The following is a 57,671-nucleotide window of genomic DNA, read 5'->3' as shown; positions in this document are numbered from 1 at the left end:
GCAGGAAAAGGCCGATCTGGAAGCCGCGATTGCCAAGCTGCGTTCAGGTATTAACGCGCTGAACCGCGAAGGGCGCGAAAGGCTGCTTGTGGCCTTTGACAAGGTGAATGCCAGCTTCTCGACCTTGTTTACCCATCTGTTCACTGGCGGAGAGGCGCGCTTGGTTCTGGTGGAAAGTGACGATCCGCTGGATGCCGGGCTTGAAATCATGTGCCAGCCGCCGGGCAAGAAATTGTCCATTCTGTCGCTGCTGTCAGGGGGCGAGCAGACCCTGACAGCGCTGGCGCTGATTTTCGCGGTCTTTCTGGCCAACCCTGCGCCCATCTGTGTGCTGGATGAAGTGGACGCGCCGCTGGATGATGCCAATGTGGCGCGGTTTTGCGACTTGCTGGATGAAATGTGCCGCCGCACGGAAACCCGGTATCTGATTATCACCCATAACGCGCTGTCAATGGCGCGCATGGACCGGCTGTTTGGGGTCACCATGGGCGAACGCGGGGTCAGCCAACTGGTCAGCGTGGACCTGAAACATGCCGAGGCCCTGGTCGCGTAAGCGCTTGACCTGCTGCGCGGAATTGAACATGTTAAACGCACATTTTCAAGAGTCGCTGCCATGCCACAAACTGCCGCCCGTGCGCCCCTGATGACCCCTGTTCTGATCGGGGGCTGCATCATCATCATGATCAGCTTCGCCATTCGCGCCAGTTTCGGTGTGTTCCAGATCCCGATTGCCGAAGAATTCGGCTGGCTGCGCGCAGAATTTTCGCTGGCCATTGCCATTCAGAACCTGGCATGGGGGATTGGCCAGCCCATTTTTGGCGCGATTGCCGAACGGTTCGGGGACCGGCGCGCCATTTTCATGGGGGCGCTGATTTATGCGGCAGGACTGGTGCTGTCATCCTTCGCGGTCACACCCGGCGCGCATCAGATGCTGGAAATCCTTGTGGGCTTCGGCGTTGCGGGCACGGGATTTGGCGTCATTCTGGCCGTTGTGGGGCGCGCGGCATCAGATGAAAACCGTTCGCTGGCGCTGGGCATTGCCACGGCTGCAGGCAGTGCCGGACAGGTTTTCGGGGCACCCTTGGCGGAAATCCTGCTGTCGTTTTATTCATGGCAAAGCGTGTTTGTCATTTTTGCGGCCATGATTCTGCTTAGTCTGTTCGCGCTGCCGATGATGCGCAGCCCCGCACCTGCCAGCCGCGCGGAACTGGAACAAAGCATGGGGGCGGCGCTGAAACAGGCGTTTCGTGACCCCAGTTTCACACTGATCTTTCTGGGCTTTTTTTCCTGCGGCTATCAGCTGGCATTTGTCACTGCGCATTTTCCCGCAATGGTCACTGAAATGTGCGGCCCCATAAACCCCGACGGGATGCTGGCGGCTTTTGGCATAACCACCACATCCGCGCTGGGCGCAGTCGCCATATCATTGATTGGTCTGGCCAATATCGCGGGCACATTGGCTGCTGCGTGGCTGGGCAAGCGCTATTCCAAGAAATACCTGCTGGCGTCAATCTACATGGCGCGCACAGTGGTTGCGGCAGCGTTCATCCTGTCCCCGATAACCCCTGCGTCGGTTTTGGTGTTTTCCATTGTCATGGGCGCGCTATGGCTGGCCACTGTGCCGCTGACATCGGGGTTGATCGCGCATATTTACGGGCTGCGCTATATGGGCACGTTGTACGGGATTGTGTTTTTCAGCCACCAGTTGGGCAGCTTTCTGGGCGTCTGGCTGGGCGGGGCGTTGTATGACCTGCATGGCGATTACACGCTGGTATGGTGGGTCGGTGTGGGAGTCGGGCTGTTTTCGGCCATTGTGCATTTGCCCGTGCAGGAACGCGCACTGAACCTGCGGCCCGCCTAACATGCGACACGCAAGACCCGCGTGCGCCAGGGTTTGAGTATTTTTGGCAAGATGAAATCAGGATCGCTGCGCGGCATGGCGGCCCGCCCAATGGCCTGTGGCAAGGCTGGCGGTCAGCAGGTAGCCGCCGGTCGGCGCTTCCCAGTCCAGCATTTCACCCGCCGCGAAAACACCAGGCCAGGCGCGCAGTTCCAGCCCTTCGGTCAGCGCGCTGCGCGCGATGCCACCAGCGGTCGAGATGGCCTCGTCCAGCGGGCGGGGGCATTGCAGCGGAACCTGTAGCGCCTTGAGTACCCCCGCAAGGGCGGCAGGGTCAGCGGGCAAGGGGCGCGCAAGTTCCTGCACAAGCGCAAGACGCACCCCCGACAGCCCCAGCGCCTTGCGCAGACGGTTTGATGCGGACAGTTTTGCAGGCTGTGCCCGCAACCGGTTGGCAATATCGGGCGCGGCGCGGTCGGGAAACAGGTCCAGCACCAGCGCAGTCCCCTCGCGCAGAGGGCGCGACAGCGCATAGATGCCGCCCCCTTCCACCCCGCGCGCCGAGATGACGCATTCGGCGCGCACGGCGTTTTGCCCCGCCATCAGGCGCACCCCTTTGAGCGGTGCGCCGAAATGGGGGTGCATATGGTCGGACCATGGCACCACAAAGCCCATATTGGCCGGTTGAAAGGGCGCAAGGGCCACCCCGCGCGCAGCCAGTGCCCCTGCCCATGCCCCGTCTGACCCCAGCCGCGCCCAGCTTGCCCCACCCAGTGCCAGAACGCATGTCAGCGGTGCCAGCCGGCGCGGCCCTTGGGGGGTTGTGAAGTCGAATTCACCGCCCTGCCACCGCCAGCCCCGCCGCAAGCGGACCCCTGCCCCGTCCAGCCGCGCCAGCCATGCCCGCAAGAGTGGCGAGGCCTTCATCACACGCGGGAAGACCCGGCCCGATGACCCTGTGAACAGGTCCGCCCCCAGCCCGTTGGCCCAGTCGCGGATCTGGTCGGGGCCGAAATCGCGCAACATGGGCGCAAGCCATGGCGCGGCCTGCGCGTAGCGGGGCAGCTGATCGTCAAGAGGGGCGGCATTCATCAGGTTCAGCCCCGATTTGCCCGCCATCAGAAACTTGCGCGCGGGCGACGGCTTGCCCTCGCACACAACAACCTTGCGCCCGGCCCGGGCCAGCACCTCTGCCGCCATCAAGCCTGCCGGTCCAGCGCCGATTACCAGCGCGTCGATTGCCTCTGTCATGCGCGTATATGCCCCTTAACGAATTCTTGAGGGTATCTGCCTATTGTGAAACGCCTGCGGCACCCGCATATGTTATATACCCTGTTCCAGACGCCCGAAGGCCAATGTCCGATCTGATTGTCAGTTCCTATAACATACACAAGGCCGTCGGAACCGATATGCGGCGCGACCCGGCGCGAACAGTGCAGGTGATCCGCGAAATTGGCGCCGATATCGTTGCCTTGCAGGAAGTGGACCGCCGTTTCGGGGACCGCAAGGGGGTTCTTGACCCCGATATGCTGTTTGATCAAACGGGGCTGCGTGCTGTTGCGCTGACAGACAGGCTGGGCGCACGCGCGCATGGCTGGCATGGCAATTTGCTGTTGCTGCGCGGCGCAGAAGTGCAACAGGCCCGCGCCATCACCTTGCCCGGGCTGGAACCGCGCGGGGCGATTATCGCCGATATTGTGCTGAACGGCCAGCCCTTGCGCCTGATTGCCGCGCATCTGGGCCTGCTGCACCAGTCGCGCCTGCTGCAAGCGCGCCGGTTGTCCGAAGAAATTGACGGGGGCGATGGCAGGCCCACACTGGTCATGGGGGATTTCAACGAATGGCGCCTGGGCGCGCGCTGTTCACTGATGCCGATCCGGCGTGAACTGCGCGCGGTAAAGCGGTCTGCGGCAACGATAGCCAGTTTTCCTGCGCAACGCCCCGTTCTGCCGCTGGACCGGATTATCACTTGCCGTCAGGCGCAAATCAGTGATTTGCGCGCGCATGATACAGCATTGGCGCGAAAAGCGTCCGACCACCTGCCAATTCGTGCCGCAGTTGGCTTGCCGCAACCCTCAAGCGCGGCTATCTGACCGCCTTGAGGGTGGGGCCACTTTCCGCTATGGCCACACCAACCCGATACAGCGCTGCAAGGGGGGCCAATGGCCGACACCAAGAAGCTATTTATCAAGACCTATGGCTGTCAGATGAATGTCTATGACAGTGAACGCATGGCCGAAGCGCTGGGCGCGTCCGGATATTCGATGACGGACCGGGCTGATGACGCTGACATGATCTTGCTGAACACCTGCCATATCCGCGAAAAAGCCGCTGAGAAGGTCTATTCCGAATTGGGCAGGCTGAAGCCGTTGAAAGTGGCGAACCCCGATCTGAAAATCGGGGTCGCAGGGTGTGTCGCCCAAGCCGAGGGCGAAGAGATCATGCGCCGCCAGCCCTTGGTTGATCTGGTGGTGGGTCCGCAAACCTACCACCGCTTGCCCGCCATGGAAAAGGCCGTGCGCGACGGTGCGCGGGCCGTGGATACCGATTTCCCCGAAGAAGACAAATTCGACCATTTGCCCAAAGGGCCGCGCGCGGGGCGCGGGCCAAGCGCGTTCCTGACAGTGCAGGAAGGATGCGACAAGTTTTGCGCATTCTGTGTGGTCCCCTATACGCGCGGGGCAGAAGTGTCGCGCCCGGTGGACCGCATTCTGGCCGAGGCGCGCGATCTGGTGGACCGTGGAGTGCGCGAAATCACGCTGCTGGGCCAGAATGTCAACGCCTATCATGGTGCGGGGGCGGGCGGGGCGTGGACATTGGCGCGGCTGATCCGGGAACTGGCGCGCATGGACGGGCTGGCGCGCATTCGTTTTACCACATCGCACCCCAATGACATGGATGATGATCTGATTGCCGCGCACGGGGATGAACCAAAGCTTATGCCCTATCTGCATTTGCCGGTGCAATCGGGCAGTGACCGCATTCTGAAGGCCATGAACCGCAAGCACACCGCCGAAAGCTATGTGCGCCTGATTGAGCGTTTGCGCCATGCCCGCCCTGATTTGCTGTTATCGGGGGATTTTATCGTCGGGTTTCCCGGTGAAACCGATCAGGATTTTGAAGATACCCTGACGCTGGTGCGTCAGGTGGGCTACGGGCAGGCCTACAGCTTCAAGTATTCCGCGCGCCCCGGAACGCCCGCGGCAGAACGCGCCTGCGTGCCCGATGATGTGGCAAGTGACCGGCTGCAGCGCCTGCAAGCGCTGCTGTTGGAGCAGCAACGCGCGACACAAAACAGCATGATCGGGCGGGATGTGAATGTCCTGTTTGAAAAGCCCGGTCGGGATGCCGGGCAGATGACCGGCAAATCCGACTATTTGCATGCTGTTCATGTGACCGATCCCCGCATCGAAAAAGGGCAGATCGCGCGCGTCAGAATCACCCGAAGCGAGGCGAACTCCCTTGGGGGTGTGCTGCTGTGACGGGGGACTGCCCGCCGTGCCCGCCAAACAGGGGCGCGGTTGGTCCGGTGGCGGGTTTTATCAGGCGCTCTGTCACATCTGCGCTACATTTGGTAGGCAAAATGGCGGTGCGCTGCCGATATCGTGGCCGATGCGGCAGGCACGGCCAAACAATCCTTGCCAGCGCGCAACGCAATTGGCAGCATGACACCATAGCGCAGCGCGCGTTTTTGATCATCACAGGGAGAGCTACTTGGGCATCAACGCCTTGACCCCGCCCGACACCCCGCTGGAAGCAGCGCAAACGCATCTGGAATTTTCCGACAACCGCCTGTTGGTGGATTTGTGCGGCGAATATGATCGCAACCTGACCCATCTGGAAAGCCAGCTTGGCGTTCAAATCCTGCGACGTGGCAACCAGTTGACGGTCATTGGCGCGCCCGATATGCGTGCTTTGGTCGTGCAGGTGCTGGAAACCCTGTATCAAATGCTGGAAGAAGGGCGCGCCATCGAATCGGGGGATATTGCCGCGCTTATCCGCATGGGCCGCACCCCCGCTACCGAAGACGGGCCGCAAGAACAGCTTGAAATGTTCCGCACCGGCAAGCTGGAAATCCGCACCCGCAAGAAAACCATCATTCCCCGCACCGAAGCGCAGCAAACCTACACGCGGGCGTTGCTGGAAAATGAGATGAATTTCGGCATCGGTCCAGCCGGGACCGGAAAAACCTATATTGCGGTCGCCGTGGCGGTGCAAATGTTCACCGATGGCCATGTCGACAAGATATTGCTGTCCCGCCCCGCCGTAGAAGCCGGCGAGCGCTTGGGCTTTCTGCCCGGCGACATGAAGGAGAAAATCGATCCCTATATGCAGCCGCTCTATGATGCGCTGAATGATTTTCTGCCCGGCAAGCAATTACAAAAGCTGATGGAAGAACGCCGCATAGAAATTGCGCCACTGGCCTTTATGCGCGGGCGCACGCTGTCCAATGCTTTCGTCGTCCTGGACGAGGCGCAGAACGCGACCGAGATGCAAATGAAAATGTTCCTGACACGGCTGGGCGAAGGGTCGCGCATGGCCATTACCGGCGACCGCAGCCAGATTGACCTGCCACGGGGAACGCAATCGGGGCTGCGGGCGGCGGAACGCATCCTTGAGGGGGTCAAGGGCATCGGATTCAGCTATTTTACATCCGCAGATGTGGTGCGCCACCCGTTGGTGGCACGCATCATTCAGGCCTATGAACGCGACGAAGTGAAAAATGGCTGATATGACGCCTTTGGTCGATCTGGTCATTGAAGATGACCGATGGGACGCCATCGCACTTGACGAACTGGCCGAACGCGCGGCGCGCGCCACGCTGGACATGCTGGGCCTGCCTGCGCTTGGGTATGAAATCGCGCTTCTGGCCTGTGATGATGCGCGCATCGCGGACCTGAACGGCCAGTTTCGCGGCAAACCAGCCCCCACCAATGTTCTCAGCTGGCCAAGCTGGGATCTGGGCGCGCAACAGGACGGGGACCACCCCGACCACGCCCCCGACGGTGACCCTGACGACCCCGAAGCCTTGGGCGATATTGCGCTGTCCTATGACACTTGCGCGCAAGAAGCGCAGCAGCAAGGCAAGACATTTGATGATCATCTGACGCATCTGGTGGTGCATTCGACGCTGCATTTGTTGGGATATGACCATATCCGTGACAAAGATGCCGCCATGATGGAAGAAATCGAAATCCGCATACTTGCAATGCTGGGGGTCGCAGACCCATATGCGGACGGCGCGGAAATGCCGCTTTAGCACTGGAAAGGACCCATGGGCGACACGACAGACGGATCTACAGCAGCGCAGCGCGCGCAGGATGATCCAAAAGACAGCGAAAGCCGCGGCCTGTTTGGCCGCCTGTTTGACGCACTTTCCCCCGATGAAACCGAGGATGACACCAGCGGCCCCAACCGCTTGGGACCGGCATTGCCGGGGCTGGCAAACCTGTCGAACATGCGGGTCGAGGATGTGGCCGTCCCCAAGGCGGAAATCGTCGCCATCGAACAACATGCGGGACTTGCCGAAATTGTGCAGACCTTCCGCGAGTCGGGCTATTCGCGCATTCCCGTCTATGCGGAAACGCTGGACACCCCCGTGGGCCTGTTGTTACTGAAGGATCTGGCGCTGCATTACGGGTTCAATGGCCATCACAGCCTTGATCTGGCCCCATTGCTGCGGCCCATACTTTATGTGCCCCCCTCCATGCCGCTGGGCGTGTTGCTGCGCAAGATGCAGGCGGAACGCACGCATTTCGCCCTGATGATTGACGAATATGGCGGGGTGGACGGGCTGGTGACCATCGAGGATTTGCTGGAACAGGTCGTGGGCGAGATTGAGGATGAACACGACACCGCCGAAGAAGCCCATATCAAGGTGGAAACACCCGCCACATGGCTGGCCGATGCCCGCACACCGTTGGAAGAATTGGAACTTCGTCTGGGGTTCTCGCTGACCGCTGAAGATGACGATGAAGAAATTGACACCCTTGGCGGGTTGGTCTTTGTGCTGGTTGGGCGCGTGCCTGTGCGTGGTGAACTGATCACGCATGAGTCCGGTCTGGAATTCGAGGTGATTGAAGCGGGCCTGCGCCGCATTGAACGGTTGCGCATCCATATTCCCGAAACATTGCGCGAACCCGCTGCCCCATGACGGGCAATCGCCCGAACCACGCCCCCGGTGATACACGCAAACACCCGCAGCGGGTGGGTTCGGCAGTCATGTTCGGACATGGTGTTCTGGGTGTGCTGATGGCAACAGGTCAAGCGCCTCTGGGGTGGTGGTGGGCCACCCTCGCCGCGCTGGTGGTGATGTTCCATATCCTGCCGCTGGACGCCGCCCCCCGCAACTGGGGATGGCGCGCATGGGCTACGGGAACCGGGTATTTCGCGGCCAGCCTGTTCTGGATTATCGAGCCGTTTTTTATTGAACCCGAACGCCATGGCTGGATGGCCCCCTTCGCTTTGGTGCTGATGGCGGGCGGGATGGCGTTATTTTGGGCAATCGCGGGGTGGGGCGCGGCACGCATGGCGCAGGGGCGCGGGCGGCTGGTGGCCTTGGTGGCAGCGCTGGTCGCGCTGGAACTGCTGCGCGGCCGGGTGTTCACGGGGTTCCCTTGGGCCATGCTGGGGCATGTGCTGGTCGGCACCCCGCTGATGCAACTGGCCGCATGGGGCGGGGCGGGCGCGCTTAGCCTGCTGGTGGCTGGCGCGGCAGGTTTGCCCGCACTGGCGCAGACAGGCGCGCAGCGCGGCGCGGCGGTGCTGGGCAGCGTGGCGCTTGTGGCGGGGTTGTGGGTGTGGGGCACAGGCCGGACCGATGTGCCCGCGCCCCGCGACCATATTATCCGGCTGGCGCAACCCAACGCCCCACAGGCTGAAAAATGGCAGGGCGACAATCCGCAGCGTTTTTTCAACCGCCTTCTGGACCAGACCGCCGCCCCTGCCGACCCTGCGCCTGCGCTGATTGTCTGGCCGGAAACGGCGGTGCCGTTCTTTCTGGAATATGCGGGCGACGGGCTTGCGATGATGGCGCAGGCCGCGCATGCTCATGGCCCTGACACTGTGCTGGCCTTCGGGGTGCAGCGCTATGACGCAGGGCGCTATTTCAACAGCCTTGCGGTTCTGGACATCACGGCGCGCGTGACGCAGACCTATGACAAGCATCATCTGGTGCCCTTTGGCGAATATGTGCCGCTGTCGGAATTTCTGCTGGGCAGCGGAATGGCGGGTTTTGCGGCACAAGTGCTTCAAGGCTATAGCGCCGGTCCCGGCCCCGCCCTGCTGGATATGGGACCGCTGGGCCATGCATTGCCGCTGATTTGCTACGAATCCATCTTTCCACGCCATTTGCGCGGCACCGGCCGCCCCGATTGGGTGCTGCAAATAACCAACGATGCCTGGTTTGGCGAGATGACAGGCCCGTTCCAACACCTGGCACAGGCACGGCTGCGCGCTGTGGAACAGGGGCTGCCGGTGCTGCGCGCGGCCAATACCGGCGTTTCCGCCGTTATCGATGCGCGCGGCGGGATGGTGGCGCAACTGGGTCTGGGCGAAACCGGCTTTCTGGACGCCCCCCTGCCCGGCGCATTGCCGCCAACGGCCTATGCGCGGTTAGGCGATGCGCCCGTGTGGGGGGTGGTGCTGGTCCTGTTTGGCGCAATGGTCGCGCGGCGCAGACGCCAGAATGTGATCAACCGCTGATGCGGTCCACAATCAGCGGTGCGGGGCCATTTTGCGCGTCCTGTATTGCACAGGTATTCAGAAATGCACGGGTGGCTGCCGCCGCGCTGTCTGGGTCGGCGGCATGAACATAGGCCAGCGGGTCCCCCGGCTGGACAGGCTGGCCCACCGGCGCAATGGCAGAAAACCCCACGCGGGGGTCAATGCTGTCTGACGGCTGCCGTCGCCCGCCCCCCAGCCCGATGACCGCCACCCCGATGGCGCGGGTGTCATAGCCTGCCACATACCCGCCCGCAGGGGCGGCCACGGGCCGGATGACCGGCGCTGCAGGCAGATAGGCAGATACGTTTTCCACCAAATCCGCAGGCCCGCCCAGCGCCGCAACCATCCGGGCAAACCGTTCTGCCGCCGCACCAGATTGGAAGGCATGCGCCATCATCGCGCTGCCCTGCTCCGGCCCGGCTGCCAGCCCTGCGATGACCAGCGCCTGTGCCCCCAAGGCGCAAGTCACATCCCACAGGCGCGCATCACGGGCGCGGCCTGTCAGAAAATCCAGCGCAACACTGATTTCAAGCGCGTTGCCCGCAGCCGGGGCCAGCGGCTGCGACATATCGGTGACAAGCGCGACAGTCCGGCACCCTGCCCCGTTGCCCACCTCGACCAAGGCGCGCGCCAGACTGCGCGCGGACCCCATGTCTGCCATAAACGCGCCATTGCCGCATTTCACATCCAGCACCAGCCCCTCCAGCCCCGCCGCCAGCTTCTTGGACAGGATGGACGCAGTAATCAGGTCCAGCGATTCAACAGTGCCTGTCACGTCGCGGATGGCGTAAAACCGCTTGTCAGCGGGCGCAAGCGCGGCCGTCTGGCCTACAATCGCGCAGCCCGTTTGCGCCACAACCTGCCGCAAACGCGCGGCGTCAGGGGCAATGTCATAGCCGGGAATCGCTTCCAGTTTGTCCAGCGTACCGCCCGTATGGCCCAGCCCCCGCCCCGCAATGCTTGGCACCACCGCGCCACAGGCCGCCAGGGCCGGAATCAGCATCAGGGACACGCAATCCCCCACACCGCCGGTAGAATGCTTGTCAATGACCGGCCCATTGTCCCAGTCCAGCACAGTGCCTGAATCGCGCATCGCAGTGGTCAGGTCCACACGTTCCGTCAGGTTCATGCCGCGCAGCAACACCGCCATGGCAAATGCGCCAAGCTGCGCATCGCCCAGACTGCCATCGCAGATACCCGCGACAATGGCGCGCAGCTCATCAGCCCTTAGTGCATGGCCATCGCGCTTGCGCCGGATAAGTTCCTGATACAACATCGTGCTGCCCCCTGCGCGTCCTTGTCGCTGTGGCCCATGATGACCAGCGCAGGACCCAAATTGCAAGTCGCAACGCAGACTGCCCCGCCGCCGCTGATATGCGCAGGCAGTAAGGGCCTGATATCAGCATTTTCGCTGGCATCCCCCACGGCCCTGCCCTCAAAATGCTGGCTATAGGCTGACACATCTTGCAAGCATGATCCGCCTTGCCCATATCCAAGCCATTGCAAAAGGGGGCGTTTCGATGACTGGCTACTTCAAGACCGCCATTTTGATGGCCGCAATGACAGCGCTGTTCATGGGCGTGGGTTATGCCATTGGCGGGGGCGCGGGTTTGCTGATTGCGCTGGCGGTGGCGGCGGGCATGAATGCCTTTGCCTACTGGAATTCCGACAAGGCCGTTTTGCGCATGCACAATGCGCAGGAATGCAACAGTCAGGTGCACCCGGATTTGCAACGTCTGGTGCATAAGCTGGCCGATGATGCGGGCATGCCGCAGCCGCGCGTCTATGTCATTGACGAAGACCAGCCAAACGCCTTCGCCACAGGCCGCAACCCTGAAAACGCCGCCGTAGCTGCCACCACCGGCCTGTTGCGGCGCATGTCACGCGAAGAAATTGCGGCTGTCATGGCGCATGAACTGGCGCATATCCGCAATTATGACACCTTGATCATGACCATCACGGCCACTTTTGCGGGTGCCATTTCCATGCTGGCGAATTTCGCCCTGTTCTTTCGCGGCGGGCGCAATCAGGGGGCGGGCGGTGCGATTGCGATGATTGCGGTCATGATTCTGGCACCGCTGGCCGCAGCCGTGGTGCAAATGGCGATTTCGCGGTCGCGTGAATATGAAGCGGACCGCGTGGGCGCGGAAATCTGCGGCAATCCGCTTTGGCTGGCCTCCGCATTGGAGAAGATACAGGGCTTTGCGTCGCGCATTGACTTTGACCGCGCCGAACAGAACCCGCAAACCGCGCATATGTTCATCATCAACCCGCTGCATGTCCATAAGCGGGACAAGCTGTTTTCAACCCATCCGAATACGGAAAACCGGATTGCCGCGCTGGTGCAACTGGCACAGCAAAACGGGATTGCGCACACCGCGCCCCGGTCGCGCACGGGCAATCCTTGGGGCTAGAGCGGGTTGCGCAAAACCGGTTCCCACTTTTGAGCAACACGCTTTAGCGGCGTTCGGGCATCAGTTGCTGCGCGATTCCCGCCAAGCCCAGATAAAGCGTTGTCGCAATCAACCCCCCTGTCACAGCTTGGGGTTGCGCAAACCCCGCCCAAGCCGACCACCCCGCAAGCACGGTCCACACAAGCGCAAGCGGCAATGACAGCGCGCGCCAGCGTTTCGTGCGCACAGGATGGATGAATTTCAGCGGGGTAAACATGGCCACGGCCAGAAAACCGACAATTCCCAGAATGACCCAGAACGATGGCTGGGCCGCGAAAATGACAATTGCCGCCATGTTCCAGCATGCCGGAAAGCCGTGAAAGCTGTTATCGGGATTCTTCATGCGCGTATCGGCAAAGTAGATGACACTGGCAAAGGTGATGACGATAATCGCAAACCACCCTGTCCAGCCCGGCAACAGATTGGACTGAAACAGCGCGAATGCCGGAATGAACACATAGGTCAGGTAATCAATGATCAGGTCCAGCAACTGGCCATCAATGGTGGGGGCATTTACCTTGACGTGGTAATGGCGCGCCAAGGGACCATCGATCCCATCCACGACAAAAGCGACCACCAGCCACAAGAACATCATGGGCCAGTCCGCTTGCGCGGCCTCCAACAAGGCCAGCATGGCAAATACGGCCCCTGTGGCGGTAAAAAGGTGAACTGAATAAGCAGGCAGATGTATATTCACAAGATCCTCGGGTCGTTGTGTCGACAGATGGGCGTGTTTGGCAGCTTAGCCATGCGCACGGGGGTGGGCGGCATCATAGATATCCATCAACCTAGTTGCATCAACGGCCGTGTAAACCTGCGTCGACTGCAAAGAGGCATGCCCCAGCAATTCCTGAATCGCGCGCAGGTCGCCCCCTGCCGCCAACAGATGGGTGGCAAAGGAATGGCGCAGCGCATGCGGGGTTGCTGTGGCGGGCAATCCAAGCTGCAGACGCGCGCTTTCCATCACCTTGGCAACATGACGGCGCGACAATGCCCCCCCGCGCTGCGCCCGGAAAAGCGGCGCATCGGGGCTTTGTGCATAGGGGCAGGCAGTAACATAGGCCGCAACCGATTCCGCCGCGACCGGCAGCACGGGAACCAGCCGTTCCTTGCCCCCTTTGCCGGTAATACGCAGCACATCGCGCAAGGGCGCATCGCACGCGCGCAGTGACAGTGCTTCGGACACGCGCAACCCGCAGCCATACAGCAGCGTCAGAACGGCCGTATCGCGCAGCCCTGTCCAGTCCTGCCCTGTCTGCAACCCCACATTGGCCAGCATGTCGCGCGCGGCGCGTTCACTTAGCGGGCGCGGCAAGTTGCGCATGTGTTTGGGCGCACGCGCGGCCAGAATGGCAGAAATATCCATATCCTCGCGGTCAGCCACCCAGCGGGCAAACCCTTTGACCGCCGATAACTGCCGCGCAAGGCTGCGCCCGCCAATCCCGCGCGCACGTTCGGACGCCATCCAGGCCCGCATATCCGACAAGGTGACATTTGCCAAAGCGCCCACGCCCTGCGCCCCCCCGTGATGCCCCGCTAGAAAGGCAAGAAAGCCCGCAACATCACGGGTGTAGCCCTCAAGCGTATGTTCGGACGCGTCCTGAAGTGCGCGCATCTGCTCCAGCCAGGTCTGCAACGCGTCGCGCTGGCCTGCAGACAGATGCAGGCCGCCGCCTGTCATGCCAGCCAGCGGCGCATGGACCGTTCAAATATGCCCGCAAAAAACGCCAGCAGGTCGGTTCCCTGACCGGGCTTGAACATATGGGGATTATCCGACGCCATCACCAGCATGCCGCCCAGGCGCTGCGCCCCCAGATCAAGGCGCATGCACGCCTCGGACCGCAATTCGGCACTGCGCGCGCCATAAAGCTGGTCTGTCTGCGGAATGGCCTGCCGCAAAATGACCTGCCTGCCCGAATGCTGCGCGCGCCCTGCCGACATGTAGCTGTCAATGAAACCGGGCGGTACCACGCACAGCACATTCGAAATCCGGTCCAGCGCAGGATCGGGCGCGGCGCTGGGGCTTTCCAGTACCAGCTTGATGGCATCCACCCGCAGAATTTCGGCCACATCGCCGCCCAGATCGCGCAGAAAATCCTCGAACTGGTCGGGATCCAGCATGCGCAGGATCGCACGATGTATCTGGTTGGTGCCCGACAGGTTTTCATAGGCGGCGGCAATTACGGCACGGTGGGTTTCCTCCAGCCGGTCAAGGCGCGCTTCCAGCCGCTCCATGGCCAGACCGCGCAGGTCAATGATATTGTCGCCCATGCCGCGTTCGCTGGCGGACACCAACACACGCATCACGTCCTTGTCGTCCAGAATAAGGGTCGGGTCCGACATGATCCGCGCGCGGATCTCCTCCAGCCCGTTGGGTTTGGTTGCTGTGCCTGACATGGGGTGCCTGTCCGTTGACTGCTGCTTTTTTATTGTTCCTGCGGACTATAGCAAATCTTACAGGATTTTTTGACCTGTTTTTTCCCAATCCTTCATGAATTGTGCCAGTCCCGCATCGGTCAAGGGATGGAAAGCCAGTTTGCGGATGACTTCAGGCGGGGCTGTCATCACGTCCGCGCCAATGCGCGCCACGTCCAGAACATGGTTCACCGACCGGATAGAGGCCGCCAGAATCTGGGTTTCAAACCCGTAATTGTCGTAAACGGTGCGGATATCTTCTATCAGCTCCATGCCGTCCAGCGCCAGATCATCCAGCCGCCCGATAAAGGGGGAAATGAACGTGGCACCGGCCTTGGCGGCCAGCAGGGCCTGATTGGCGCTGAAGCACAGCGTCACATTCACCATCTTGCCTTCGCCCGACAGCACTTTGCACGCTTTCAGCCCGTCCCATGTCAGGGGCAGCTTCACCGCGATATTGGGCGCGATTTCGGCCAGCTTGCGGCCTTCGGCGATCATGGCATCCGCGTCCAGCGCGACGACTTCGGCAGAAACAGGGCCGTCCACAATCCCGCAAATCTCGCGGGTGACTTCGATGATGTCGCGGCCAGATTTCAGAATAAGCGACGGGTTGGTGGTCACCCCGTCAACCATGCCCAGATCATTCAGGTCACGAATGGCGGTGACATCGGCAGTATCGACAAAGAACTTCATTTCATGCCCCTTCGGGTTGCAGCCAGTGTTTGGCGGCGTCATACCTGATCTTGCCGCTTGCAGGAACCCCATTTGCGCCATGTCCCAGACTCCCGCCCCCGATTTCTTTGACGAAGGCACGCCCTGCGCCGTGTTGACCACAGAACCGGTGGGCAGCGGGGTTCTGGATTATCTGGCCCCCGAAGGCGGGTGCTGGCTGGGCGCGTTTGTCGATGTGCCGCTGGGGCCGCGGCGCGTGGTGGGCGTGGTCTGGGGGCAGGCCGAGGGGAAGTTTGCCCGCAACAAGCTGCGCCAGATTATCCGCGTGCTGGATGCAGCCCCCCTGCGCAGCGAATTGCGCGATTTCCTGACGCGGGTGGCCGATTATACCCTGACGCCCCTGCCCGCCATGCTGCGCCTTGCCACGCGCGTTCCGGGGTTGGGCGACGGGCCAGCCACGCGCAAGCTGTTGTTTCGTGGCCCCGCGCAGCCACCCCGCATGACCGACGCGCGCGACCGTGTGCTGGCCGCATTGGACAGTTTTGGCGGCGCGGGCCTGACAGCGGGCGAATTGGCACAGGCCGCCGGTGTGTCCAGTGCCGTGGTGCGCGGGCTGGTCAAAACCGGCGGGCTGGTCGAACGCGACGCGCCGCGCGACCAACCCTATGCGCGGCTGAACCCCGCCCTGCCCCGCAGCGCCCTAAGCGACGATCAGGCGCAGGCCGCGCAACACTTGCGCACCGCAGTGGCGCAGGACAAATTCGGCGCAACCCTGCTGAAGGGCGTCACCGGGTCAGGCAAAACCGAAGTGTATCTGGAAGCCATCGCTGCCTGTCTGGCACGCGGGCGGCAGGCGCTGGTTCTGCTGCCCGAAATCGCGCTGACCTCAGAATTTCTGACGCGGGTGGAAGGGCGTTTTGGCGCGCGCCCTGCCGAATGGCATTCCGGTGTCACCCTGACCGAACGCCGCCGCTGCTGGCGCATGCTCGCCCAAGGGGACGCGCAACTTGTGGTTGGCGCGCGGTCTGCGCTGTTCCTGCCTTTTCGGGATCTGGGGTTGGTGGTGGTGGATGAAGAACATGACACATCTTACAAACAGGAGGAAGGCGCGCTGTATAATGCCCGCGACATGGCGGTGCTGCGCGCGTCATTGAACGGGGCGCAGGCGGTGCTGGCCTCGGCCACGCCATCATTGGAAAGCTGGGCCAATGCGGCATCGGGCAAATATGCGCGCCTTGATCTGGCCGCGCGGTTTGGCCCCAACACCCTGCCCGCCATGCGCGCCATTGACCTGCGCGCCGAAGACCTGCCTGCCGATCGCTGGATATCACCCAGCCTGCAAAGCGCGGTCAGCGCGCGCATTCAGGCAGGCGAACAGGCGCTGTTGTTCCTGAACCGGCGCGGCTATGCCCCGCTGACATTGTGCCGCGCCTGTGGCCATCAGGTGGGCTGCACTGATTGCGATGCGCGCATGGTGGAACACCGCTTTCTCAAACGCCTTGTGTGCCATCAATGTGGCGCTTCTGCCCCCATCCCCACCGCCTGCCCCGCCTGCGGCGCCGAGGACCGCATGGCCCCTGTCGGCCCCGGTGTTGAACGGCTGGAAGAAGAAGCCCGCGCCCTGTGGCCCGACGCGCGGGTTCTGGTGCTGTCGTCAGACCTGTTCGGGTCCGCCCGCGCGCTAAAAGACCATATCGCGGCCATTGCTGCGGGGGGGGCTGACATCATCATCGGCACCCAGATCGTCGCCAAGGGGCATAATTTCCCGCTGCTGACACTGGTGGGTGTGATTGACGCCGATCTGGGCCTGTCAGGGTCGGACCTGCGCGCGGCGGAACGGGTGTTCCAACTGGTGCGGCAGGTGGCAGGGCGTGCGGGGCGCGCGGAAAAAGCGGGGCTTGCCCTGGTCCAAACCAGCCAGCCCGAACACCCCGTCATCCGCGCCATCCTGTCAGGCGACGAAGAAACCTTCTGGCGCACCGAAGCCGACGCCCGCTTTGCCCTTGGCATGCCCCCTTACGGGCGGCTGGCAGGGATCATCTTGTCCTCGCCCAACATGGAAGATGCATTTGCCCTTGGCCAGCGTCTGGCCATGCAATCCGCACCCCTCGCGCGGATTGGTGCACAGGTCTTTGGCCCCGCGCCTGCCCCCATTGCGCGCATTCGCGGGCGTCACCGCGTGCGTCTGCTGGTCAAGGCCCCGAAGGGCGCGCCCCTGCAAGCGGCCCTGCGCGCATGGGTGGCGCCGCATAAACTGGCGCGCGATCTGCGTCTGGCCATCGACATAGACCCGCAAAGTTTTCTGTAACCGCTTGCGGTTTGCCACGCGCAGCTTACCTATTGGACAAAGGTATATGAAGGACCACGCCCATGTTTGGATTTCTGGATCAGAAAACCCGGATGATCAGCGCCGCAGACGCCCTGCCCGGTCGCGCGACACCCATTCCCACCGCGGATATGCACGCCGTATTCAACCGCCCCCTACAGACCCCCGCGCCTGACGGCATGGAAACAGCCCTGTTCGGCATGGGCTGTTTCTGGGGCGTGGAACGTATTTTCTGGCAGGTTCCGGGCGTCTGGCTGACTTCTGCGGGCTATGCGGGCGGGTTCACCCCAAACCCCAGCTATGAAGAAGTGTGCAGCGGCAAGACGGGCCATAACGAAGTGGTGCAGGTCATCTTTGACCCCGCCCTGGTCAGCTATGACGCGCTGCTGCAACGCTTTTGGGAAAATCACGACCCCACACAGGGCATGCGCCAAGGCAATGACCGGGGCACGCAATACCGTTCAGGCATTTATTGCCACTCAGACGCACAGAAAACCGCTGCCTATGCCAGCCGCGACAGCTACGCCGTGCGCCTTGCGCAGGCAGGGCACGGGGCAATCACAACCGAAATTCTGGATGCGCCTGCCTTCTACTACGCCGAGGATTACCACCAGCAATATCTGCATAAAAACCCGCAAGGCTATTGCGGAATCGGCGGCACCGGCGTGACCTGCCCTGTTGGCCTGCCAGGCTGAAGGGCAGCCCGCCTGTTGCACCGCCCTTGGGCAGGGGCACGCGGGTGGGTGGGTGGGGCGTGACCCTGCCCAAGGGCGGTGCAACAGGCTTGACCGCCGCCAGCGGCCCCTGTATCGCGGCGCTGATCCTTGCGAATTTGCATTAGCCAAAGGCTGCCTGCCATGCCCACCTTCACCGCGCTGACCACCCTGCATACATCGGACGCGGCCTATGCCTTGTCCGAGGCCATGGAAAACATGGACCCCGAACCCACCGGCGTGGGCGTGTTCGAGTTGGAGGACGGTTCCGGCCTGTGGGAAGTTGGCGGCTACTTCACCGAAAGCCCTGATGACATAGAACTGGCCTTGCTGGCCGAAGCCTTTGGCGCAAAACCGTTTTTGGTAACCGAATTGCCGGAAATCGATTGGGTGGCCAAAGTGCGCCGCGACCTCTCGCCGGTAGAAGCCGGGCGCTTTTTCGTCTATGGCAGCCATGATGCGGACAAACTGCCAGATGGCCGCGTGGGCCTGCTGATCGAAGCGTCCATGGCCTTCGGCACTGGCCATCACGGCACCACCTTGGGCTGTTTGCGCGCGCTGGACCGGCTGGACAATGACGGGTTTCGCGGCAAATCCGTGGTCGATATTGGCTGCGGCACCGCCGTTTTGGCCATGGGGGCGGCCAAAATCTGGCCCGGCACTGTGCTGGCCAGCGATATTGACGCCGTTGCCGTAGACGTGGCGCAGGCCAATATCGCGGCAAATGACCTGCAAACCCGCGTCCATTGCGTGGAAGCGACCGGGTTTGACCACCCCGATTTGCAGGCCCGCGCGCCGTTTGATCTGGTATTCGCCAATATCCTGATGGCCCCGCTCATTGATCTGGCCCCCGACATGGGCAAGCTGACGGGCGCGGGTGGCTATGCCATTTTGTCAGGACTGCTGGTCGAACAGGCAGACAAGGTGTTGCGGGCCTATGAAGCCGCAGGCTTTGCCTTGCATCACCGCGAAGATATCGGCGACTGGGCCACGCTGACGCTGCGCAAGCAGCTCTAAGCCCACACAGGGCACCGCGTTCAAAATTTGACCCACCCCGCGCCGCAGTTTCGCCGGATTGGCTGTTTACGCTTTGATCATCAAAGCCGGGTAAACTGACGCCGGAGTCTTGGGGGAACGTATATGAGCACGGAACAAAATGTTGATTTCAGGAAGCGTCGGTCTGAAATCATCAAAACCCATTTGCGAAACGATCCACGGATCAAGGCGGCACGCCGCCGTGTCCGGCGGAATATCGTGTTTGGCGCGTTCAGCTATATCCTTGTTCTGGCTTTCACATTGCTACTGGCCAAAAGTGTAACCATGGCCATGAATGATCCGGCCGCATATCGCCAGATGGTGGCCCCTGTCATCGGCACGCTGCCTGAAACCCACATTGCCTATGTTGCGCTGATGCCCGACCCGGTCAGCACGCAAATCGCATCGGTGTTACGCCCCTATGTCAATAGCGGCGCCGCGGACAATCACGACGTCACTGTGCTGGAAAACAGCCAGACTGTTCCCCTGTCGCTGCAACAGCAGAACTGACACCGGCGCTTGTTCTGTCACGGCTGGCGCGAACAACCGCCCCCCGCATAATGCAAAAAGGCGGCCTGACCGGCCGCCTTTCTAAATGCTACAGACATATTCACAACAGCCGAAAGATCAGGCTTCGTTCTCCAGGTCTTCGATGGCTTTCTGAAGCTCATCCTTGCTGACTTCTTTTTCGGTCACAGTGATCTGACCGATGATGTGATCAACAACCTTGTCTTCAAAAATTGGCGCGCGCAGTTGTTGCTGCATTTGCGGGTTTTTCTGTATGAATTCAAAGAACTGGCGCTCCTGACCGGGGTATTGACGGGCCTGCGCAATCACGGCCTGCGTCATTTCCTGATCGGTGACTTCAACTTTTGCCTTCTGGCCGATATCTGCCAGCAACAGGCCCAGTTTCACACGGCGCACGGCCAGCTTGTCGCTGTCTTCCGTGGTTTCAATATCGCCATGGCTGTGGTCGTTATGGTCAACATCGGTCTGGGTGTCGTGCCACAATTGATGCGCAATCTGCTTGCTTTCCGCTTCGACCAGCGAAGGCGGCAGATCGAAGCTGACAGCGCCATCCAGCGCGTCCAGCAAACCGCGCTTCAGGATCGCGCGAGAGGCTTGCGCATATTCCGCTTCCAGCCGTTCAACAATCTGCGCTTTCAGGGCAGCCAGATCCTCGGCGCCAAATTGCTTGGCCAATTCATCATCAATCACCGCTTCCGCAGGTGCCTTGACGGCCTTGATGGTGCAGTCAAACACAGCTTCCTTGCCCGCCAGATGCGCGGCGCCGTATTCTTCGGGGAAGCTGACAGTCACGGCTTTTTCATCACCGGCCTTCACGCCGACAAGCTGTTCTTCAAAACCGGGGATGAACTGCCCCGACCCCAGAACCAGCGGGAAATCTTCGGCAGCGCCGCCATCAAAGGCCTCGCCATCGATCTTGCCCAAGAAATTCATGGTGACCTGATCGCCATCTTCTGCGGCACCGTCCTTGTCATCGAATTTCTGCGCAGATTTCGCCAGATTTTGCAGCGCTTCCTCAACGGCGGCGTCATCGGCCTTGACGACAGGTTTTTCCAGCGAAATGCCGGACATGTCGGGCGCTTCGATCGCAGGCAGCGCTTCATAGGACAGCGCAACGACAACATCATCGCCTTCTTTCCAGTCGTCATTGGTCATTTTGACGTCAGGCTGCAGCGCGGGGCGGTCGCCGCTGTCTTCAAAATGCTTGTTCATCGCGCCATCAACGGCGTCTTGCATCGCTTCGCCCAACAGGCGCTGGCCAAACTGCTTTTTCAGCAATGCCATCGGCACCTTGCCCTTGCGAAACCCTTTCATTTCGATCTCGGGCTGCGCCTCGACCAGTTTTTCATTGACCTTCGCTTCCAGTTCGGCTGCGGTCACAGTGATGGTGTAGCCGCGCTTCAGGCCATCGTTCAGGGTTTCGGTAACTTGCATGGGCGTCCTCACATAAGGTGACAGGCCGCCTGAACGGCGGCCTGGGGATTTCGGCCTGTGTAAGGGGCCACGCGCGCAGGTTCAAGCCTTATTCTGGACAAGTGCGGCGTTGCGGGCGCGCAATTTTGAAAATCCTGCCTGCCCGACACCGCACGCCCCACCATCAGGCCCCGCTGTCAGCCCCCGTCACGCGCGCTGATTTGGCGCTGCGTTCAACCTTGTCCAGCAGCGTGGCAAGCTGCGCCTGTTCAGCGGGGGTCAGTGCGGCAAGCAACCTGCCTTCATGCGCGCACAAACATGCGGCAACATCATCCAGCAACGCCTGCCCTGCCGCTGTCGCGCGCAGCGCATAGGACCGGCGGTCCTGTGGGACCTTGTTGCGCGTGACAAGGCCAAGCTTTTCCAGTTCATCCACCAAAAGCACCGCGCGCGAGCGTTCTATATTCAATGCAAGGCATAGCTGGCTTTGGCTAAGGTTCGGATTCTCGACAATCACATGCAACGCAGAGGAGGTTGTGATCCGCAGGCCAAACCCTTCGATTGCGGCCTGGGCGTCATTATGCAAATGCACATAGGCGCGCTTCATCCTGTAGCCGATATACCGCCGCAGATGGGTATCTGTTACCGGCCCCTCATCTTGCGGTGCCTCATCACTGGATCTGGACATATCGGGCTGCTGCCCCCCTGCTGGATACCGCACACGGGCGACACACCGAAGCCGTATACGCCTTGACGCTGGCTAAGGTAATCAGCCCGTTGGGGCAAGGTCAATCCGGTTGAGAGGGCTGCCCCCCAGCCTCAGGTCTTCTCAAGCCCGTTTTCCGGCAGCAAATGGCACGCCGCGCGCCCGGTGGGCGTGGTGCGCACTTCCGGTATCTTTTGTTTGCAGATATCTTCCACCAAGGGGCAGCGCGGGTGAAAGGTGCAGCCCGAAGGCGGGTTGATCGGGTTGGGAATTTCCCCCGTAACCGGCTTGCGCCGCCGCCCCGACAGGGCCAGATCGGGCACTGCATCCAGCAACATTCGGGTATAGGGGTGTTGGGGGTCGGTAAACAGGCGCTTGGCGTCCGCTTCTTCGACCAGCCGGCCCAGATACAGCACGCCTATGCGGTTGGCCATGTGCCGCACCACGCTAAGGTCATGGCTGATCAACAGATAGGTCAGACCGAATTCATCCTGCAAATCGCGCATCAGGTTCAGGATTTGTGCCTGCACCGACACATCCAGCGCAGATGTGGGTTCGTCACAGACAATGAATTCAGGCTTGGATGACAGGGCGCGCGCAATGGCAATGCGCTGGCGCTGGCCGCCGGAAAATTCATGGGGGAATTTTTCGGCATCGCTGGCGGACAGGCCCACCACTTCCAGCAGGCGGCCCACTTCGCGGTTGATATCCGCGCCGCTGGCAATGCCAAAGGTGCGGATGGGTTCGGCGATGATGGACCCCACGCGCCAGCGCGGGTTCAGGCTGGCAAACGGGTCTTGAAAGATCATCTGGAAACGGCGGCGCAACTGGCGCATGGCCGCGCCCTGTTCAAAGCGCATTTCCTGCCCGTCAAACAGGATACGCCCGCGCGACGGGTCCACCAATCCCACAATCATTTTCGCAATCGTCGATTTGCCGGAACCGGATTCCCCCACAAGGGCGAATGTCTCGCCACGCTTGATTTCGAAATCCACATCAGCGGCGGCGGTCAGGAACTGCTTTTCCTCGCGTTCCAGAACGCGGTTCAGCCATGGTTTGGACACGTCAAAATAGCGGGTCAGGCCCGTAACCTGTAGCAATGGGGTATCAGTCATGGGCCACCTGTTGCGTTGCGCCATCATATAGCCAGCACGACACTTGCCGCCCGTTGTCGCGGTCTATCAGGTCGGGGCGGTCGGTGCGGCAGCGGTCAAACACCTTCGGGCACCGCGGGTTGAACGCGCAGCCCTGCGGGATGGCATTCAGGCGCGGCATCGATCCGGGAATTTGCGTCAGGCGCGCTGCAGTCTGGGTCAGCGTCGGAATGGACCCCATCAGCCCCGCGGTGTAAGGGTGTTCGGCCGCCTGTATGACATCGCGCACCGGGCCAATTTCCGCGACGCGCCCGGCATACAAAACCGCCACACGGTCAGCGGTTTCGGCAATCACCCCCATGTCATGCGTGATCAGCATGACAGACGCGCCGCGTTCGGCGCAGATTTCCTTCAGCACATCGATGATTTGCGCCTGCACCGACACATCCAGCGCGGTGGTTGGTTCATCGGCAAGCACCAGTTCGGGTTCGGCGCATAGCGCAAGGGCAATCACCACGCGCTGGCGCATGCCGCCCGAAAAATGATGCGGGTAGTCGTCAATGCGCCGCGCGGCAGCAGGAATGCCCACGCGGTCCAACAACGCCACGGCGCGCTTGCGGGCCTCTGCGTCCGACACGTTCATATGCGTGCGGATGGTTTCAATAAGTTGCTGGGCGACCGTATAAAGCGGGTTCAAACTGGTCAGCGGGTCCTGAAACACCATGCCGATACGCCGCCCGCGAATGCGGCGCATTTTTTCGCGCGACAGGTTGTCGATACGTTCCCCACGCAGCCGGATTTCGCCACCTGCAATGCGCCCCGGCGGCTCCAGCAGGCCAATAATGGCCGCGCCTGTCAGCGATTTGCCAGCGCCGGATTCGCCCACCATGCCCAGAACCTCGCCCTGGGCAATGTCGAAGGACACTTTGTCAAGCGCGCGCAAGGTGCCGCGCCGGGTGGGGAATTCCACCACCAGATCGCGGACCGACAAAAGCGGGGTTTTTTCAGTCGTTATTTCAATCGGGCCAGACATCAGCGCAACCTCGGGTTCAGGGCGTCCCGCAGCCAGTCGCCCAACAAATTGACCGCCAGCGCAAGCGCCAGAAGCGTGATTGACGGGAACAGCAATATCCACCATTCGCCCGAAAACAGATATTGCTGGCCAATGCGAATAAGTGTGCCAAGGCTGGGCTGCGTGGGCGGCACCCCCACCCCAAGGAAGGACAGCGTCGCTTCGGCAATGATGGCCAGCGCCAGCCCGATGGTGGCAATCACCAGAACCGGCCCCATCACATTGGGCAGGATATGACGCAGCAGGATTTTCACAGGATGGGCACCAATCACACGGGCGGCCTGCACATATTCCTTGTTCTTTTCCACCATCGTGGCCCCGCGCACAACGCGGGCATATTGCACCCAATCCGACAGGCCAATCGCCACGATCAGCACCCAGATGGCCATCACCTCGCGGTAGGCAGGGGGAATAAACCCGCGCGCGACACCGAAAATCAGCAGCGCCAGCAGAATGGAGGGGAAGGTCAGTTGCACATCGGCCACGCGCATCAGCAGGCTGTCCACCCAGCCCCCGCGATACCCCGCCACCAGCCCCAGCGAGATACCAAGGACCATAGCAAACAGCACCGCCGCAAACCCCACAAACAGCGAAATCCGCGCACCATACAGAATGGTCGAAAACACATCGCGGCCCTGATTGTCAGTGCCCAGCCAATACACATTGCCAGTGAAGGCGTTGGGTTCCATGGGCGGGGTGAACCCATCCATCAGGTTCAGTGATGCGGGGTTGAACGGATCATAGGGCGCAATCAGCGGCGCGAACACAGCCGCCAGAATGATGATGACGGACACCACCGCTGCCACCACCGCCACAGGCGAGCTGCGGAAGGAATAGGCGATGTCACTGTCCCATGCGCGGGCAAATCTGCCAGCGGGGCGCGGCTTGTGCGTCTCACTCATGGCGCAAGTCCTTTCAGTGGCCCGCCGCGCTGCGGTCCAGCCGCAGGCGGGGGTCAACCAGATAATACAGCAGATCAACAATCAGGTTGATCACAACAAACACCAGCGCAATCAGCATCAGATAGGCTGCCATCACCGGAACATCGACAAAGCGCACCGAATTGATGAACAGCGCCCCCACACCGGGCCACTGGAACACGGTTTCAGTGATGATCGAAAACGCAATGATGGACCCCAGTTGCAGGCCCGTGATGGTGATCACCGGCACCAGCGTGTTTTTCAGCGCATGGCCAAAATTCACAGCGCGGTTCGACAGCCCCCGCGCGCGGGCGAATTTGATGTAATCGGCGCGCAGCACTTCCAGCATTTCGGCGCGCACAAGGCGCATGATCAGCGTCATCTGATACAGGCCCAGCGTGATGGCAGGCAGGATCATCGACATACGCCCGCTTTCGGTCAGAAACCCCGTGCGCCACCAGCCGCCCAGATCCACCACGTCACCCCGCCCGAAGGACGGCAGCCATTGCAGTTCCACCGCGAACACCCAGATCAGCAGCACGCCAATCAGGAATGTGGGCAGCGACACACCAATCAGGGAGACTGTCATGATGGTGCTGGACGCCCAGCCCCCGCGCCGCAGGGCCGTGTAGACCCCGAACCCCACGCCGAACACAAACGCCGCAATCCCCGACACCAGCGCCAGTTCCAGCGTGGCGGGCAGGCGCGACAGGATCAGTTCCATGACAGGTTGCTGAAGCCGGTAGGAAATGCCGAAATCCCCCACCACAGCGCGCGACAGGAAGGTGAAGAACTGCACAATAAACGGGTCGTTCAAGCCCAGCGCCTCGCGCAGTTCCATGCGTTCGGCCAGCGTTGTTTCCTGCCCGACCATCGACGCAATCGGGTCGCCCACAAACCGGAACAGCGCGAAGGCCACAAGTGCAACCGTCAACATGACAATCACGGATTGCAGCACCCGACGCAGGATAAAAGCGAGCATGGCGAACTCTCCACGGGAAAATAATAGTCAGCAATACTGACATATAAGAAGCGCCCGCGTGCCGTAAATCACGCGGGCGCCAAGGTCAAGCCGTGCTTAGTCGAATGTGACCGTGGTCATGCGCGGCTGGTTTTCAGGATGCACATCAAGCGAGATCCCGTCGCGCATCGCATAGGCCAGCATCTGGTTATGCACGTTCAGGAAGATGCGTTCTTCCATCACTACATCCCAGATTTCCGCGATGACAGCATCGCGCGCGTCCAGATCGGTCATGGTGGCCAGCGATTCGATTTTCGCGTCCAGATCGGGGTTCGAATAGCGCGTGCCGTTGAACGACCCGTAGGACCCTTCGCGCGTATGCACAAGGAAATCAAATACATACTGGCTGTCGAATGTTGGTACACCCCAACCCAGCAGGTAGAAATCGGTTTCCCAGTTTTCAATCAGCGGGAAGTGCAGCGACCGAGTTTGCGACACCAGATTGACGCGGATATTGGCGCGCGCCAGCATGCCCACCAACGCCTGGCAAATCGCTTCGTCATTCAGATAGCGGTCATTGGGGCAGTTCAGATCAACGCTAAACCCGTTGGGATAGCCAGCTTCGGCCACCAGTTCTGCCGCGCGGGCGTAGTCGGGTTCCCCGAACGCGTCCAGTTCTTCGGTCCAGCCATTCACAAAGGGCGGCAAGGGCGCGGCCGATGGCTGCGATTCACCGCGCATCACCACCTGACGAATGGCGTTGCGGTCCAGCGACAAGGCCATCGCTTCGCGGATTTCAGGCTTGGCGAAGGGGTTATCTTCCGCATCGGATGACGCCAGACGATCAGACGTCATGTCATAGCTGAAGAAGATGTTGCGGTTTTCCGGGCCGCGCACAACCTTGATGCCGTCAGTCTGTTCCAGCCGCGCAATGTCTTGCACCGGAACGTCCTGCACCACGTCCACTTCGCCCGACAGCAGCGCCGCAACGCGGGTCGCGGCTTCGGAAATGGGCGTATAGATGATTTCAGTCACCGCAGGCGCGTCATCCCAATGGCCGTCAAAGACCTGCAGCACAGTGCGCACTTCGGGGTCACGTTCGACCATGACATAGGGGCCGGTGCCGTTGGTGTTGCGCACGGAATACGCTTCTTCGCCCGCTGCGAAGTTGGGCGCGGTTTCCACACCGTTTTCTTCTGCCCATGCCTTGGACATGATGAATGTGTTGGTCAGGTTCTGCACATACAGGGGCGCGGGGCCCGACAGGCGCACATGCACGGTGGTGTCATCAACTGCGGTCACTTCTTCCACTGCAGCATGCAGCGCGGCCATCCCCGACGGCGGCGTGCGCGCACGATCCAACGAGAAGACGACATCTTCCGCTGTCATAGATGTGCCGTCATGGAAGGTGACACCTTCGCGGATCTTGAAGACCCACACTGTGTCATCTTCTTCGCTGATGCCCCATTCCGTTGCAAGGCGCGGGGTCAAGCTGCCGTCAACCGCGCGGCCCACCAGCGTTTCATAAATATGGTGGTTCAGCGTATGGGTTGGGCCTTCGTTCTGGCTGTGCGGGTCCAGCGTCAGCGCGTCGGCAACACGCGCCCAGCGCAGCGTTTCGGCATTTGCAGCACCGGCAAAGGCCAACGCAACAGCGGCAGCCCCCAGCATCAGACGCGCGCGAACCCCCGTCTGGTCAAGTTTATGTGACATCGAAATCTCCCTGTCATGTGGTGGCATCCCGTTCCGGTGATTTGCTCACTGTTTCGGGGACTGACAAAAGGCTGGATAATATTGACCAAAGAGTCAATTCCCCTTTTCAATACGGCCCCGTTTACCCAAGGGCAACACCCCGCACAAACGCAGCACCCGCGCGCAGGTGCCGCAAGCGTGCGCAGCGCCATGGGCAATCATGGCGGGGGGGGGGGAGGAGGGGCGGCATCACTTGCCATCTTGCGACAGTGCAAATACACAAACCCAGATAGCGGCAAATCCGGGGACAGGATGCACCCAATAGCGATTATCGCAGATGATCTGACTGGCGCGCTTGACAGTGCCGCCGGGTTTGCGCAGCGCGGGCTGAAAACGCGGGTTGTCACAGAGATTGATGATTTCACAGATGCGCTGCACGGCGGGGCGCTTCAGGTGGTGGCCGTTTCGACCGGCACCCGCGACGGCAGCCTTGACGCAGCGCTTGCGATGCTGCGCGCTATCACTGCGGCGCTTGGCAGTTTTGATGGCGTGATCTTCAAGAAGATCGACAGCCGCCTGAAAGGACATATCGCAGCCGAAGTCGCGCAACTGGCGCAGGGGCGCGCCTTGCCTGTGCTGGCCTGTCCGGCAATCCCGCGGCTGGGCCGGTTTGTGCAGGGCGGCGCGGTCACGGGCGCGGGTGTGGACAGCCCCATCAGTGTGGCCGAACGGCTGGGCAGCGGGCTGGGCACTGCGCCGACCATCCCAGAGGCCCGCACAAATGCCGATATTGACGCGGCGCTGCCGGACCGGCTGGACAGCCACATCTATGTCGGCGCAGCCGGGCTGGCCGAAGCGCTGGCGCGCAGACTGGCCCCTGACGCGCCCGCACCCGCGCGCCCCGCGCTTCCTGCGCCGCTGATTATGGCCATCGGTTCGCGCGATCCTGTCACCCTTGCGCAGGTTGCGCAGCTGTCGCTGCGTGTCATCGCGGCCCCGGACGGCATTGTGCCAGAATTCACGATGGCCCCTGTCACACTGGTGCAGATGACCGCGCAAACCCTCGATCTGGACCCGCGCGTGGCGGCGGCGGGGTTTTCATCTGGCATTGCGCGCGCCATTGCCGCCAATGCCCCGCGCAGCCTGTTCATGTGCGGCGGTGAAACAGCACAGGCCATTCTGACGCGCCTTGGCATAAAACGCCTTGACCTGCTGGGCGAGGTGCTGCCCGGTGTGCCCCTGTCGCGCTGCGCCGATACGGGCTTGACTGTCATCACCAAATCAGGGGGTTTTGGCGCAGCCCCGCTGCTGGCAGACATGCTTGCGATGATGGACCAACCGCGCGGCCCTTCGACAGGCCCGCATATCGGGCCAATCGCCTAAACGCCCCCTATATGCACCCAAAGCCGCCCGCGCAAAATTGCGCACCCGGTGACGTGCAGAAAACCACGCGGCCACAAAGGATTGGATTGGCCCGCGTGGATACCAAGGACCGCAAGCACATGTTGGAGCAGGTTGCTCAAAAGTGGGACCCGGTTTCGAGCTTCTCGAACCTGCAAGCGCAATAAGGTAAAGCATGTGGCGTGCATGCGAATGAACGCTGCCTACATACTGTGGTGCGCGGGCAGGTCTGACAGGTCCTCAACAGGGGCTTTCAGGGTTTTGCGCGCAATCAGAATATAGAAGGCGGGCACGACAAACAGCGTGAACACTGTGCCGATGGTAATCCCCGAAAAGATCACCAACCCCATTGAAAACCGTGCTGCAGCCCCTGCGCCGCTGGCCACCATCAGCGGCACAACACCCAAGGCGGTTGCGGCAGTGGTCATCAGGATGGGACGCAAGCGCAGGCGTGCAGATGTGACAATGGCCCCCGCCCGATCCTGCCCCTTGTCGCGGCGCAGCTGATTGGCGAATTCCACCAACAAAATGCCGTGCTTGGTGATTAGCCCGATCAGCGTGATAAGCCCCACCTGCGTATAGATATTCAGTGTCCCCAACCCCAGATTCAACGGCACAATCACCCCGAAAATGGACAAGGGCACTGACATCAGCACAATGAACGGGTCACGCAGGCTTTCAAACTGGGCGGCCAGCACCAGATAGATGACCACAATCGCCAGCGCGAAGGCAAGAACGATGGTGTTGCCTTCGGACTGCTCCAGCCGCGACTGGCCTGCATAATCCAGAAAGAACCCGTCCGCCAGTTCCGCGCGCGCGATATCTTCCAGCGCGGCCAGCCCGTCCCCGGTGGATGTGCCGATCATCGGCATGGCCGTCAGGGTCGCGGAATTCAACTGGTTGAACTGCTCAATCGACTGGGGCGCCACTGCAGCGCTGATTTCGGTGACCGCCGACAAGGGCACCATTTCCCCCGAATTGGACCGGATATGGAATTCCCCCAAACGTTCAGGGTTGTCGCGGTAGTCCTGTGGCACCTGCAAGATGATGTCATAGCTTTTGGAATCGCGGTCAAACTGCGCCACTGCACCATCGCCCACCAACAGGCCCAAGGCAGACCCGATCTGATTGGCGGGAATGTTCAGCGCGGCGGCACGGTCGCGGTCAATGGACACGACAACCTGTGTCGTGTCAAAGGACATGGAATTCTGCACCACCAGGAAGCGCCCCGATGCCTCGGCCGCCAGTTTGATTCGGTCTGCGACCTCATACACCTCGGACGGGTCGCCGGTGGACTGGACCACCAGCGAAATGGGCAACCCCCCGCCTGCACCCGGCAGGCTGGGCGGCGCAAAGACGAAAGCCTGCGCGCCCGCAATCGGGGCCAGTCGCGCTTGCAAATCCTGCTGGATTTCGGCCTGACTGCGGCTGCGGTCGGCCCAGTCATCAAACGCCCACAGCATGATCCCGCTATTGGTCGCGCCGCCAAACCCCACGATTGAGAAATTCGCCCGCAATTCAGGCAGGTCAGCCGTCAGCTCCGCCATTTGTCCGACATAGTGACTGGTATAATCAATTGTCGCATAAGAGGGCGCATTGATGAAGGAAAACAGCGCGCCGATATCTTCCTCAGGGGCCAGTTCGCTGGATGTCTTGGTAAACAGGAACCCCGTTACCCCGGTCAGGACCACAACAACCATCAAGGTGACAGGCGTAAAACGCAAGGTTGATGTCAGCCGCCGCGCATACCAGATTTCCAGCTTGGTGAAGCTGCGGTCCAACGCCTGCTGGAAGCGGTTGCCACCGCCCCCCGCACGCAGCACGCGCGCCGCCATCATGGGCGAAATGGTCAGCGCGACCACACCCGAAATGAACACCGCCCCCGCCAGTGCCACCGCGAATTCACGAAACAACGCACCAGTCAACCCGCCAATGAAGAACAAGGGCAGGAACACTGCAATCAGCGTCATCATCATGGAAATGATGGCCACTGACAATTCCCGCATGGAGGTGAAGGCCGCCTGCAACGGGGTTTGCCCGCGTTCAATATGGCGCTGCACATTTTCGACCACGATGATGGCGTCATCCACCACAAGCCCGATCGCCAGAACCATGGCCAAAAGCGTCAGCAGGTTTATCGAATACCCCGCCACAAACAGCATGAACAATACCCCCACCAGTGACAACGGAATTGCCACAAGCGGGATGGAAACAGACCGCACTGACCCCAGAAACAACAAGATGATCAGCGCGACAATGGCGGTTGCCAGAACAATGGTCACCAGAACCTCGTTAATGGATGCCGATATCTGTTCTGTCGCATCATACATCATTTCCATGGTCATGCCGTCAGGCAAACTGGCCTGAATGGCCGGCAACTCGGCCAGAACGGCTGCGGCCACATCCAGCGGGTTGGCCGCGGGGTTGGGAAACACGCCAATGAATGTGCCCGGCCGCCCGTCAAACGACACCACCATGTCGGTGCTGGCCGCCGCCAGTTCCACGCGCGCCACATCGCGCAGGCGCACGACGTCATTGCCGGACCCCGCCAGCGACAATTGCCCGAAAGCTTCCGGCGTTTGCAGGGTTGAATCAATGTCAATCGCATATCCCACAAGTTCATTGCGGGTGCGCCCCGGCGCGGCCAGAAAATTGGCCGCATTGATGGCCTGCGCCACCTCGCCTGCGGTCAGGCCCTGCCCCGCAAGGCGCACAGGGTCAATCCACACACGCATGGCATAGTTTGCCGCCCCCATCACTTGCGATTCCGCCACCCCTTCGATGGTGGACATGCGCGGGACGATCACCCGTTCAATGTATTCGGTGACTTGTTCGGCACTCATGGCAGGGTTTTGAACGGCCAGATACATGGTCGCAAAAGTCTGGCCCGTGCCCTTGACGATGCTGGGGTCTTGCGCATCTGACGGCAGGCGGGACCGCACTTCCTGCACCTTGGACATCACTTCAGTCAGGGCAATGTCGGGATCTTCGCCCAGCGCCATGTTCACCGTCACAACTGACGCCGAAGGGCGCGACTGGCTGGTGATATAATCCACCCCTTCTGCCGATGCGACCGCCGCAGAAATGGGCGCAGTCACAAAGCCCTGGATCAGTTCCGCCGAAGCCCCGGGATAGATTGTGGTGACTGTGATGACAGTTTCATCCACCTGCGGGTATTGACGGGTTTGCAACCCGAAGGCCCCCATCACCCCCAACAGGACAATCATCAACCCCAGAACAGTGGACCCCACAGGGCGCTTGATGAAGGGTGCGGATATGTTCATTGCGCCACCTGCGGGGTTGTCGTGTCCGCAAGGGTCACGGGCGCACGGTTGGACAAGCGGTTCTGTCCAGCGCTGACCACGCGATCCCCATCAGAAATACCTTCGATAATTTCAACCACACCGTTGTTGCGCCGCCCCGTGGTGACGAAGGTCTGGCGCACGACAAGCTGATCTGCGTCATCTTCTGACGGGCGCACGACATAGGCAAAATCCCCATAAAGGCTGGTCACAACCGCGTTTTGCGGCAGCGCTATGACGCCATCTTCCTGCGGCAGCCGGATTTCGATGCGCGCGAACTGCCCCGGTGTCAGGGCGCGATCGGGGTTTTCCACTGTGCCGCGCAGCGACACCATGCGCGAATTCGGGTCAACGCGCGGATCAATGCCGCGAATTTCACCCCGGAAGCGCCGGTCATCGCCTTGCACCCGAATATCCAGCCCCTGCCCGATGGACAACGACGGCAGCGCCTGTTCCGGCAAGCTGAAATCCACCCGCATCTGGTCCAGTTCCTGCAAGGTGGCCACAATGGTGCCGGGCGCGATATGCTGGCCCACATCCACACGCGGCAGCCCGACAATGCCCGCAAACGGGGCCACAAGGCGGCGTTGCTGGATGACAGCTTGCGCGCGGGCCACTTGCGCTGACGCCACATCGAACGCCGCGCGGGCCTGATCCAGCTGGACATTGGCAGTGACCCCGCGGCTTTGCAATTCAAGCGCGCGGTCAAGGTTCAGCTGTTCCAGTGCAAGCTGGCTTTGGGCCGCGTTCAGGTCGGCGCGCTGGACTTCATCATCAAGGCGCAGCAAAATGTCACCTTCGGCAACATCCGCATTCGACTGGAAGCCAATCTCGCGCACGATGCCCGCCGCCTCGACCGTCAGTTCCACACCCTGCGCGGCGTTGACGGTGCCAATGGCGTTCAGGACCGGGGACCATGTGGTGGCCCGCACTTCGATGGTTTCGACGGGCAGCGCCTGCACGGGCCGGTTTGCCAGAAACTGCGCAATCATCTGATCCCGAAACAGGTTGAACCCAACCAGCCCCCCGCCAAGCACGACAAGCAGCAGCGCTGCTATGATAAAACGTTTCAACATTTGCGGCGGTTTCCGTTCAGATAGGTGATTGCATTTTTCACCGCCGAACTATACCGTCCAGACGGTTTAGTCAAGAACACAGGAATGTAAGAGTGCCCCCATCCCCCACCCCCCCGCTGCCCACACGACAACGTATTCTGGACGCCGCTGAAACCCTTGCGCGCAGCCTTGGGCCGGCGAATATCTCGCTTGATGCAGTTGCTGCGGCGGCGGGTGTGTCCAAGGGGGGGTTGCTGTATCACTTCCCGTCCAAGGCGCGCTTGCTGGAAGGGCTGGTGGCGTGCCATATGGAAAAACTGGATGCCGCCCTGCAGCAACAGGCAAATTCCGGGCGCCAGAATGCCGTCATCCAGTCTTTTTTGCAGTTTTTTCTGGATGAACTGGAACGCGACACCCCGCCCCCGTCAGGGTTGCTGGTGGCCCTTGCGGAAAACCCCGACATGCTGCGGCCCCTGCGCGAACATTCCGCCGTATTTCTGGACCGGATCCAGTCAAACGCCACGGACCCCAACCTTGCAACACTTGCCTATCTGGCGGTGCAGGGATTGCGCAGCGCTGATTTGCTGGGCACGCAGGTTCTGGACCGCGACGCCACGCGCGCATTGATCGAATGGGCACAAACCCACCTGAATGACACAACACACCAGCCCCCAGCCACAGCGTAAGCGGCCCCGGCGAAAGAACGCCGGACACCGCGGGCGGGCGCGGAAACCGACGCGGGGTGGCAACTTGGACAGAGAGGGGGGGGCAACGAAAAAGCCCGGATTGACCGATACCCCAAACGCAATACAAGAGAGACATGAAGCCACATTCAACAGACCGCAGGGGGCTTGCATGTCGAGAGGGGATGAATGGACGACACTCTAACACACGGACAATGCCTGTGTGGCGCCGTGACGTTTTGCATATCGGGAGCGTTCGAGAACTTCTTCCTGTGCCACTGCGCCCGCTGCCGCAAGAACAGCGGCTCGGCACATTCGGCAAATCTTTTTTCAACCAAGGCAACGATCAACTGGGTGTCCGGAGCGCGGAATATCAAGACCTTCAGGCTTGGCGGATCACGACACATCAAGAGCTTTTGCACAGATTGCGGTTCTGCGCTGCCTGTTTTTCAAGGTGACCTTGGCTTACTTGTCGTTCCGGCGGGATCGCTTGATAGCAAGATCAACATACGACCTGCCGCGCATATCTGCTTTTCAAGTCGCGCCGACTGGGACAACGACTTGGCCTCCATCGCAAGGATGGACGGACTTCCGGGTTGACGTTCGACCCGGCGATTGGGCCTTGAAAAAAGCCATCCGACAATGGCGCGACCGTCTGCTCCGCCCCCCCCCTGCACAGCCACCCCACCCCTTTAGTCACGCGCCCAGCACCTTGGCCAGAAACGCTGCAGTGCGCTTATGGGCCAGGTCTGCAGCGTCGGGCACATAGGACGGGCGCGCATCATTGGCGAAGGCATGGCCTGCGTCATACAAATGCACCTCCATCCCTGGCCATTGCGCGCGCGCCTGATCCAGCATGTCCATGGGCACATGGTCATCATGCAGCCCGAAATGCCCCAGCACGGGCGCGCGCAGCGGCGCCCCAAAATAGGCGGGCAGACGGGTGGCATAAAACGCAACACCCCCCGCAACCGGCACATGCTGCGCAGCATGAATGGCCAGCCCGCCGCCCCAGCAAAACCCTATGACGGCCACCTTGCCGCCAGTTTGCGCCAGTGCCGCGACTGCCGCCGCAATGTCGCGCGATACGTCTGCCAGCTGCGCCGCCAGCATCAGGTCGCGCCCCTTGGCCCCCTGATCGAACGCAAGCACCGCGCCGCGCGCCTGACGGTCAAACAACGCGGGAATCGCCACGTCATAGCCCAGCGCGGCATAGTGTACCGCCACTGATTTCAGCTGCTCGGTCACGCCGAAAATTTCTTGCAAGATCACTACCCCGCCACGCGGTGCGCCCTGTGCAGGCTGCATCCAGCAGTCGAATTCATGTCCGTCAGCGGCTGTCAGTTTCTGTATCATCTGTGTTTCCCATGGGCTGCCTGATCCGTGCTACCCACATATGTTCAAAATATATGAACGACTGCAACAAAAATATGGACAAGTGTTCAACTTATGCAGTACACAGCCCGCAAAGGAGCCTTCATGCCACGCGCCACACCCCATATAGACACCGCAACTGCCATCAGGGATGCCGCTGAAAAGCTGTTTGCAGAACGCGGATTCGCCGCTGTCAGCCTGCGCGAAATCGCGCGCGAAGCGGGGGTGGTGGTGTCCAGTGTCGTGTATCACCACGAAAACAAACTGAAGCTTTTGCAAACAATCTACGACCTGCACGCGGCCCCCATGAATGCGCGCCGTCTGGAATTGCTGGGCGAAGCGCGCCAGATCGCGGATTTGTCGGCACGGTTGCGCGCAGTATTGCGCGCCTATCTGTTGCCCGCATTTTCCTTCGCCAGCACGGAAACCATGGGCGGCGGCGCGCGCCTGACGCGCATGCGCGCGGTCCTGTCCGCCGAAGGGGACCCCGAAGCGCGCCGCATCATTGCCGATGCGTTTGACGCGACCACGCGCCAGTTCATCGATGCCTTTGCGGAATGCCTGCCCGGCGCGGACCGGGTGCAGATCATCTGGCGGGCGCAATTCCTGCTGGGGTCGCTGTATTACTCGCTGATCAATCCCGAACGTATTGACCGGCTGTCCGATGGCGCGGCCAGCGGCGCGGATCATGAAACCGCCATTCACGAAATTGTCGAGGCGGCACATGCCAGCCTGACCGCGCTGATGCGCGAAACCTGCACGACCTGAGAAAACCCAACCCAGACGGAGGAGACCCGAATGACCCTGAAAAGAACCCTATCCGCATTGGCCGTTGCCGCTGCCTTTGCCGTGCCTGCCAGCGCACAAGACCGCGTGTCGATTGGCACAGGCGGCACAGGCGGGCTGTTTTATGTGATTGGCGCGGGCATGGCCGAACTGGTGACCGAGCATATGGACGGCACAACCGCCCGCGCCGAAGTGACCGGCGCATCGGTCGAGAATATCCGCCGCGTGGCTGCGGGTGAAATGGAAGTGGGCTTCTCGTCATCCTCGACATTGTTCGAAGCGGCCAATGGCACCGACACGTTTGATGGCGATGCGCAGTCGGTTGCGGCGCTGGCCTATCTGTATCCGGCAGTGTTGCAGATTGCCACAACGGCATCGACAGGCATTACCAGCCTGGAAGAACTGGACGGCAAGCGCGTCAGCATGGGCCCTCCGGGATCGAATGCAGCGGTTCTGGCACAGCGCCTGCTGGAAAGCTACGGCGTGTTCAACCCCGCCGGTGCGCAGTTCCTGTCCTATGGTGAGGGGGTCAATGCCCTGACCAATGGCACAGTTGATGCCACTGTGGTTCTGGCAGGTGCCCCCGTGGCCGCGCTGATCGATCTGGACGCGCGCGATGATATGGTGCTGCTGTCGGCAGACCCCGAAAAAGTCGACGCATTGATCGAAGATTACCCTTTCTACCAATTGTTCGAAATTGCAGCAGGCACCTATCCTGATGTCACCGAACCCGTGACAGTCATCAATGACCCTGCAATTTTGTTCGTGAATGCCGATGCGGATGCAGACTTCGTGCAAGCCCTGACCGCAGCGATTTTCGACAATCTGGACACATTGGGCGAAGTGCACCCCTTGGCGCGCGCCATTTCGCATGACACGGCCCCCAATGCGCCCATCGCCCTGCACCCCGGTGCGGCTGCGTATTTCCAGAACCACTAAGCAAGGGGTGCGGGCGGTGATACGCGACTGGATGACGCCACTTGGCCTGCGCCACACGCAGGACCGCAGCCAGCTTGAAACAATCGTCGTTTCAGGTCTGGTTGTGGTTCTGGCGGCGGCGGCAACGGCACTGGTTATTTACGGGGCGTATTTCGGCCTGATCACCGCCCTGATCCTGCGGTCAGCGTTCTTTTCGCTGATCGCGGCAGCGGGCCTTCTGCTTTTGGGCTACCAGACCGGCCCGGCCTGGGGCAGGGCCGCGCTTTATGCGCTGGTGCCCTTCGCGCTATGGCCCGGCCTGCATGTCGAGGCCAATTTCATGGCCATCGTCATGCGCGGGGGCATGGCGACGGCTTCCGATTTATGGGTGTTTTACGGCCTGATGGTCACATTGCTTGTGCTGGTGTGGCGCGGCGTCGGCTGGGCCTTGCTGGTGCTGGTGGGCGTCGCGCTGGCCTATGCGCTGTTTGGCAACCTGATTCCCGGCGAATATGGCCATCGCGGGTATTCCCTGCTGCGCCTTGCTTCCATGATGATGCTGTCCACCGAAGGGGTGTTTGGCCTGCCGATGGGGGTTGCGGTCGAATATATCTTCCTGTTTGCCCTGCTGGGCGGACTGCTGATGCGCATTGGCACCGGCGAAGTGTTCGTGGACATTGCGCGCGGCCTGACGGGGCATATGCGCGGCGGGCCGGGGCTGACGGCGGCGCTGTCGTCATCCTTGCTGGGGTCCATCAATGGCAGCGCGGTCGCCAATGTCGTGACCACGGGCACATTCACCATTCCCCTGATGAAGCGCGCAGGCTATTCGCGTAACCTGTCAGGCGCGATTGAGGCCGCGGCCAGTTCCGCAGGCCAGATCCTGCCGCCCGTCATGGGGGCAGCGGCGTTCCTGATGGCCGAAATCATGCAGGTGCCCTATGCCCAGATCGCGCTGGCCGCGCTGATCCCGGCCTTGCTGTATGTGCTGGCGCTGATGCTGGCCGTCTGGCTGGAGGCAGGCCGTCTGGGGCTGGAACGCGACCCCGATGCGGGCCTGCGGTTGCTGCGCGACACCTTGCTGCGGCGCGGCTATCTGTTGGTGCCATTGCTGGCGCTGCTGTATTTCCTGTTCATTGGCTATTCCCCCACCCGCGCCGCCGTGATGGCGATTGTGGCAGGTTTGCTGATCTCGCCCTGGCACCCGAAAACGCGGGTCGGGCTGATCGGGCTGTTGCTGGTATGCCGCGACACGGTGATTGCCACCATGCCCATTGTCGTGGCCGTGGCGTCCGCAGGGGTGGTGATCGGGGTTCTGAACCTGACGGGCCTGGGCCTGATGCTGTCGGGAATGATCGTCAATGTCGCGGCGGGCAATCTGCTGGTCATGTTGATGCTGACGGCGCTGGTTTCCTTCGTGCTTGGGATGGGGTTGCCCACATCAGCGGCCTATTTGCTGCTGGCGGTTCTGGTCGCCCCCGCGCTGACACGCTCGGGGCTGGAACCCATCGTGGCGCATATGTTCATCTTCTATTACGGCCTGGTCTCTGCGATTACCCCGCCGGTAGCACTGGCCGCCTATGCGGCCGCGTCCATATCGGGCGGGGACCCGAACCGCACTGCGGTCGAATCCGTGCGGCTGGGGTTCGTCAAGCTGCTGGTGCCCTTCCTGTTTGCGTCCATGCCGGGCCTGTTGCTGGTGGGCACAGGCTGGCAGATCACGCTGTCGGTGGTGTTGGCCTGCGTAGGTGTCATTGGCCTGACAATCGCGTTTGGCGGCTGGTTTCTGGGCCATACCCGCTGGCCCGAACGCGGCGCATTGGCGCTTGCGTCAGCGCTGGTGATCTGGCCCAGCCCGGTGGATGCCACGGACCCGCTGACCTTGCTGGCGCGCGGCGCGGGCCTTGTCGGCGTGACATTCCTGTTGCTGCGGCGCATACGCAGTGTTTCCCAAACCCAACCCGAGATTTCCTGACATGACTGCACAAAACCTGCCCTATCACCCAAACCCGTCCACCCCGAAACTGGTGCTTCCTGAAGGGGCCTGTGATGCGCATTGCCATGTGTTCGGGCCTGCGGCACAGTTTCCCTTCGCGCCAGAACGCACCTACACCCCTGTGGATGCCACATGGGCCACATTGACCGAATTGCACACCAAACTGGGCCTGTCGCGCACAGTGCTGGTGCAGGCCAGTTGCCACGGCACGGATAATTCCGCCATGCTGGACGCCATAGCCCATTCAAACGGCACCTGCCGCGGGGTGGCCATGGTGCGCCGCGACATTACAGATGCGGAGCTTCACGCCCTGCATGAGGGCGGCGTGCGCGGTATTCGCTTCAACTTTGTCACCCATCTGGGGCAGGATGCCGACCTTGACGCCGTGCGCGACCTGACAGCGCGGATTGCGCCGCTGGGCTGGCACGCGGTGGTGCATTTTGACGCAAACCGCCTTGAAACACTGGCACCGGTGCTGAAATCGCTGCCCGTGACACTGGTTATTGACCATATGGGGCGGGTCGATGCGTCGGCGGGGCTGGAACAACCGGCCTATCAGATGCTGCTGGACCTGATGGAAGACCCGCGTTTCTGGGTCAAGGTGTGCGGTGCCGAACGCATAACGCGCACTGGCCCACCCTATGATGACGCGGTGGTTTTTGCCGCTGATCTGGTTGCGCGTTTTCCTGACCGCGTGCTGTGGGGCACCGACTGGCCGCACCCGAACATCAAGAAGGACATGCCAGATGACGGCGCATTGGTCGATTTGCTGGCGCGCATCGCCCCCACGCCCGAGGCGCTGAAAAAGCTGCTCGTGGATAACCCCACGCGCCTGTATTGGGCGCAGTAAGCCGCCCAATACAGGCGCGCGACCCTGCGCCGCGCCCCCATGCGAAGGGGCCCTGTGTTACGGCGCGGGGTTCATCCGTTCCAGATGCACCAGAAGGGCGCTGTGGTCATCCTCGCCCCCGCCGCTGGCCACGAAATCCGAAAATGCCTGCCGCACCGCTTCGGTCTGTGGCAGGGTCAGGCCCTGTGCCTGCGCCAGCGCGGCCACAGTGTTCAGGTCCTTCAGGTGCAAGCGCGCCGGGCCGCCGGGGGTGAAATCGCGCGCGACCATACGCCCGCCGTGAAGGTCCAGTATCCGGCTTTCGGCAAAACCGCCGCGAATGGCCTGCCGGAATTTCGCGCGATCTGCGCCGCCTGCCTGAACCAGAACCATGGCTTCGGCGACAGCGGCAATGGTGATGGCGACAATCTGCTGGTTGGCCAGTTTGCACACCTGCCCCGCCCCGGAAGGGCCGACATGCGTAACGCGCCCCAAAGGGGCAAGAACAGGGGCCAGTTGCGCAATCACATCAGCTGCGCCACCGGCCATAAGCGCCAATGTGCCTGCTTCGGCCCCGGCCACCCCGCCCGAAACAGGACAATCCACATGCGGGGTGCCTTGCGCGGCCAGGTGTGCGGCATGCGCGCGCGCCTGATCGGGCGCAATGGAGGATGTGTCGATCACCACCGCCCCCGCCGCCAGATGACCGGCCGTGCCGCGTGCAAACAGCACATCCTCCACCGCAGGCCCGTCCGACAGCATGGTGAACACCACCCCCGCGCCTGCCACGGCCTGCGCGGGGGTGTCGGCCAGTTCCGCGCCATCCGCGACAAGCGCCCGCGCTTTGGCGCTGTCGCGGTTCCAGACGCGCACGCGAAACCCTGCGCCCAGCAAGCGCCGCACCATCGGCGCGCCCATCAACCCCGTGCCCAGAAACGCGATTTGTTGAAGGGTCATAACTGGCCCCCAAGTTCATCCTCGATATGGATGCGGATAATTTCGTCAAAGGTGCTTTCGGCCACAAAGCCCAAGGCGCGCGCGCGTGTCGCGTCAAACCCTGTGGCCCAACCTTCGCACATGGCGGTAATAAAGGCATCGGGTTTGCGCCGGATCAGGGCCACAGCCTTGTCCCCCGCCACGCGCCGCAATGCGTCAATCTGTTCAGCGACTGTCGCACTAAGACCGGGCATGGACAGGTTGCGCCGTGCCCCAAGGGCCGACAGGTCCATTGTCGCCCCGCGCAGCATGAACCCCACCGCCGCGCGCGGCGAGGCATGCCAATGGCGGATGGTGTCGGGCACCGGCAAAATTGCATCCTGCCCGATCAACGGTTCGCGCAGGATGCTGGAAAAGAACCCGGATGCGGCCTTGTTGGGGGCACCGGGGCGAATGCAGATCGTGGGCAGCCGTATGCCGATGGCATCCATAAAACCGCGCCGCGTGTAATCGGCCAGCAGCAATTCGCAAATTGCCTTTTGCGTGCCATAGCTGGTTAATGGCGTGCAATGAAAGTCATCGGGTATCGGGTGCGGCATCGGCGCGCCCACCACCGCGATGGAGGATGCAAACACCACGCGCGGGGTATAGCCGTCTGCCAGATGGGCCAGTCGGATGGCCTCGAACAGCCCGCGCGTGGCGTCCAGGTTGATGCGGTAGCCCTTGTCGAAATCCTGCTCTGCCTCGGCGGAAACGATCGCCGCCAGATGGAACACGACATCAGGGCGCGTGGCAATCAGTTTGGCGGGGGTGTCGGGGTGTTCCAGATCGGACGCCACACAGACGGCACTGCCGCCAAACCCTGCAGGCGCCGCAGGCGCCACCACATCGGCAAGTGTCAGCTGCGTGATGGTCTGCCCCCCAAGCGCGCCATCCGCCACCAGCCGCGCTGTCAGTTTGCGCCCGACCATTCCGGCCGCGCCTGTTATCAGAATATGCATTCTTGCCCCTTCCCTACTGCGCGTCTTGCGCTTGCTTTCCTATTAATTTGTCTGATAACCTGACATATCTATAAAGCAAAGCCCAAAACGCCCCTTGCCGGAAGCCTGACACATGACAACACCGCCTGATGCGCCCTTGCTGGCACTATTGCGCACTGCCCTTGGCGCGGAACTGGCCGCTGATCTGGTTCTGACCGGGCCTGACATGGCCCCCTATTGCCGCGACTGGCACGGCGATGTGCAATCAGGCGCGCTGGCGGTGCTGCGCCCGCGTGACACCGCGCAGGTGTCGGCGTGTTTGCGCGCCGCGCAGGCCACGGGCGTGGGTGTTGTGCCCCAGGGCGGGCGCACGGGGCTGGTGCTGGGCGCTGTGCCCGACACACCTGCGCGGCAGGTGGTGCTAAGTCTGGAACGCATGAACCGGATCCGCCGCATCGATGCCGATGATTTCACCGCCGAGGTGGAAGCAGGCGTTGTGTTGCAAACCCTGAAGGACGGATTGGCCGACGCGGGGCTGTTTTTCCCGCTGGCGCTGGGCGCGCAGGGCAGTTGCCAGATTGGCGGGAACCTGTCCACCAATGCGGGCGGGCTGAATGTGCTGCGTTACGGCATGACGCGCGATCTGGTGTTGGGGCTGGAAGTGGTGCTGCCGGACGGGCGCGTGCTGGATTTGCGGTCGCGGCTGCGCAAGGACAATCGCGGCATTGATCTGAAACAGGTGTTCATTGGCGCGGAAGGCACGCTTGGCGTGATCACGGCGGCCACACTGAAACTTGGCCCGCTGCCCGAACAGACCGCAACCGCGCTGCTGGCGCTGGACCGGCTGGAAGATGCGATGTCCCTGTTCCGGCTGGCCCGCCGCCAGTGCTGCGACCTGATGTCGGCGTTTGAATTCATGCCGCCGCTGGCGTTCACACTGGCGAGAGAGGCCATGCCGGATTTGTCCATTCCCATGGCCACCGACGCGCCCGCCTATGTGCTGATGGACCTTGCGGGGTCGGGGCTGGTGGATGTGGCCGACCTGATGGAGCGGTTTTTGGAACTGGCGTTTTCAAAAGGGCTGGTGCGCGACGGGGTGATTGCGCAATCACACACGCAGGCCCGCGCGCTGTGGCAAATCCGCGAAGGGATGAATGAAGGGCAGGCGCGGCGCGGGCGGCATTTGCGCACCGATGTGTCCGTGCCCTTGTCCCGCCTGCCGGAATTTGTGGCGGCTGCCGAAGCGGCAGTTACAGCCGCGCTGCCGGGGGCGGTGTGCGTGTCCTACGGGCATGTGGGCGACGGCAATGTGCATCTGAACGTGCTGCCCGCCCCCGAAGGTGATCCAGATCACCAGATCGAGGCCGCGAAGAAACTGGTTTATCAGGTGCTGGCGCGCTTTGACGGGTCCATCAGCGCCGAACACGGAATCGGGCGGTTGAAGCGCGCGGATTTTCAGGATGCCTTGCCAGCCACACAACGCGATCTTCTGGACGCGATCAAACGCGCGATTGATCCCGCGCAGATCATGAACCCGAATTGCCAGCTTTCGCCTGCGCAAGGGCCGGTCACATGACCCCGGATATGACCGCGTTTTCCCGCAACACCCAGCTTTCGACACGCATTGCCGCGCATCTTCTGGCGCAAATCGAAGCGGACGGGCTGGCGGCAGGCGCACGCCTGCCGACCGAAGCCGCGATGGCGCGTGAATTTGGCGTCAGTCGCGCGGTTATCCGCGAAGCCATTGCCCAGTTGCGCAACGAAGGGCTGGTGGAAACCCGGCAAGGCGCTGGTGCCTTCGTCGTGGACCCCACGGCGCGCCCCATCCGGCTGGACGGCGCGCAGGACATGGACAACCGGGCCTTCCAGCACCTGTTCCAGCTGCGCGCCCCCCTTGAAATAGAAGCCGCAGCCCTTGCCGCCCGCCACCGCAGCGCCGACGATCTGGCGCGCATTACCGCTGCGCTGGCCCGGTTTGACGCCCCCGAAGACAGCGCCGACAGTTCGGTTGCGGCGGATCTGGATTTCCACCGCGCGCTGGCGCAGGCAACCGGAAACCCCTATTTCGTGCAATTCCTGACGGCCATTTCGGACCGGATTGCGCATGTCATTCTGGCCGCGCGCGCGGAAATTCCACTGGACGCGCTGCACGCCCAGACCAGACGCGAACATGGCGAAATCTACGCCGCGATTGCCGCGCGCGATGCGCGGGCCGCACGCGCAGCGATGCGCGCGCATCTGGCAGGGGGCGCGCAGCGTGTGGGCTTGCGGCTGGAAATGTTCGACTGACGCGCCCCTCCCCCTTCCCGCAATCCAAATATAGCAACACAAAAAGGTGCCGCATGAAGATTACCGCCGTTGAAACCATCCGAATTGCGGAGCGTCCGAATCTGCTGTGGCTGGAAGTGCACACTGACGAAGGGATCACCGGACTGGGCGAGACGTTTTTCGGGGCAGCCACAGTCGAAGCGCATGTGCATGAATGGATTGCCCCGCGCGTGATTGATCGCAATCCGCTGCAGATTGACGCCTTGGCCGCTGATCTGGTGGGCTATCTGGGGTGCCGGTCAGCGGGGGCGGAAATGCGCGGCAATTCGGCGTTTGACATTGCGCTGTGGGATGTGTTCGGCAAGGCCACAGGCCAGCCCATCGCGCAGTTGCTGGGCGGGTTCACGCGCCCGTCCATCCGCACCTATAACACCTGCGCGGGGCTGGACTACATCAAGAACGCGGACGGCCAGCAGGTGGGCAACTGGGGCCATGGCGGACAGCCCCGCGCCTATGACGACCTTGATGCCTTCTTGCACCGCGCCGACGATCTGGCCTTGTCCTTGCTGGAAGACGGGATCACGGCCATGAAAATATGGCCCTTTGACATTGCCGCCGAAAAATCGCGCGGACAGTATATCGCGCCCGATGACCTGAAAACCGCCCTGCACCCCTTTGAGAAAATACGCAACGCGGTGGGCGACAAGATGGATATCCTGGTGGAATTTCATTCCATGTGGCAGCTTTTGCCCGCCATCCAGATTGCCCGCGCGCTGGAACCGTTCAACACCTTCTGGCACGAAGACCCCATCCGCATGGACAGCCTTGGCAGCCTGACGCGCTATGCGCAAGCGTCCAAGGCGCCCATTTGCGCGTCAGAAACACTGGCCACGCGCTGGGGGTTTCGGGATTTGCTGGAAACCGGCGCGGCGGGGGTTGTCATGCTGGACCTAAGCTGGTGCGGCGGCCTGTCAGAGGCGCGCAAGATTGCCGCCATGGCCGAAGCGTGGCACCTGCCGGTTGCGCCCCATGATTGCACAGGGCCCGTGGTTCTGGCCGCGTCCACCCATCTGTCGCTGAATGCGCCCAATGCGCTGGTGCAAGAAAGCGTGCGCGCCTTCTATCGCACATGGTATCGGGATCTGGTCACAGCCCTGCCCAAGGTTATGGATGGCCAGATCACTGTTCCCCCCGGTCCGGGGCTGGGGCTTGCCCTGAACCCCGAACTTGACCGCGCATTCACCACCACGCGCCGCATAACGCGCGCAGCCGATCTGTAGGCGCGCGCCCTGCTCACTGCTCTGGGTTGTCTGATATGGTCGCAGACGGGATGCAGGGCAGAACCACGTCAAATGTGGTGCCTTCCCCTTGGGCGGAACGAATGATCAGCCTGCCACGGTGGCGGCTCAGGATATGTTTGACAATCGCCAGCCCCAGCCCCGTGCCGCCGCTGTCGCGCGAACGGGCCTTGTCCACGCGGTAAAACCGTTCTGTCAGGCGCGGAATATGAACAGGGTCAATCCCTTCGCCATAATCGCGGATACTGACGCGCAAAACCGCGCCTTCAAATCCCGGCATAGAGGGCATGTGCTGCGCAGTCACATCAATCCGCCCGCCGCCATAGCCGTATTTTATGGCGTTTTCGATCAGGTTATGGAACACCTGCACCAATTGGTCATAATCCCCCGGCATATCGGCAATATCCGGCGCGACCTGATAGGAAATGGTAATCTGCGCTGCCTCTATCTGGGGGCGCAGGGCGGCAAGGGTGGCTTTCAGCACCATATCGATGGAGGTCACTGTGCGCGGGCGAATTTTTTCGGTGGATTCCACACGGCTTAACGACAACAGGTCCGCAACAAGGCCGGTCATGCGTTCGGCCTGATCTGCCATGATGGCCAGAAATTCGCCACGCGCCACCACATCATCGCCCGCAGGCCCCTGCAAGGTTTCGATAAACCCCGAAAGCACTGTCAGCGGCGAGCGGAGTTCATGGCTGACATTGGCGACAAAATCGCGCCGCTGCGCTTCGGCCGCTTCAATATCGGACACATCGCCCAGCGACAGGACTACAGTGCGGTCATCGACATGGCGCGCGGTGACATGCCAGACCGTTTCACGGCTGCCCGCGCTGGAAATGAAATTCGCACTGCCCCTGTGCGCACCGCCCAGCACCCGGTCCAGCATGCCCGCAACATCAGGCTGGCGTAAATGCGCGCGGATTTGCGCGCCTTTGATATGGGACCCGAACAGGTCCACGGCGTTGGGGTTCGCGCTTTTCACAATACCGGCCATGTCGATCAACAAGACCGGCTGCGGCAGGGCCGCAATCAGCGCCGTAGTGGCCGCGTCATACATAAGGCGCTATCCGAACCGGCCAGTGACATAATCATTGGTGCGTGATTTCTGCGGGTTGGTGAAAATGGTGTCGGTATCGCCAAATTCCACCAGATGGCCCAGATACATGAAGGCGGTGTTGTCCGACACACGCGCGGCCTGTGCCATGGAATGCGTGACGATCACAATGGAATAGGTGCCCTTCAGGTCTTCGATCAATTCCTCGATCCGGGCTGTGGCAATGGGGTCCAGCGCGGAACAGGGTTCATCCATCAGCAACACTTCGGGGTCGGACGCGACCGCGCGCGCAATACACAGGCGCTGTTGCTGCCCGCCCGACAGGCCCAGCGCGCTGTCATTCAGCCGGTCCTTCACCTCTTTCCACAGCGCGGCCTGTTGCAGGGCGCGTTCCACGGTTTCATCCAGTATGGATTTTTTCGTCACCCCGTCCACCCGCAGCGGATAGGTGATATTGTCATAAATCGACATTGCAAAGGGGTTGGGCTTTTGAAACACCATGCCCATACGCTTGCGCAGCGCAATGACATCCACGCCCTTGGCGTAGATATCGAAACCGTCAACAGTGATCCGCCCTTCGATGCGCAGATCATCCACCAGATCATTCATCCGGTTCAGGCAGCGCAGCAACGTGGATTTCCCGCAACCCGATGGGCCGATCAGCGACGTGACCTGCCCTTTCTGGATTTCAAGGTTGTTGTCGAACAAGGCTTGTTTCTGGCCATACCACAGGTTGAAATCACTGATTTCAAGCGCGGTGCCTGCATCGGATTTCTTGATATGATAGGCGGTCGGTTCGAATTCGATTGTGTCCATGGGTCACTCTTAGAACTGGCCAGTTGCGTATTTACGCTTCAGGCGATTGCGGACAATGATGGCAGTTGCGTTCATGGCGACGATCAGGGCCAGCAACAGCAGCGTGGTAACAAACACCATGGGCTTGCCGGCTTCGGAATTGCGCGACTGGAAACCCACATCGAAAATGTGAAAGCCCAGATGCATGAAGCTGCGATCAAGGTGAATGAAGGGGTAAAAGGCATCGATGGGCAATGCGGGGGCCAGTTTCACAACGCCCACCAACATCAGCGGGGCCACCTCGCCTGCGCCGCGCGCCATGGCCAGAATCATGCCTGTCATGATACCCGGCAGGGCCTTTGGCAGCACCACATAGCGGATGGTCTGCCATTTGGACGCCCCGCAGGCCAGCGACCCTTCGCGCATGGAGCGTGGCACAGCCGCCAGCGCTTCTTCTGTGGCGACGATGACAACAGGCACGGTCAGCAAGGCCAGCGTCAGCGACGCCCACAAAATACCACCTTTGCCAAATGTCGGGTTGGGCAGGTTTTCAGGATAGAATAACTGGTCGATTGTGCCGCCCATCGTATAGGCAAAGAAGCCCAGACCGAAGACCCCGTAAACAATTGACGGCACACCGGCCAGATTGTTGACAGATATGCGGACAATCGACGTGATGCGCCCCTGCTTGGCATATTCGCGTAAATACAGCGCGGTGATGACCCCGAAAGGGGCCACAAAAATGACCATCAGCAGCGTCATGGCCACGGTGCCGAAAATGGCAGGCAGCACGCCGCCCTGAGTGTTCGCCTCGCGCGGTTCGGACGACACGAATTCCCACCAGCGCGATATGTATATGCCCATCTTGTCGGAAATACTTAGTGCATTTGCAGGGTAATAGCGCACGATCTGGCTGATTTCGGGTTCAATGGTGCGCCCGCCGACTTCTTCCAGCGTGACACGGAACCCGCGATCCAGCGCGCGCACTTCGTCCACGCGGGCTTGCAGCACGGCATATTCGGCCTGCAATTCGGCAATGCGGGACTGGGATTCGGCGATAACGGGCGCGGCATCCGCTTCGCCCTGACGCAGCACGGCGCGGCGCTGGTTCAGGCGTTCACGTTCAATCAGGTTGTTGATGCGCCCAATCTCGCTGCGCTCAATCCGGCGGATCTCGCGGAAGCGGTCGCGCGCAGCCGCCTGTTCGCGGCGAAACACGGCGGGGTCATAGTCCATTTGCTGGCCTGCAATCTGCATCGCCGCAATACGCCCGACAAACACCCCCCAGACCTGACGTTCAAAATAGTAAAAATCCCGCGGCTGGGTGACGTCTGCCACCTCGAAATCGGCAACCCAGCGGAAATCATCGCCATACAGGTCAAAATTCGCAGTCTGATACAATGTGCGGTAGGCAAAGCCGTCATTGCCCTCCACCTCGGCGCGCTGCTCATCGGTCAGGCGCGGCAGGTCCGGGCGAAAGATGGTGCCGCGCCGTTCCACACCTGCAATCACGGTGCCGTCAGTCAGTTCCACGCGGTCAATGGGTTTGGGCCAGAAGGTGGTCGCGCCGTTATACAGCACCACCATCAGGAACCCGGCAATCAGGATGATGCCCAGCGCCAGGGCCCCGCCAAACCCCCAAAGCGCAGGTTCCCCCAACGCCGACAGGTCCGCCGAATAGCGCCTGCGATTACGCGGTGCCACGGCTTGCCGCGCGGCCACACTGGCCGCACCGGCCGCCCCCGAGGCAGGAGGATGTTGTTCGTTCAAGCTGGTCATATCTGTCCCCAAGCCTTGATATTACAGATTGAAGGCGCGCTTGCGGAAGCGCTGGCGGATCAACTCCGCGCCTGTATTGATGATGAAGGTCATGACAAACAGCGTCAGCGCAGCAAGGAACAGCACACGGTAATTCGTGCCATCCTTCACCGCCTCGGGCAGTTCGATCGCGATATTGGCAGACAGGGTGCGCAGCCCCGAAAAGATGTTCCACTCCATGATCGGCGTGTTGCCCGCGGCCATGACCACGATCATGGTTTCCCCCACAGCACGCCCCATGCCCATCATGACTGCCGAAAACACCCCTGATGCCGCAGTCGGCAAAATGACCCAGCGCGCAGTTTGCCACGGCGTTGCCCCGCAAGCCAGTGACGCGGCGCGCAGATGGCCGGGAACGGAATTCAACGCATCTTCGGCGAGGGTATAGATGTTGGGGATCACCGCAAACGCCATGATGAACCCGACCACAAGCGCATTACGTTGTTGATAGCTGTCAATGAAACTGCCGCGCGGGTCATAGCCAATGGTGGTCAGCGCCAGCGCGACAAGCAACGACAGCACCATCGCCAGCGCCAGCAGCACAATCCAGCGCCCCGCATCCACCATGCCCGCGCGCGATCTGTCCAGCCCCGCAATAAGGTCGCGGTAATGGTGCCCGAATTGCTTGCGAAAGGTCCATGCGGTGACAAAATACGACAGCGGCAGCAGGATCAGGAACATGAAGGGCGTGCCCGTGCCAATGCGCCCGGTCGTCCATTGTTTGAAGTCCCCATAGAACAGGACCTGTTCCAGCGTAGTGCCCAATTGCGCCGCAATCCACGCCGTCACCAGAATGGACAGCCCCATCAGCGTGAACTTGGGGAAGCCGTCATATTTCAGCGCGGTTTGCGCGGGCAGTGTCTGCCAGACAAACGCGCCGATCATCAACCCCATGGGCAGCGCGAAGAAGCCCAGCAGAACCGCGCCAATCCATTCTTCCACCAAGGGCGCCAGAACCAGTGCCGCGATGAAACCCAGAACCACTGTCGGCAGCGATTCCATCATTTCCATCATCGGCTTGACAGTTCCGCGCACACGCTTATCCACGAATTCCGATGTATAGATCGCAGCCATCAGCGCGATGGGCACAGCAAAGATCATGGCGTAAAACGCAGCCTTGAATGTGCCGAAAATCAGCGGGACAAGCGAATATTTCGGTTCGGACAGGTCGGTTCCGGCGGTGGATTGCCAAATATACTCGGGGTCACCATAGCCTTCATACCATATCTTGCCGAACAGCACTTTCAGCGTCACTTCGGGGTGTTTTTGCGTGTATTGCCAAGCCTCGACCTCGGCGGCGTCATTGACCAGCAAAACCCCGTCAGCGCGTGGAAACAACATGGCCTGCACATCATCCGACACCTCGCCGGAGCGTTCGAACCGGAACAGCACCTGATCCGAGGTGGAATGATACACCCACACATTGCCCGCCGCATCAGTCGCCACAAATTCCTTGGAGCGCTGCGATTCAGACAGGTCCGTAATGGCCGCAGGCAACGGCGCATGCACGCGCGCGCGGACCATCTCGCGCCCGTCTGTTGTGTTGGTGGTGCCGGTTTGCAGGCGGAACCACACCGCGACCCCCCCATCTTCGGTGCCCACAACCAGCGCATCCTCGGCGGTCAGGAATGTCAATGCGGTCACGCCCACACCATCATCGGCAACGCGGCGGCGTTCGGCCAGGGACGGGGCGTTCATGTTGCGCAGGTCATAGCGGTAAATAAACCCCGCATCCGTGGCCACCATGGCACGGTCCCCGGTGCCCGACATCAAAATACCCGTGATCGTTTCATCCGCGCCCATGCCAAGGGGCGGCAGGTCGGTCGTGGTGGTGGTGACTGTTTCCTGCCCCGTCATCATGTTGATTTGCACACGCGACTGGCTGACCCGCACCTGCCCTGATGCGTCAACGGTTGCAAAGGCAATGGTGGGGCGTTCCACTGTGCCACCGATGCGGTAATCCAGCGCGATGATGGGCAGGTCCGACACCTGTTCAACCGTACGCAATTCGATATTCGCGGAATTGGTGCGGAAGTCGCCTGTTCCCACCTGCGTATAGACAAACCCGTCAAGCATCTGGTCACGCGCATCAATCCGGGTCAGGCCGCTTGGCATGCGGTTGCGCGACGTGGCGGTGCTGTTGAACCCGATGGTTGCAAAGCGCACTGTCCCGTCCTCGAACCCGAAAGCCACGCGGTCGCGTTCCAATGTGCCCGCAACGGATGTCACCGGCGACGTGCCGAAATCCAGAACCTCGCGGGCGACTTCGGTGCCACTGGGAATATGGAAGGTCAGCGCCGTTCCGCCCGTGTCAACCAGCGTCGCCAAAGTCTGGAATTCATCGCTGTTTGCCCAGACAACATTACCCGGAAGGTCCAGTTGGTGGCGCACAGTCCCATCCACCACGCCCCCCCCCATCAGGGGCGCGACCACGCGAAACAGGAACACCATGATCCCCAGAACAGCAACAATCACCATCAGGCCGCCGACAGTGATGATACCGCCCGCAAGTTTTTCGCCAAGAACCACACTGGTGCGCGTGGTCATGCGCCGTTTTTGCGCCGCCGCGCCGCGTTCACTGGTGGTGGGGGCCATATCGCTCATGTTGCGTGTCCATCACGTTGAAAATAAAAAATGGGCAGGGCGACAAATGCCGCCCCACCCGTTCAGGTCAAAACCTTAGTTCAGACCAAACAATTCCAGATCCTGATCTGCAATCATCTGCACGACAGGGAAGAAGCCTGCGCGCACAACATCTTGCTGGCCTTGCTGGCTGTAAACGTAGCGCACGAATTCAGCGCGCAGCGGTTCCATCTCGGCATTGGGGTCCACGTTCATGTACACATACAGGAAACGGGCCAGCGCGTAGTTGCCCGAGGGGGCATCTTCAGTGCTGTAGCATTCGCCGTCAATGCCACGCAGTTGGATCGCTTTCACGTCTGCGGTGCCATAGCCGACACCCGAGTAACCGATGCCGCCAATATCCGCAGCAACACCCTGGATCACAGTCGAGGAACCGGGCTGTTCGCGCACTTCGGGGCTATAGTCGCCACCAAACAATGCCACGTCCTTGAAATACCCATAGGTCCCCGAAGCCGAGTTGCGGCCATACATGGCGATAGGACGGTCTGCCCATTCGCCTTCCAGACCAACCTGGCCCCATGTGGTGATGGCTTCATCAGCACCGCCAGCGCGTGTCGACGAGAAGATGGCGTCAACTTCCTGCAGGCTCAGACATTCAACGGGGTTGTCGCGGTGCACGAACACACCCAGCGCATCAATCGCGCCGCGCAGCGGGATCGGCTCATAGCCGTAGCGCGCTTCGAATTCTTCGATCTCGGAGCCGCGCATCGCACGCGACATCGGGCCGAACTGGGCTGTGCCTTCGACCAGTGCGGGCGGGGCAGTGCCCGAACCGGCACCCTGAATCTGGATGGCAACATTCGGGTAGAAGCTGCGGAACCCTTCAGACCACAGCGTCATCAGGTTGTTGAGCGTGTCCGACCCGATCGAGGTCAGGTTACCCGACACACCCGAAGCGGCCTGATATTCTGGCAGGTTCGGGTCAACATTCTGTGCCTGTGCGGCACCGGCGGCAAGTGCCAGCGCAGAGGCGGCAAGAGAAAGTGAAAAGGATGTGCGCATAAATCGGTCCTCTGGTTTGCCCGCTTCGGGCGGTTCATCAACACGGTCCTGATAGGGCTGGCATGTAACGGGAATATGACAATTGTCATGAAGTGGCATTATTCCTGTGTCGGGCCGCAAATCGCGGGCTATAAACCAGTGGTATGGTTCCGAACTCCCCGCTAGGGTCTGCCCGGAACCGCAATAACTGGAGGATATCATGACAGCATTCGGAAAAAGCCAATCCGTCCCACGCCGTGAAGACACACGCCTGCTGACGGGCGCGGGCAACTTTCTGGATGACGCGGCCCCGAAGGACGCGCTGCATGCCGTCTTCTTGCGCGCGCCGGTGGCCCATGGCCGCATCCTGACACTGGACCTGTCTGCCGCACAAGGCGCGCCGGGCGTGCATGCGGTTCTGGACGCGGCGGCTCTGGCAGCGGCGGGGATCACCCAGCCCATGGAAGCCAGCCTGCGCACAAACCGAGACGGAAGCACAGGCGCGAATCCCCCCCGCCCGCTACTGGCCCGCGAGCGCGTTACCTTTGTGGGTGAAGCGGTGGCCATGGTGGTGGCCGACACCCTTGCACAGGCCCGCGATGTGGCGGAATTGATCGAACTTGATATAGCCCCCCTGCCCGCCCATCTTGACCTTGCGCCGGGCGGGCCACAAATCCACCCGCAAGCGCCAGACAATATCGCCTATGACTGGGCGGTGGGCGATGAAACCGCCGTGCAGGCAGCGTTTGAACATGCCCCACACCGCATCTCCATAACTGTGGAGCAACCCCGCCTGCTGGCCGCGTCGATGGAACCGCGCGGGGCCTATGCCCAATGGGACGGCGCGCGGCTGCATTTCTGTTTTGGCGGACAGGGTGTCTGGGTCATGAAGGAACGGCTGGCCAAAATGCTGGACCTGCGCGCGCAGGATGTGCGCGTGACAACCCCCGATGTTGGCGGCGGGTTCGGCATGAAGGGCATGCCCTATCCCGAATATTTCGTCATCGCCCATGCCGCCAAGGCGCTGGGGCGTCCGGTCAGATGGGCACCAGACAGGTCTGATGCCATCGTGTCGGACAATGCCGGGCGTGATTTGCGGTCCCATGCGGAACTGGCACTGGACGCGGACGGGCGCATTCTGGGCTACCGGGTGGAAAACTGGTCCAATCTGGGGGCGTGGAATTCGGAATTTGCCCAAGGCATTCAATCGCAGCTGTTTTCCATGGTGGCAACAGGGGCCTATGACATTCCCGCAACCTTCATCCATACCCGCGGCATATACACCAACACCACACAAGTGGACGCCTATCGCGGCGCTGGCAGGCCCGAAGCAATTACTGTTCTGGAACGCCTGATGGACAAGGCCGCGCGCCAGTTGGGGATATGCCCGTTCGAATTGCGCGCGCGCAATTTCATCGCGCCCGGTGCCTTTCCCTATGCCACAGTCGCAGGGGACCACATTCAGGAAGGGGAATTTGCACGCCTGCTGGGGGACGCGCGCAAACACGCCGATGTGGCAGGGTTTCCCGCACGCCGCGCGCAAAGCGAAGCACGCGGGCGCAAGCGCGGGCTGGGCTTATGCTATTATATCGAAAGCATCATGGGCAACCCGTCCGAGAATGCCGAAATCGCCTTCAACGACGACGGAACCGTGTCGCTGATGATCGGCACACAATCCAACGGACAAGGCCATGAAACCGTTTTCGCACAGTTCCTGTCAGACCAGACCGGCATTCCCCTTGATGCGATCCATGTTGTGCAAGGCGACAGCGACCGCATTGCCAAAGGCGGCGGCACGGGGGGCTCGCGCTCGGTCACGGTGCAGACAAATGCGACACTGGCCACAGTGGGGCAGATGGTGGCAGCGTTTACGGAATTTCTGGCCCCCGAACTGGGCGCGGATGTGGGGTTCGACGAAGGCAGCTTCCGCGCGCCGGGGTCCAACCGCACCCTGACCCTGATCGAAGCCGCTGATCTGGCGCGCAGTCAGGGGCGCGCGGATTTGCTGCAACATGCGGGCAGCGCCAAGCTGGACGCGCGTTCCTACCCCAATGGGGCCCATCTGGCAGAAGTGGAACTGGACCCCGAAACAGGCGCGCTGCAGGTCCTAAGCTACACGGCAGTCGATGATTTCGGCAATCTGCTGAACCCGCAACTGGTGCAGGGGCAGGTTCACGGCGGCATCGCCCAAGGGCTGGGACAGGCCATTTGTGAACAGGTCGTGTTCGACGATCAGGGCCAGCCCCTGACAGGCAGCTTCATGGATTACGCCATGCCCCGCGCCACAGACATGCCCGCCATCCGGTTTCATTCCGTGCCGGTTCCCGCCAAGGGCAACCCGCTGGGCCTGAAGGGCTGCGGTGAAGCGGGCACAGTGGGGGCCATTGCCGCTGTGGTCAACGCGGTGCAGGATGCGTTGGAACCGGGGTTGGGCACTGACATCCAGATGCCACTGACGCCGGAACGCATCTGGCGTTTGTGCCAGCCTGCCAACGCATAAGAAAAACCCGCGTCCTTCGGCATGAAGGATGCGGGTTTTTCCATTTTGAACACACTGCTCTGACTGATGCGGTTATTTCCCGCGCCGTGGCGCATCGCGCCCACCGGGCCGGGGGCCTGCCCCCGGTTTGCGGGGCTTGCGGGCATCTGCCTTGGCCATGCCGGGCGGGGTAAAGCGTTTGGAACTGTCGCGCGCATCAGCGGGCGCGGCGGCGGGGCGGCCTTTGGGCTTGCCATCAGGTTTTTGCCAGGTTTTTCCCGCAGGTTTTGACGCCGGTTTTGCGGCGGGGTCGAACCGTTCAGGTTTGTCCTTGCTGCGCGGGGCGGGTTTTGCACCATGCGACTTGAACCCGGCAGACCGCCCCTCTGCGCCTGCCGCACGCGGCGGACGTTTTGCATCCGCTGCGGCAGGTTTACCCTTATGGCGGGGCTTGCGCTCCCCTTCCGGCAGGGGTGCCGCGTCAAAGGACGGCTTCGGCCGCGCAGCCGGGGCCGCGTCAGGGTCATAGGCGGGCTTGGCGCGCGGTGCAGGCGGGGCCGCATCATAGGCGGGCTTTGGCCGGGGGGGGGCGTCGCGCTTGGGTGTCACTGCGCGGTCACTGCGCGCAAGGCCCGCTTCACGCGGCTTGGGTTTCGTATCAAAACCCCGATCGCGGGGCGGGCGTGCCCCAGCGCGCGGCCTGTCACCCGTGGGCGCGCCACTGGGCGGGCCATCGGCTGGGCGCGCGGTTACACCGTCTTCCAGCACGCCATCCGGCCCAAGTGCGGCCAGAAACCCCGCTGCGCTGCTTTCCGCAATTTCGACAAGGGTTTCGGTGTTCTGCACCCGGATCGCGCCGATGGCGGCTTTTTCCAGATTGCCGGCGCGACACAACAAGGGCAGCAGCCAACGCGCTTCGGCGCGGTCATCACGGCCCACGGACAATGAAAACCACCGGCTTGGCCCGAATTCACGGTGTTCGCGCGCAGCCGGTTTGCTGTCGGGCGCGCGCAATTCTTCGGGGGCGGCATGGCGGGATTGAAACAACCGCAGATAGGCTGCGGCAATCACGTCGGGGGTGTGCAATCCCAACAGCTTCTGGGCGAAAGCGGCCTGTTCGTCCGTCACGGGTTCTGACCAGACAGGGTCTGACAGCAGGCGTTCTTCATCCTTGCGCAACACATCCTCGACCGAGGGCGCAACTGTCCATTCCGCCGTGATTTTTGCCCATTTCAGCAGGCGTTCGGCCTTGCCCACAGCCTTGGGCGGCACAATCAGCGCCGAAATCCCCTTGCGGCCTGCGCGGCCTGTGCGGCCGGACCTGTGCAGCAGGCTTTCGGTGTTGGTGGGCAAATCTGCATGAATCACCAGATTCAGGTTCGGCAGGTCAATCCCGCGCGCGGCCACATCCGTGGCCACACAAACCCGCGCCCGCCCGTCGCGCATGGCCTGCAAGGCATGTGTGCGCTCGCTCTGGCTTAGTTCGCCCGACAGGCTGACAGTTGCCAGCCCGCGATTGGCCAGACGCGCAGTCAGGTGGCTGACAGCGGCGCGGGTATTGGCAAACACAATCGCGCTTTGGTCTTCGTGAAACCGCAGCAGGTTGAAAATCGCATGTTCACTGTCAGACGCGGAAACGCGCAGCGCCTGATAGGAAATATCGGCATGCTGGTCGCTGCTGCCAAGGGTGCTGATGCGCTTGGCATCGCGTTGGTATTGCTTGGCCAGCTTGGCAATCATGGGCGACACAGTTGCCGAAAACATCAAGGTGCGCCGTTCAACCGGCGCTTGACCCAGCATGAATTCCAGATCTTCGCGGAACCCCAGATCCAGCATTTCATCGGCTTCGTCCAGCACAATGGCCTGAATCTCGCTCAAATCCAGCGCGTTGCGTTCGATATGGTCGCGCAAACGCCCCGGTGTGCCCACCACAATATGCGCCCCGCGTTCCAGCGCGCGGCGTTCGGTGCGAATGTCCATGCCCCCCACGCAGGATGTGACAACCGCGCCAGTGCGGGCATAAAGCCACGTCAATTCACGCATGACCTGAAAGGCAAGTTCGCGCGTGGGTGCCACAACCAGCGCCAAAGGCAGCGCCGCCGGCCCGAATTGCACCGCATCCCCCAGCAGCGTTGGCGCAATGGCCAGACCAAAACCGACAGTCTTGCCCGATCCTGTCTGTGCCGACACCAACAGGTCCTCGGACCCGATTTCAGGCGCGGTCACCGCTTGCTGGACAGGGGTAAGAATGTCAAAACCGCGCTCTGCAAGCGCCTCGGACAGGGGAGAGATCATAGCAGGAAATTTCCATGGATAGCGGCGCATCACGCCGGGGGCGGTCGCCGAAACGACACAAGACCCTCGCCCTTAACCGGAATCAGCACGAAAGTATATGCCCGAATCAGCGCAAGCCCGTCAATTTTTCCGCAGGCCCCTGTCCCGCAGGCCCCTGTCCCGGTGGCTACCCGCCGATGGCATATCCTGCGCCGCGGACAGTGCGGATGGGG

At 61.6% G+C, this 57,671-nt stretch carries 48 protein-coding genes (1 of these 48 running past the window's edge); 24 read left to right on the top strand and 24 right to left on the bottom strand.

All coding sequences use genetic code 11. From position 1 onward, the window contains the following. Together ACTZWY_RS00240 and ACTZWY_RS00235 are read left to right on the top strand one after the other, a co-directional pair. On the top strand, positions 1-553 hold the 3' end of the coding sequence (locus tag ACTZWY_RS00240) for a chromosome segregation SMC family protein (protein ID WP_444788661.1). It extends 2,897 nt beyond the left edge of the window; only the last 553 of its 3,450 coding nucleotides appear in the window; the start codon falls outside the window, past its left edge; its stop codon occupies positions 551-553. 60 nt (positions 554-613) lie between these two features. Then, the gene (locus ACTZWY_RS00235) at positions 614-1,861 is read left to right on the top strand and encodes an MFS transporter (protein WP_444788660.1); all 1,248 of its coding nucleotides are present in this window, start codon (positions 614-616) and stop codon (positions 1,859-1,861) included. A 57-nt stretch (positions 1,862-1,918) separates the two neighbouring features. Here the strand turns inward: ACTZWY_RS00235 and ACTZWY_RS00230 are convergent, their stop codons facing one another. Continuing rightward, positions 1,919-3,091, bottom strand: a complete 1,173-nt coding sequence (locus ACTZWY_RS00230; RefSeq protein WP_444788659.1) for a TIGR03862 family flavoprotein — start codon at positions 3,089-3,091, stop codon at positions 1,919-1,921. Between the two features lie 104 nt (positions 3,092-3,195). On the opposite strand from ACTZWY_RS00230, the gene ACTZWY_RS00225 reads away from it, so the two are divergent. From ACTZWY_RS00225 to lnt, 6 genes are all read left to right on the top strand, one after another. After that, complete coding sequence (locus tag ACTZWY_RS00225) at positions 3,196-3,933, top strand: endonuclease/exonuclease/phosphatase family protein (RefSeq protein ID WP_444788658.1); 738 nt, start codon at positions 3,196-3,198, stop codon at positions 3,931-3,933. A gap of 69 nt (positions 3,934-4,002) precedes the next feature. Continuing rightward, the gene (gene miaB / locus ACTZWY_RS00220; RefSeq protein WP_444788657.1) at positions 4,003-5,322 is read left to right on the top strand and encodes a tRNA (N6-isopentenyl adenosine(37)-C2)-methylthiotransferase MiaB; all 1,320 of its coding nucleotides are present in this window, start codon (positions 4,003-4,005) and stop codon (positions 5,320-5,322) included. A 232-nt stretch (positions 5,323-5,554) separates the two neighbouring features. Further along, complete coding sequence (locus ACTZWY_RS00215) at positions 5,555-6,571, top strand: PhoH family protein (protein WP_444788656.1); 1,017 nt, start codon at positions 5,555-5,557, stop codon at positions 6,569-6,571. A 1-nt stretch (position 6,572) separates the two neighbouring features. Then, positions 6,573-7,100, top strand: a complete 528-nt coding sequence (gene ybeY / locus ACTZWY_RS00210) for an rRNA maturation RNase YbeY (RefSeq protein WP_444788843.1) — start codon at positions 6,573-6,575, stop codon at positions 7,098-7,100. Positions 7,101-7,115: 15 nt separating this feature from the next. Further along, on the top strand, positions 7,116-7,994 hold the full coding sequence (locus ACTZWY_RS00205; protein ID WP_444788655.1) for a transporter associated domain-containing protein: 879 nt from the start codon (positions 7,116-7,118) through the stop codon (positions 7,992-7,994). After that, on the top strand, positions 7,991-9,544 hold the full coding sequence (lnt, locus tag ACTZWY_RS00200) for an apolipoprotein N-acyltransferase (RefSeq protein ID WP_444788654.1): 1,554 nt from the start codon (positions 7,991-7,993) through the stop codon (positions 9,542-9,544). The genes ACTZWY_RS00205 and lnt overlap by 4 nt, the downstream gene beginning before the upstream one ends. On the opposite strand, the gene deoA is transcribed toward lnt, so the two are convergent. Next, positions 9,534-10,841: a thymidine phosphorylase gene (deoA, locus tag ACTZWY_RS00195; RefSeq protein WP_444788653.1), complete on the bottom strand. Its 1,308-nt coding sequence runs from the start codon at positions 10,839-10,841 to the stop codon at positions 9,534-9,536. The genes lnt and deoA overlap by 11 nt on opposite strands. Before the next feature lie 244 nt (positions 10,842-11,085). On the opposite strand from deoA, the gene htpX reads away from it, so the two are divergent. Further along, entirely contained in the window at positions 11,086-11,979 is an 894-nt protein-coding gene (gene htpX, locus ACTZWY_RS00190) for a zinc metalloprotease HtpX (RefSeq protein ID WP_444788652.1), read from the top strand. A 43-nt stretch (positions 11,980-12,022) separates the two neighbouring features. Here htpX and ACTZWY_RS00185 read toward each other — a convergent pair whose 3' ends face one another. The 4 genes from ACTZWY_RS00185 to fsa all read right to left on the bottom strand — a co-directional run bounded on the left by ACTZWY_RS00185 (position 12,023) and on the right by fsa (position 15,126). Beyond that, the gene (locus tag ACTZWY_RS00185) at positions 12,023-12,652 is read right to left on the bottom strand and encodes a CDP-alcohol phosphatidyltransferase family protein (RefSeq protein WP_444788651.1); all 630 of its coding nucleotides are present in this window, start codon (positions 12,650-12,652) and stop codon (positions 12,023-12,025) included. A 108-nt stretch (positions 12,653-12,760) separates the two neighbouring features. Beyond that, the gene (locus tag ACTZWY_RS00180; protein ID WP_444788650.1) at positions 12,761-13,699 is read right to left on the bottom strand and encodes a tyrosine recombinase XerC; all 939 of its coding nucleotides are present in this window, start codon (positions 13,697-13,699) and stop codon (positions 12,761-12,763) included. After that, a complete protein-coding gene (locus tag ACTZWY_RS00175; protein ID WP_444788649.1) occupies positions 13,696-14,415 on the bottom strand; it encodes a DUF484 family protein in 720 nt (239 codons plus the stop codon). The genes ACTZWY_RS00180 and ACTZWY_RS00175 overlap by 4 nt, the downstream gene beginning before the upstream one ends. 57 nt (positions 14,416-14,472) lie before the next feature. Beyond that, a complete protein-coding gene (fsa, locus tag ACTZWY_RS00170; RefSeq protein ID WP_444788648.1) occupies positions 14,473-15,126 on the bottom strand; it encodes a fructose-6-phosphate aldolase in 654 nt (217 codons plus the stop codon). A 79-nt stretch (positions 15,127-15,205) separates the two neighbouring features. Between fsa and ACTZWY_RS00165 the strand changes: the two genes are divergently transcribed. From ACTZWY_RS00165 to ACTZWY_RS00150, 4 genes are all read left to right on the top strand, one after another. Further along, positions 15,206-17,413, top strand: a complete 2,208-nt coding sequence (locus ACTZWY_RS00165) for a primosomal protein N' (protein ID WP_444788647.1) — start codon at positions 15,206-15,208, stop codon at positions 17,411-17,413. Between the two features lie 62 nt (positions 17,414-17,475). After that, positions 17,476-18,126 (top strand): peptide-methionine (S)-S-oxide reductase MsrA, encoded by a 651-nt coding sequence (gene msrA, locus ACTZWY_RS00160; RefSeq protein ID WP_444788646.1) that lies wholly within the window; start codon positions 17,476-17,478, stop codon positions 18,124-18,126. A gap of 162 nt (positions 18,127-18,288) precedes the next feature. Further along, a complete protein-coding gene (locus tag ACTZWY_RS00155) occupies positions 18,289-19,161 on the top strand; it encodes a 50S ribosomal protein L11 methyltransferase (RefSeq protein WP_444788645.1) in 873 nt (290 codons plus the stop codon). 123 nt (positions 19,162-19,284) lie between these two features. Next, a complete protein-coding gene (locus ACTZWY_RS00150) occupies positions 19,285-19,689 on the top strand; it encodes a hypothetical protein (protein ID WP_444788644.1) in 405 nt (134 codons plus the stop codon). Positions 19,690-19,806: 117 nt separating this feature from the next. Here the strand turns inward: ACTZWY_RS00150 and tig are convergent, their stop codons facing one another. The 7 genes from tig to ACTZWY_RS00115 form a co-directional block, all read right to left on the bottom strand. Then, positions 19,807-21,141, bottom strand: coding sequence for a trigger factor (tig, locus tag ACTZWY_RS00145; RefSeq protein ID WP_444788643.1), 1,335 nt, complete (start codon positions 21,139-21,141; stop codon positions 19,807-19,809). A gap of 163 nt (positions 21,142-21,304) precedes the next feature. Then, on the bottom strand, positions 21,305-21,808 hold the full coding sequence (locus ACTZWY_RS00140; protein ID WP_444788642.1) for a MarR family winged helix-turn-helix transcriptional regulator: 504 nt from the start codon (positions 21,806-21,808) through the stop codon (positions 21,305-21,307). A gap of 131 nt (positions 21,809-21,939) precedes the next feature. Then, positions 21,940-22,941 carry an ABC transporter ATP-binding protein gene (locus ACTZWY_RS00135; RefSeq protein WP_444788641.1) on the bottom strand — a complete coding sequence of 334 codons (1,002 nt, stop codon included), beginning with the start codon at positions 22,939-22,941 and terminating at the stop codon, positions 21,940-21,942. Beyond that, positions 22,934-23,953, bottom strand: coding sequence for an ABC transporter ATP-binding protein (locus tag ACTZWY_RS00130; RefSeq protein WP_444788640.1), 1,020 nt, complete (start codon positions 23,951-23,953; stop codon positions 22,934-22,936). Before ACTZWY_RS00130 ends, ACTZWY_RS00135 begins: the two co-directional genes overlap by 8 nt. Further along, on the bottom strand, positions 23,953-24,894 hold the full coding sequence (locus ACTZWY_RS00125; protein ID WP_444788639.1) for an ABC transporter permease: 942 nt from the start codon (positions 24,892-24,894) through the stop codon (positions 23,953-23,955). Before ACTZWY_RS00125 ends, ACTZWY_RS00130 begins: the two co-directional genes overlap by 1 nt. 13 nt (positions 24,895-24,907) lie before the next feature. Further along, the gene (locus tag ACTZWY_RS00120; protein WP_444788638.1) at positions 24,908-25,894 is read right to left on the bottom strand and encodes an ABC transporter permease; all 987 of its coding nucleotides are present in this window, start codon (positions 25,892-25,894) and stop codon (positions 24,908-24,910) included. A 96-nt stretch (positions 25,895-25,990) separates the two neighbouring features. Further along, on the bottom strand, positions 25,991-27,586 hold the full coding sequence (locus tag ACTZWY_RS00115; RefSeq protein WP_444788637.1) for an ABC transporter substrate-binding protein: 1,596 nt from the start codon (positions 27,584-27,586) through the stop codon (positions 25,991-25,993). A 291-nt stretch (positions 27,587-27,877) separates the two neighbouring features. On the opposite strand from ACTZWY_RS00115, the gene ACTZWY_RS00110 reads away from it, so the two are divergent. Continuing rightward, positions 27,878-28,948: a four-carbon acid sugar kinase family protein gene (locus ACTZWY_RS00110; RefSeq protein WP_444788636.1), complete on the top strand. Its 1,071-nt coding sequence runs from the start codon at positions 27,878-27,880 to the stop codon at positions 28,946-28,948. Positions 28,949-29,169: 221 nt separating this feature from the next. Here ACTZWY_RS00110 and ACTZWY_RS00105 read toward each other — a convergent pair whose 3' ends face one another. Both ACTZWY_RS00105 and ACTZWY_RS00100 read right to left on the bottom strand, forming a co-directional pair. Next, positions 29,170-32,250 (bottom strand): efflux RND transporter permease subunit, encoded by a 3,081-nt coding sequence (locus tag ACTZWY_RS00105; protein WP_444788635.1) that lies wholly within the window; start codon positions 32,248-32,250, stop codon positions 29,170-29,172. Further along, positions 32,247-33,344 (bottom strand): efflux RND transporter periplasmic adaptor subunit, encoded by a 1,098-nt coding sequence (locus ACTZWY_RS00100; protein ID WP_444788634.1) that lies wholly within the window; start codon positions 33,342-33,344, stop codon positions 32,247-32,249. The genes ACTZWY_RS00105 and ACTZWY_RS00100 overlap by 4 nt, the downstream gene beginning before the upstream one ends. Before the next feature lie 92 nt (positions 33,345-33,436). On the opposite strand from ACTZWY_RS00100, the gene ACTZWY_RS00095 reads away from it, so the two are divergent. Both ACTZWY_RS00095 and ACTZWY_RS00090 read left to right on the top strand, forming a co-directional pair. Then, entirely contained in the window at positions 33,437-34,009 is a 573-nt protein-coding gene (locus ACTZWY_RS00095; RefSeq protein ID WP_444788633.1) for a TetR/AcrR family transcriptional regulator, read from the top strand. Between the two features lie 186 nt (positions 34,010-34,195). After that, a complete protein-coding gene (locus ACTZWY_RS00090; protein ID WP_444788632.1) occupies positions 34,196-34,606 on the top strand; it encodes a GFA family protein in 411 nt (136 codons plus the stop codon). Positions 34,607-34,702: 96 nt separating this feature from the next. On the opposite strand, the gene ACTZWY_RS00085 is transcribed toward ACTZWY_RS00090, so the two are convergent. Next, on the bottom strand, positions 34,703-35,362 hold the full coding sequence (locus tag ACTZWY_RS00085) for a dienelactone hydrolase family protein (protein ID WP_444788631.1): 660 nt from the start codon (positions 35,360-35,362) through the stop codon (positions 34,703-34,705). Positions 35,363-35,485: 123 nt separating this feature from the next. Here ACTZWY_RS00085 and ACTZWY_RS00080 point away from each other — a divergent pair, with 123 nt between their 5' ends. The 4 genes from ACTZWY_RS00080 to ACTZWY_RS00065 are packed head-to-tail and all read left to right on the top strand — an operon-like array spanning position 35,486 to position 39,930. Then, positions 35,486-36,148, top strand: a complete 663-nt coding sequence (locus tag ACTZWY_RS00080; protein ID WP_444788630.1) for a TetR/AcrR family transcriptional regulator — start codon at positions 35,486-35,488, stop codon at positions 36,146-36,148. Between the two features lie 30 nt (positions 36,149-36,178). Then, the gene (locus ACTZWY_RS00075) at positions 36,179-37,105 is read left to right on the top strand and encodes a TAXI family TRAP transporter solute-binding subunit (protein WP_444788629.1); all 927 of its coding nucleotides are present in this window, start codon (positions 36,179-36,181) and stop codon (positions 37,103-37,105) included. Positions 37,106-37,121: 16 nt separating this feature from the next. Next, positions 37,122-39,059 (top strand): TRAP transporter permease, encoded by a 1,938-nt coding sequence (locus ACTZWY_RS00070; RefSeq protein WP_444788628.1) that lies wholly within the window; start codon positions 37,122-37,124, stop codon positions 39,057-39,059. Between the two features lies 1 nt (position 39,060). After that, complete coding sequence (locus tag ACTZWY_RS00065; RefSeq protein ID WP_444788627.1) at positions 39,061-39,930, top strand: amidohydrolase family protein; 870 nt, start codon at positions 39,061-39,063, stop codon at positions 39,928-39,930. Between the two features lie 57 nt (positions 39,931-39,987). On the opposite strand, the gene ACTZWY_RS00060 is transcribed toward ACTZWY_RS00065, so the two are convergent. Together ACTZWY_RS00060 and denD are read right to left on the bottom strand one after the other, a co-directional pair. Continuing rightward, on the bottom strand, positions 39,988-40,866 hold the full coding sequence (locus ACTZWY_RS00060) for an NAD(P)-dependent oxidoreductase (protein ID WP_444788626.1): 879 nt from the start codon (positions 40,864-40,866) through the stop codon (positions 39,988-39,990). After that, on the bottom strand, positions 40,863-41,846 hold the full coding sequence (gene denD / locus ACTZWY_RS00055; protein ID WP_444788625.1) for a D-erythronate dehydrogenase: 984 nt from the start codon (positions 41,844-41,846) through the stop codon (positions 40,863-40,865). The genes ACTZWY_RS00060 and denD overlap by 4 nt, the downstream gene beginning before the upstream one ends. 112 nt (positions 41,847-41,958) lie before the next feature. Between denD and ACTZWY_RS00050 the strand changes: the two genes are divergently transcribed. Genes ACTZWY_RS00050 through ACTZWY_RS00040 form a run of 3 tightly spaced genes read left to right on the top strand, consistent with a single transcriptional unit; the run spans position 41,959 to position 45,373 of the window. Then, positions 41,959-43,401 carry an FAD-binding oxidoreductase gene (locus ACTZWY_RS00050; protein WP_444788624.1) on the top strand — a complete coding sequence of 481 codons (1,443 nt, stop codon included), beginning with the start codon at positions 41,959-41,961 and terminating at the stop codon, positions 43,399-43,401. Further along, entirely contained in the window at positions 43,398-44,114 is a 717-nt protein-coding gene (locus ACTZWY_RS00045) for a FadR/GntR family transcriptional regulator (RefSeq protein ID WP_444788623.1), read from the top strand. Before ACTZWY_RS00050 ends, ACTZWY_RS00045 begins: the two co-directional genes overlap by 4 nt. A 53-nt stretch (positions 44,115-44,167) precedes the next feature. After that, positions 44,168-45,373: a mandelate racemase/muconate lactonizing enzyme family protein gene (locus ACTZWY_RS00040; RefSeq protein WP_444788622.1), complete on the top strand. Its 1,206-nt coding sequence runs from the start codon at positions 44,168-44,170 to the stop codon at positions 45,371-45,373. Positions 45,374-45,386: 13 nt separating this feature from the next. Here ACTZWY_RS00040 and ACTZWY_RS00035 read toward each other — a convergent pair whose 3' ends face one another. The 5 genes from ACTZWY_RS00035 to ACTZWY_RS00015 form a co-directional block, all read right to left on the bottom strand. Continuing rightward, positions 45,387-46,451 (bottom strand): ATP-binding protein, encoded by a 1,065-nt coding sequence (locus ACTZWY_RS00035; RefSeq protein WP_444788621.1) that lies wholly within the window; start codon positions 46,449-46,451, stop codon positions 45,387-45,389. A 6-nt stretch (positions 46,452-46,457) separates the two neighbouring features. Then, positions 46,458-47,264: a phosphate ABC transporter ATP-binding protein PstB gene (pstB, locus tag ACTZWY_RS00030; RefSeq protein ID WP_444788620.1), complete on the bottom strand. Its 807-nt coding sequence runs from the start codon at positions 47,262-47,264 to the stop codon at positions 46,458-46,460. A gap of 9 nt (positions 47,265-47,273) precedes the next feature. Further along, positions 47,274-49,022, bottom strand: coding sequence for a phosphate ABC transporter permease PstA (gene pstA / locus ACTZWY_RS00025; protein ID WP_444788619.1), 1,749 nt, complete (start codon positions 49,020-49,022; stop codon positions 47,274-47,276). Positions 49,023-49,043: 21 nt separating this feature from the next. Further along, positions 49,044-51,665 (bottom strand): ABC transporter permease subunit, encoded by a 2,622-nt coding sequence (locus tag ACTZWY_RS00020; protein WP_444788618.1) that lies wholly within the window; start codon positions 51,663-51,665, stop codon positions 49,044-49,046. Between the two features lie 75 nt (positions 51,666-51,740). After that, the gene (locus ACTZWY_RS00015) at positions 51,741-52,805 is read right to left on the bottom strand and encodes a PstS family phosphate ABC transporter substrate-binding protein (protein WP_444788617.1); all 1,065 of its coding nucleotides are present in this window, start codon (positions 52,803-52,805) and stop codon (positions 51,741-51,743) included. A 100-nt stretch (positions 52,806-52,905) separates the two neighbouring features. On the opposite strand from ACTZWY_RS00015, the gene ACTZWY_RS00010 reads away from it, so the two are divergent. Then, on the top strand, positions 52,906-55,185 hold the full coding sequence (locus ACTZWY_RS00010) for a xanthine dehydrogenase family protein molybdopterin-binding subunit (RefSeq protein WP_444788616.1): 2,280 nt from the start codon (positions 52,906-52,908) through the stop codon (positions 55,183-55,185). Between the two features lie 72 nt (positions 55,186-55,257). Here ACTZWY_RS00010 and ACTZWY_RS00005 read toward each other — a convergent pair whose 3' ends face one another. Further along, a complete protein-coding gene (locus tag ACTZWY_RS00005) occupies positions 55,258-57,459 on the bottom strand; it encodes a DEAD/DEAH box helicase (protein WP_444788615.1) in 2,202 nt (733 codons plus the stop codon). Between the last annotated feature and the right edge of the window lie 212 nt (positions 57,460-57,671).

It is taken from the genome of Roseinatronobacter sp. NSM (assembly GCF_052379845.1).
Classification (GTDB): domain Bacteria; phylum Pseudomonadota; class Alphaproteobacteria; order Rhodobacterales; family Rhodobacteraceae; genus Roseinatronobacter.
This window is presented reverse-complemented; position numbering and strand designations above follow the sequence as displayed.

What these genes read in the sequence shown, in the direction of transcription:
- ACTZWY_RS00235 (WP_444788660.1), top strand. Translation starts at nt 614, where the DNA reads ATGCCACAAACTGCCGCCCGTGCGCCCCTGATGACCCCTGTTCTGATC.
- ACTZWY_RS00230 (WP_444788659.1), bottom strand. Translation starts at nt 3,091, where the DNA reads ATGACAGAGGCAATCGACGCGCTGGTAATCGGCGCTGGACCGGCAGGC.
- ACTZWY_RS00225 (WP_444788658.1), top strand. Translation starts at nt 3,196, where the DNA reads ATGTCCGATCTGATTGTCAGTTCCTATAACATACACAAGGCCGTCGGA.
- miaB (WP_444788657.1), top strand. Translation starts at nt 4,003, where the DNA reads ATGGCCGACACCAAGAAGCTATTTATCAAGACCTATGGCTGTCAGATG.
- ybeY (WP_444788843.1), top strand. Translation starts at nt 6,573, where the DNA reads ATGACGCCTTTGGTCGATCTGGTCATTGAAGATGACCGATGGGACGCC.
- ACTZWY_RS00205 (WP_444788655.1), top strand. Translation starts at nt 7,116, where the DNA reads ATGGGCGACACGACAGACGGATCTACAGCAGCGCAGCGCGCGCAGGAT.
- lnt (WP_444788654.1), top strand. Translation starts at nt 7,991, where the DNA reads ATGACGGGCAATCGCCCGAACCACGCCCCCGGTGATACACGCAAACAC.
- deoA (WP_444788653.1), bottom strand. Translation starts at nt 10,841, where the DNA reads ATGTTGTATCAGGAACTTATCCGGCGCAAGCGCGATGGCCATGCACTA.
- htpX (WP_444788652.1), top strand. Translation starts at nt 11,086, where the DNA reads ATGACTGGCTACTTCAAGACCGCCATTTTGATGGCCGCAATGACAGCG.
- ACTZWY_RS00185 (WP_444788651.1), bottom strand. Translation starts at nt 12,652, where the DNA reads ATGCTGGCCTTGTTGGAGGCCGCGCAAGCGGACTGGCCCATGATGTTC.
- ACTZWY_RS00180 (WP_444788650.1), bottom strand. Translation starts at nt 13,699, where the DNA reads ATGACAGGCGGCGGCCTGCATCTGTCTGCAGGCCAGCGCGACGCGTTG.
- ACTZWY_RS00175 (WP_444788649.1), bottom strand. Translation starts at nt 14,415, where the DNA reads ATGTCAGGCACAGCAACCAAACCCAACGGGCTGGAGGAGATCCGCGCG.
- fsa (WP_444788648.1), bottom strand. Translation starts at nt 15,126, where the DNA reads ATGAAGTTCTTTGTCGATACTGCCGATGTCACCGCCATTCGTGACCTG.
- ACTZWY_RS00165 (WP_444788647.1), top strand. Translation starts at nt 15,206, where the DNA reads ATGTCCCAGACTCCCGCCCCCGATTTCTTTGACGAAGGCACGCCCTGC.
- msrA (WP_444788646.1), top strand. Translation starts at nt 17,476, where the DNA reads ATGTTTGGATTTCTGGATCAGAAAACCCGGATGATCAGCGCCGCAGAC.
- ACTZWY_RS00155 (WP_444788645.1), top strand. Translation starts at nt 18,289, where the DNA reads ATGCCCACCTTCACCGCGCTGACCACCCTGCATACATCGGACGCGGCC.
- ACTZWY_RS00150 (WP_444788644.1), top strand. Translation starts at nt 19,285, where the DNA reads ATGAGCACGGAACAAAATGTTGATTTCAGGAAGCGTCGGTCTGAAATC.
- tig (WP_444788643.1), bottom strand. Translation starts at nt 21,141, where the DNA reads ATGCAAGTTACCGAAACCCTGAACGATGGCCTGAAGCGCGGCTACACC.
- ACTZWY_RS00140 (WP_444788642.1), bottom strand. Translation starts at nt 21,808, where the DNA reads ATGTCCAGATCCAGTGATGAGGCACCGCAAGATGAGGGGCCGGTAACA.
- ACTZWY_RS00135 (WP_444788641.1), bottom strand. Translation starts at nt 22,941, where the DNA reads ATGACTGATACCCCATTGCTACAGGTTACGGGCCTGACCCGCTATTTT.
- ACTZWY_RS00130 (WP_444788640.1), bottom strand. Translation starts at nt 23,953, where the DNA reads ATGTCTGGCCCGATTGAAATAACGACTGAAAAAACCCCGCTTTTGTCG.
- ACTZWY_RS00125 (WP_444788639.1), bottom strand. Translation starts at nt 24,894, where the DNA reads ATGAGTGAGACGCACAAGCCGCGCCCCGCTGGCAGATTTGCCCGCGCA.
- ACTZWY_RS00120 (WP_444788638.1), bottom strand. Translation starts at nt 25,894, where the DNA reads ATGCTCGCTTTTATCCTGCGTCGGGTGCTGCAATCCGTGATTGTCATG.
- ACTZWY_RS00115 (WP_444788637.1), bottom strand. Translation starts at nt 27,586, where the DNA reads ATGTCACATAAACTTGACCAGACGGGGGTTCGCGCGCGTCTGATGCTG.
- ACTZWY_RS00110 (WP_444788636.1), top strand. Translation starts at nt 27,878, where the DNA reads ATGCACCCAATAGCGATTATCGCAGATGATCTGACTGGCGCGCTTGAC.
- ACTZWY_RS00105 (WP_444788635.1), bottom strand. Translation starts at nt 32,250, where the DNA reads ATGAACATATCCGCACCCTTCATCAAGCGCCCTGTGGGGTCCACTGTT.
- ACTZWY_RS00100 (WP_444788634.1), bottom strand. Translation starts at nt 33,344, where the DNA reads ATGTTGAAACGTTTTATCATAGCAGCGCTGCTGCTTGTCGTGCTTGGC.
- ACTZWY_RS00090 (WP_444788632.1), top strand. Translation starts at nt 34,196, where the DNA reads ATGGACGACACTCTAACACACGGACAATGCCTGTGTGGCGCCGTGACG.
- ACTZWY_RS00085 (WP_444788631.1), bottom strand. Translation starts at nt 35,362, where the DNA reads ATGATACAGAAACTGACAGCCGCTGACGGACATGAATTCGACTGCTGG.
- ACTZWY_RS00080 (WP_444788630.1), top strand. Translation starts at nt 35,486, where the DNA reads ATGCCACGCGCCACACCCCATATAGACACCGCAACTGCCATCAGGGAT.
- ACTZWY_RS00075 (WP_444788629.1), top strand. Translation starts at nt 36,179, where the DNA reads ATGACCCTGAAAAGAACCCTATCCGCATTGGCCGTTGCCGCTGCCTTT.
- ACTZWY_RS00065 (WP_444788627.1), top strand. Translation starts at nt 39,061, where the DNA reads ATGACTGCACAAAACCTGCCCTATCACCCAAACCCGTCCACCCCGAAA.
- ACTZWY_RS00060 (WP_444788626.1), bottom strand. Translation starts at nt 40,866, where the DNA reads ATGACCCTTCAACAAATCGCGTTTCTGGGCACGGGGTTGATGGGCGCG.
- denD (WP_444788625.1), bottom strand. Translation starts at nt 41,846, where the DNA reads ATGCATATTCTGATAACAGGCGCGGCCGGAATGGTCGGGCGCAAACTG.
- ACTZWY_RS00050 (WP_444788624.1), top strand. Translation starts at nt 41,959, where the DNA reads ATGACAACACCGCCTGATGCGCCCTTGCTGGCACTATTGCGCACTGCC.
- ACTZWY_RS00045 (WP_444788623.1), top strand. Translation starts at nt 43,398, where the DNA reads ATGACCCCGGATATGACCGCGTTTTCCCGCAACACCCAGCTTTCGACA.
- ACTZWY_RS00040 (WP_444788622.1), top strand. Translation starts at nt 44,168, where the DNA reads ATGAAGATTACCGCCGTTGAAACCATCCGAATTGCGGAGCGTCCGAAT.
- ACTZWY_RS00035 (WP_444788621.1), bottom strand. Translation starts at nt 46,451, where the DNA reads ATGTATGACGCGGCCACTACGGCGCTGATTGCGGCCCTGCCGCAGCCG.
- pstB (WP_444788620.1), bottom strand. Translation starts at nt 47,264, where the DNA reads ATGGACACAATCGAATTCGAACCGACCGCCTATCATATCAAGAAATCC.
- pstA (WP_444788619.1), bottom strand. Translation starts at nt 49,022, where the DNA reads ATGACCAGCTTGAACGAACAACATCCTCCTGCCTCGGGGGCGGCCGGT.
- ACTZWY_RS00020 (WP_444788618.1), bottom strand. Translation starts at nt 51,665, where the DNA reads ATGAGCGATATGGCCCCCACCACCAGTGAACGCGGCGCGGCGGCGCAA.
- ACTZWY_RS00015 (WP_444788617.1), bottom strand. Translation starts at nt 52,805, where the DNA reads ATGCCACTTCATGACAATTGTCATATTCCCGTTACATGCCAGCCCTAT.
- ACTZWY_RS00010 (WP_444788616.1), top strand. Translation starts at nt 52,906, where the DNA reads ATGACAGCATTCGGAAAAAGCCAATCCGTCCCACGCCGTGAAGACACA.
- ACTZWY_RS00005 (WP_444788615.1), bottom strand. Translation starts at nt 57,459, where the DNA reads ATGATCTCTCCCCTGTCCGAGGCGCTTGCAGAGCGCGGTTTTGACATT.